At 63.1% G+C, this 56,782-nt stretch carries 47 protein-coding genes, 1 tRNA gene and 1 pseudogene; 14 read left to right on the top strand and 35 right to left on the bottom strand.

The window, feature by feature from the left end:
* Positions 1-111: 111 nt before the first annotated feature.
* A complete protein-coding gene (locus tag ABE456_RS16155) occupies positions 112-1,788 on the bottom strand; it encodes an aryl-sulfate sulfotransferase (protein ID WP_346644808.1) in 1,677 nt (558 codons plus the stop codon).
* A gap of 17 nt (positions 1,789-1,805) precedes the next feature.
* Positions 1,806-4,145 carry a TonB-dependent receptor gene (locus ABE456_RS16150; protein WP_346644807.1) on the bottom strand — a complete coding sequence of 780 codons (2,340 nt, stop codon included), beginning with the start codon at positions 4,143-4,145 and terminating at the stop codon, positions 1,806-1,808.
* Positions 4,146-4,337: 192 nt separating this feature from the next.
* Here ABE456_RS16150 and ABE456_RS16145 point away from each other — a divergent pair, with 192 nt between their 5' ends.
* Positions 4,338-5,252 (top strand): LysR family transcriptional regulator, encoded by a 915-nt coding sequence (locus ABE456_RS16145; RefSeq protein WP_346644806.1) that lies wholly within the window; start codon positions 4,338-4,340, stop codon positions 5,250-5,252.
* 128 nt (positions 5,253-5,380) lie between these two features.
* On the opposite strand, the gene ABE456_RS16140 is transcribed toward ABE456_RS16145, so the two are convergent.
* Positions 5,381-6,286 (bottom strand): TauD/TfdA family dioxygenase, encoded by a 906-nt coding sequence (locus ABE456_RS16140; RefSeq protein WP_346644805.1) that lies wholly within the window; start codon positions 6,284-6,286, stop codon positions 5,381-5,383.
* Between the two features lie 40 nt (positions 6,287-6,326).
* Positions 6,327-7,364 carry an ABC transporter substrate-binding protein gene (locus ABE456_RS16135; RefSeq protein ID WP_346644804.1) on the bottom strand — a complete coding sequence of 346 codons (1,038 nt, stop codon included), beginning with the start codon at positions 7,362-7,364 and terminating at the stop codon, positions 6,327-6,329.
* 297 nt (positions 7,365-7,661) lie between these two features.
* Between ABE456_RS16135 and ABE456_RS16130 the strand changes: the two genes are divergently transcribed.
* Positions 7,662-9,266, top strand: a complete 1,605-nt coding sequence (locus ABE456_RS16130; RefSeq protein ID WP_346644803.1) for an ABC transporter permease — start codon at positions 7,662-7,664, stop codon at positions 9,264-9,266.
* Positions 9,263-10,126, top strand: coding sequence for an ABC transporter ATP-binding protein (locus tag ABE456_RS16125; protein ID WP_346644802.1), 864 nt, complete (start codon positions 9,263-9,265; stop codon positions 10,124-10,126). Before ABE456_RS16130 ends, ABE456_RS16125 begins: the two co-directional genes overlap by 4 nt.
* Before the next feature lie 3 nt (positions 10,127-10,129).
* On the opposite strand, the gene ABE456_RS16120 is transcribed toward ABE456_RS16125, so the two are convergent.
* The gene (locus tag ABE456_RS16120; RefSeq protein WP_346644801.1) at positions 10,130-12,394 is read right to left on the bottom strand and encodes a DUF6543 domain-containing protein; all 2,265 of its coding nucleotides are present in this window, start codon (positions 12,392-12,394) and stop codon (positions 10,130-10,132) included.
* A gap of 177 nt (positions 12,395-12,571) precedes the next feature.
* Here ABE456_RS16120 and ABE456_RS16115 point away from each other — a divergent pair.
* The 3 genes from ABE456_RS16115 to ABE456_RS16105 all read left to right on the top strand — a co-directional run bounded on the left by ABE456_RS16115 (position 12,572) and on the right by ABE456_RS16105 (position 15,192).
* Positions 12,572-12,648, top strand: a tRNA-Arg gene (locus ABE456_RS16115).
* A 162-nt stretch (positions 12,649-12,810) separates the two neighbouring features.
* Positions 12,811-14,541, top strand: a complete 1,731-nt coding sequence (locus ABE456_RS16110) for a dipeptidase (protein ID WP_346644800.1) — start codon at positions 12,811-12,813, stop codon at positions 14,539-14,541.
* Positions 14,542-14,754: 213 nt separating this feature from the next.
* The gene (locus ABE456_RS16105; protein WP_346644799.1) at positions 14,755-15,192 is read left to right on the top strand and encodes a CBS domain-containing protein; all 438 of its coding nucleotides are present in this window, start codon (positions 14,755-14,757) and stop codon (positions 15,190-15,192) included.
* Positions 15,193-15,198: 6 nt separating this feature from the next.
* On the opposite strand, the gene ABE456_RS16100 is transcribed toward ABE456_RS16105, so the two are convergent.
* From ABE456_RS16100 to ABE456_RS16090, 3 genes are all read right to left on the bottom strand, one after another.
* Positions 15,199-15,837 (bottom strand): NADH:ubiquinone oxidoreductase subunit N, encoded by a 639-nt coding sequence (locus tag ABE456_RS16100; RefSeq protein ID WP_346644798.1) that lies wholly within the window; start codon positions 15,835-15,837, stop codon positions 15,199-15,201.
* Between the two features lie 69 nt (positions 15,838-15,906).
* Positions 15,907-16,149, bottom strand: a complete 243-nt coding sequence (locus ABE456_RS16095; RefSeq protein ID WP_346644797.1) for a DUF2789 domain-containing protein — start codon at positions 16,147-16,149, stop codon at positions 15,907-15,909.
* A gap of 61 nt (positions 16,150-16,210) precedes the next feature.
* Positions 16,211-16,669 carry a YbaK/EbsC family protein gene (locus ABE456_RS16090; RefSeq protein ID WP_346644796.1) on the bottom strand — a complete coding sequence of 153 codons (459 nt, stop codon included), beginning with the start codon at positions 16,667-16,669 and terminating at the stop codon, positions 16,211-16,213.
* A gap of 98 nt (positions 16,670-16,767) precedes the next feature.
* Between ABE456_RS16090 and ABE456_RS16085 the strand changes: the two genes are divergently transcribed.
* Both ABE456_RS16085 and ABE456_RS16080 read left to right on the top strand, forming a co-directional pair.
* A complete protein-coding gene (locus tag ABE456_RS16085; RefSeq protein ID WP_346644795.1) occupies positions 16,768-18,114 on the top strand; it encodes a nodulation protein NfeD in 1,347 nt (448 codons plus the stop codon).
* Positions 18,115-18,116: 2 nt separating this feature from the next.
* Positions 18,117-18,869 carry a slipin family protein gene (locus ABE456_RS16080; protein ID WP_346644794.1) on the top strand — a complete coding sequence of 251 codons (753 nt, stop codon included), beginning with the start codon at positions 18,117-18,119 and terminating at the stop codon, positions 18,867-18,869.
* Positions 18,870-18,917: 48 nt separating this feature from the next.
* Here ABE456_RS16080 and ABE456_RS16075 read toward each other — a convergent pair whose 3' ends face one another.
* The 3 genes from ABE456_RS16075 to ABE456_RS16065 form a co-directional block, all read right to left on the bottom strand.
* Positions 18,918-19,550, bottom strand: a complete 633-nt coding sequence (locus ABE456_RS16075; protein ID WP_346644793.1) for a LysE family transporter — start codon at positions 19,548-19,550, stop codon at positions 18,918-18,920.
* Positions 19,551-19,741: 191 nt separating this feature from the next.
* Positions 19,742-20,329 (bottom strand): mechanosensitive ion channel family protein, encoded by a 588-nt coding sequence (locus ABE456_RS16070; RefSeq protein ID WP_346644792.1) that lies wholly within the window; start codon positions 20,327-20,329, stop codon positions 19,742-19,744.
* Positions 20,329-22,239 (bottom strand): ATP-binding cassette domain-containing protein, encoded by a 1,911-nt coding sequence (locus tag ABE456_RS16065; protein ID WP_346644791.1) that lies wholly within the window; start codon positions 22,237-22,239, stop codon positions 20,329-20,331. Before ABE456_RS16065 ends, ABE456_RS16070 begins: the two co-directional genes overlap by 1 nt.
* A 50-nt stretch (positions 22,240-22,289) precedes the next feature.
* Between ABE456_RS16065 and ABE456_RS16060 the strand changes: the two genes are divergently transcribed.
* Entirely contained in the window at positions 22,290-22,772 is a 483-nt protein-coding gene (locus tag ABE456_RS16060) for a TIGR02444 family protein (RefSeq protein WP_346644790.1), read from the top strand.
* On the opposite strand, the gene ABE456_RS16055 is transcribed toward ABE456_RS16060, so the two are convergent.
* Positions 22,748-23,767 (bottom strand): AlgP family protein, encoded by a 1,020-nt coding sequence (locus ABE456_RS16055; RefSeq protein ID WP_346644789.1) that lies wholly within the window; start codon positions 23,765-23,767, stop codon positions 22,748-22,750. The two genes, ABE456_RS16060 and ABE456_RS16055, sit on opposite strands and share 25 nt — an antisense overlap.
* 383 nt (positions 23,768-24,150) lie before the next feature.
* Here ABE456_RS16055 and ABE456_RS16050 point away from each other — a divergent pair, with 383 nt between their 5' ends.
* Positions 24,151-24,789, top strand: coding sequence for an FKBP-type peptidyl-prolyl cis-trans isomerase (locus ABE456_RS16050; RefSeq protein WP_346644788.1), 639 nt, complete (start codon positions 24,151-24,153; stop codon positions 24,787-24,789).
* Between the two features lie 9 nt (positions 24,790-24,798).
* Here the strand turns inward: ABE456_RS16050 and ABE456_RS16045 are convergent, their stop codons facing one another.
* The 7 genes from ABE456_RS16045 to ABE456_RS16015 form a co-directional block, all read right to left on the bottom strand.
* Positions 24,799-25,269, bottom strand: coding sequence for an Rsd/AlgQ family anti-sigma factor (locus ABE456_RS16045; RefSeq protein ID WP_051099032.1), 471 nt, complete (start codon positions 25,267-25,269; stop codon positions 24,799-24,801).
* A gap of 231 nt (positions 25,270-25,500) precedes the next feature.
* Positions 25,501-26,007, bottom strand: coding sequence for a disulfide bond formation protein B (locus tag ABE456_RS16040; RefSeq protein ID WP_346644787.1), 507 nt, complete (start codon positions 26,005-26,007; stop codon positions 25,501-25,503).
* 222 nt (positions 26,008-26,229) lie between these two features.
* Complete coding sequence (locus ABE456_RS16035; protein WP_346644786.1) at positions 26,230-27,468, bottom strand: heme biosynthesis protein HemY; 1,239 nt, start codon at positions 27,466-27,468, stop codon at positions 26,230-26,232.
* Positions 27,465-28,565 (bottom strand): uroporphyrinogen-III C-methyltransferase, encoded by a 1,101-nt coding sequence (locus ABE456_RS16030; protein WP_346644785.1) that lies wholly within the window; start codon positions 28,563-28,565, stop codon positions 27,465-27,467. The genes ABE456_RS16035 and ABE456_RS16030 overlap by 4 nt, the downstream gene beginning before the upstream one ends.
* Before the next feature lie 45 nt (positions 28,566-28,610).
* Positions 28,611-29,378: a uroporphyrinogen-III synthase gene (locus ABE456_RS16025; protein ID WP_346644784.1), complete on the bottom strand. Its 768-nt coding sequence runs from the start codon at positions 29,376-29,378 to the stop codon at positions 28,611-28,613.
* On the bottom strand, positions 29,375-30,316 hold the full coding sequence (hemC, locus tag ABE456_RS16020) for a hydroxymethylbilane synthase (RefSeq protein ID WP_346644783.1): 942 nt from the start codon (positions 30,314-30,316) through the stop codon (positions 29,375-29,377). The genes ABE456_RS16025 and hemC overlap by 4 nt, the downstream gene beginning before the upstream one ends.
* Positions 30,317-30,512: 196 nt before the next feature.
* On the bottom strand, positions 30,513-31,256 hold the full coding sequence (locus tag ABE456_RS16015) for a LytTR family DNA-binding domain-containing protein (protein WP_346644782.1): 744 nt from the start codon (positions 31,254-31,256) through the stop codon (positions 30,513-30,515).
* A gap of 296 nt (positions 31,257-31,552) precedes the next feature.
* Between ABE456_RS16015 and argH the strand changes: the two genes are divergently transcribed.
* Complete coding sequence (gene argH, locus ABE456_RS16010) at positions 31,553-32,947, top strand: argininosuccinate lyase (RefSeq protein ID WP_346644781.1); 1,395 nt, start codon at positions 31,553-31,555, stop codon at positions 32,945-32,947.
* A gap of 34 nt (positions 32,948-32,981) precedes the next feature.
* On the opposite strand, the gene ABE456_RS16005 is transcribed toward argH, so the two are convergent.
* Positions 32,982-33,644: a glutathione S-transferase gene (locus ABE456_RS16005; RefSeq protein ID WP_346644780.1), complete on the bottom strand. Its 663-nt coding sequence runs from the start codon at positions 33,642-33,644 to the stop codon at positions 32,982-32,984.
* A gap of 147 nt (positions 33,645-33,791) precedes the next feature.
* Here ABE456_RS16005 and ABE456_RS16000 point away from each other — a divergent pair, with 147 nt between their 5' ends.
* Both ABE456_RS16000 and ABE456_RS15995 read left to right on the top strand, forming a co-directional pair.
* On the top strand, positions 33,792-34,091 hold the full coding sequence (locus ABE456_RS16000) for a hypothetical protein (RefSeq protein WP_346644779.1): 300 nt from the start codon (positions 33,792-33,794) through the stop codon (positions 34,089-34,091).
* Positions 34,092-34,161: 70 nt separating this feature from the next.
* Positions 34,162-34,407: a TIGR02647 family protein gene (locus tag ABE456_RS15995; RefSeq protein ID WP_016714401.1), complete on the top strand. Its 246-nt coding sequence runs from the start codon at positions 34,162-34,164 to the stop codon at positions 34,405-34,407.
* 159 nt (positions 34,408-34,566) lie between these two features.
* On the opposite strand, the gene ABE456_RS15990 is transcribed toward ABE456_RS15995, so the two are convergent.
* The 9 genes and pseudogenes from ABE456_RS15990 to ABE456_RS15950 form a co-directional block, all read right to left on the bottom strand.
* The gene (locus ABE456_RS15990; protein WP_346644778.1) at positions 34,567-36,510 is read right to left on the bottom strand and encodes a cytochrome c/FTR1 family iron permease; all 1,944 of its coding nucleotides are present in this window, start codon (positions 36,508-36,510) and stop codon (positions 34,567-34,569) included.
* Positions 36,511-36,756: 246 nt separating this feature from the next.
* Positions 36,757-37,041 carry an XRE family transcriptional regulator gene (locus tag ABE456_RS15985; protein ID WP_003260206.1) on the bottom strand — a complete coding sequence of 95 codons (285 nt, stop codon included), beginning with the start codon at positions 37,039-37,041 and terminating at the stop codon, positions 36,757-36,759.
* A 13-nt stretch (positions 37,042-37,054) separates the two neighbouring features.
* Positions 37,055-37,380: pseudogene (locus ABE456_RS15980) on the bottom strand (type II toxin-antitoxin system RelE/ParE family toxin).
* 395 nt (positions 37,381-37,775) lie between these two features.
* Positions 37,776-39,194, bottom strand: coding sequence for a TolC family protein (locus ABE456_RS15975; RefSeq protein ID WP_346644777.1), 1,419 nt, complete (start codon positions 39,192-39,194; stop codon positions 37,776-37,778).
* Positions 39,191-40,066, bottom strand: coding sequence for an HlyD family secretion protein (locus ABE456_RS15970; RefSeq protein ID WP_300027353.1), 876 nt, complete (start codon positions 40,064-40,066; stop codon positions 39,191-39,193). Before ABE456_RS15970 ends, ABE456_RS15975 begins: the two co-directional genes overlap by 4 nt.
* Positions 40,063-40,275, bottom strand: a complete 213-nt coding sequence (locus tag ABE456_RS15965; RefSeq protein WP_003255905.1) for a DUF1656 domain-containing protein — start codon at positions 40,273-40,275, stop codon at positions 40,063-40,065. The genes ABE456_RS15970 and ABE456_RS15965 overlap by 4 nt, the downstream gene beginning before the upstream one ends.
* Positions 40,272-42,359: an FUSC family protein gene (locus ABE456_RS15960; protein ID WP_346644776.1), complete on the bottom strand. Its 2,088-nt coding sequence runs from the start codon at positions 42,357-42,359 to the stop codon at positions 40,272-40,274. The genes ABE456_RS15965 and ABE456_RS15960 overlap by 4 nt, the downstream gene beginning before the upstream one ends.
* Positions 42,356-42,808 carry a MarR family transcriptional regulator gene (locus ABE456_RS15955; RefSeq protein ID WP_346644775.1) on the bottom strand — a complete coding sequence of 151 codons (453 nt, stop codon included), beginning with the start codon at positions 42,806-42,808 and terminating at the stop codon, positions 42,356-42,358. Before ABE456_RS15955 ends, ABE456_RS15960 begins: the two co-directional genes overlap by 4 nt.
* A gap of 260 nt (positions 42,809-43,068) precedes the next feature.
* A complete protein-coding gene (locus ABE456_RS15950) occupies positions 43,069-43,863 on the bottom strand; it encodes a tetratricopeptide repeat protein (RefSeq protein WP_346644774.1) in 795 nt (264 codons plus the stop codon).
* Between the two features lie 208 nt (positions 43,864-44,071).
* Here ABE456_RS15950 and ABE456_RS15945 point away from each other — a divergent pair, with 208 nt between their 5' ends.
* A complete protein-coding gene (locus ABE456_RS15945) occupies positions 44,072-44,632 on the top strand; it encodes a WYL domain-containing protein (RefSeq protein ID WP_346644773.1) in 561 nt (186 codons plus the stop codon).
* A gap of 102 nt (positions 44,633-44,734) precedes the next feature.
* On the opposite strand, the gene ABE456_RS15940 is transcribed toward ABE456_RS15945, so the two are convergent.
* The 6 genes from ABE456_RS15940 to ABE456_RS15915 form a co-directional block, all read right to left on the bottom strand.
* Positions 44,735-45,598 carry an ABC transporter permease gene (locus ABE456_RS15940; protein WP_346644772.1) on the bottom strand — a complete coding sequence of 288 codons (864 nt, stop codon included), beginning with the start codon at positions 45,596-45,598 and terminating at the stop codon, positions 44,735-44,737.
* Between the two features lie 14 nt (positions 45,599-45,612).
* A complete protein-coding gene (locus tag ABE456_RS15935; RefSeq protein ID WP_346644771.1) occupies positions 45,613-46,476 on the bottom strand; it encodes an ABC transporter ATP-binding protein in 864 nt (287 codons plus the stop codon).
* Positions 46,477-46,482: 6 nt separating this feature from the next.
* A complete protein-coding gene (locus ABE456_RS15930; RefSeq protein ID WP_346644770.1) occupies positions 46,483-47,502 on the bottom strand; it encodes an ABC transporter substrate-binding protein in 1,020 nt (339 codons plus the stop codon).
* Between the two features lie 17 nt (positions 47,503-47,519).
* Positions 47,520-48,419 carry a TauD/TfdA family dioxygenase gene (locus tag ABE456_RS15925; RefSeq protein ID WP_346644769.1) on the bottom strand — a complete coding sequence of 300 codons (900 nt, stop codon included), beginning with the start codon at positions 48,417-48,419 and terminating at the stop codon, positions 47,520-47,522.
* 198 nt (positions 48,420-48,617) lie between these two features.
* Positions 48,618-48,959: a tryptophan synthase subunit beta gene (locus ABE456_RS15920; protein WP_346644809.1), complete on the bottom strand. Its 342-nt coding sequence runs from the start codon at positions 48,957-48,959 to the stop codon at positions 48,618-48,620.
* A 244-nt stretch (positions 48,960-49,203) separates the two neighbouring features.
* Positions 49,204-56,782: immunoglobulin-like domain-containing protein (locus tag ABE456_RS15915; protein WP_346644768.1), on the bottom strand; the 7,579-nt coding region annotated here is incomplete at its 5' end.

Below are 56,782 nucleotides of genomic sequence, written 5' to 3'. Positions count from 1 at the left end.
GCGCAGTACCTTGTGGGAGCGGGTTTACCCGCGAAGAGGCCAGTACAGGTTAGACGAACGAACTGAAGGAAATGTGATGGGAGGACCGACGGCCCTCCCGGAAGGGCTGCATCAGAAGGCCTTGGCCAGGTCGATCACCAACGCCCGGTAACCAACCGAGCCCGGCTGCCGGCTATGCACCTTCAGCTCCACCAGCACCTCCTGGGTCCCGCGCCGCACCTCGTTGAGCACGGTGGTGGTCAGCTTCTGCGGGGTGAGGAAGTTCACCGAAGCCGAGTAGATGAACTGGGTGTCGGTCTCGGGCCGGTAAGCCACCACCGAAGTCACCGGGCTGTACCACTCGTCGCCGCGCTCCTTGCCGTATTCCCACACCTGCTCGACCGTACCTTTGGCCTCGTCGATGCGGTATTCCACCGCCCGGCTGTAGTTGCCGTTCAACTTGGTCGGGGCAAAGCCACGGCCCCAGCCGTTATCGAACACGGTCAGCGTGCCTTTGCCGGTCAGCCAGGCGGTGTGCTGGGTCCACGACCAGTCGAAGCCTTCGCTCGCGACCGGCGTCAGCACCTTCTCACGCAGACGCTCAGGCCAGCCCTGGGGCGAGGCGAGAATCCACCTGACCTGTTTGTCGCGACCAATCTTCACTACCCCCTGGTGCCGTGCTGAAACGATGATGCTGTCGTCATCGGCGTCGTAGTCGATGGCATTGACGTGCGCCCAGTTGCGCCCGGTGCCCACACCCGGGGTGTCACCAAAGGGCAAGTCACCCTCGGCCAGCTCGTTGGCAAGTCGCTCATCCTGCTTCTGTACCCCATCCGGTAATTGGATCGCCGCCTTGCCCAGAGTCTCCAGCAGGTCGCCGCGGTACGGGTCGAGAATCTGGTTGAGGTCCCAGAAATCCAGCACATCCCCAGCCTCGTTGACCTCGATGATATGGTCGCGGATCGAGCGCACGCGCTTGCCGTCGGGCCGACGATAGTCGCTGGTACCGACCCGCAGCAGGTAAGTGCCATGGGCGGTCTCGCGGATTTCATGGGAAAAATCGGCAAACTTGTCCGGCAGGCTGCGCTGCCAGATGCGCCGGCCCAGCAGGTCGTACTTGGAGTAGGTCTGGCCCTGACCCCAGATCAGCTTGCCGTCGCGGGTCTGCTGAAAGCCCATGGTGCCGCCCAGGCTGTCACGGCGGTTGGAGTCGTGGATCTGCTCGATATCCAGGTACCAGCGCACGTCGCCATTGCTATCGGCAATCCAGTTGTTGCCCACCTGGTCCCATTCCGCCGCACCGCCCAGGGCGTTCCACTTGAAGGCACGCCCGCCCGGGATGTCACCCTGCAGATGGTTGAACAGGTACAGGCGCTGTTCAAAGCCAGGCGCCACCTTGATCGGCTCCACTTCCGGCAGCGCGGCGGTCTGCTTCGCCACCACGGGCAGGCGCACGGCCGGGGCGTAGATCTGGTATTGCTCGCGAACGCGCTCGCCGCCGAGCTTGTAGGTCACTTGCACCTGGTTGACGTGATCCGGGTACAGGCCGAATACCGGGATGCCGCCATAGGTCCACAACGAGCGGTCGGACACCTCATAGGCGATGTCCACGCCGCGCTCGCCACGCCCCAGCACGCGCACGTGCGCGGCACTCAGGGTGCGGCCGCCATCGCGGATGATGGCGGTGAGCGGCGCCAGGCGGTACGGGTTGACTACCACGTCGCCGAGCAGTGCTTCTTCGTGCTCGGGGACCTTGGCGGTCAGGCAGGCGCCTTCAGGCAATGTAGGGGTTTCGGTCTTGGCATTCATGGCAAAGCTCCTTGTGCTCAGAAGTCGTAACGGGCGGTGGCGCCGAAGGTGCGCGGGGTGCCGAGTACGCCGGCATAGCCACCGTTGGCGGAGTTCCACAGGCTGGTGAAGTAGGTTTTGTCGCCGGCGTTTTTCACCCACAGCGACAGGTCGACCACGCCGTCGCCCTGGTCCAGGCGTACACCAGCGGAAAGGTTGACCAGCGCGTAGCTGGGGATCTGGCCGAAATCGGAATCGTCGATGGTGCCCACTGCCTTCGAGCGGAAGGCATAGCTGGCGGTGACGTAGGGCTCGACATGCTCAGTGGCCTGCCACTTGTACTGGGTGTTGAGGTTGGCGATGTATTTGGAGGCGCCGACCACCTGGTGGCCAGACAAGTCGCAGGTGGCGGTGGCATTGGCCAGGCTCACCTCCGGCGGGCATGGAGCGTCCTTGTACTCGGTGTAGCGCACGTCGTTCCACGAGCCGTTGAAGTTGACCGTGAGGCCGCGAACCGGCAGCGCCGTGGCTTCGAACTCCAGGCCGCGCGAGCGCACGCTGCCGGCGTTGGCCAGGTACTGCACGCGGTTGATCTGGTCGTAGACGTTGGCCTGGTAGCCATGCACTTCGGCCCAGAACAAGTTGGTATTCAGCTGCAGGCGGCCGTCGAGCAAGGTGCTTTTCAAACCCAGTTCGGCATTGTTGACCCGCTCGGTGCCGACCAGCAGCGAGTCGGTACCCAGCCGCGGCGCGGCGCCGACAGTGAGGTTGATACCACCGGACTTCTCGCCATGGGTCAGGGTGGCATAGCCCAGCAACTGCTCGTTGAAGCGGTAGCTCAAACCCAGCAGGCCCGAGGGGCTGAAGCTGTACTGGTTGAGGTCGCCCGAATCGTAGGCGCCCACCCTGCCCTGGCGCGCCGCAGCAGCGGCCCCGGTCACCGCCGCGCCGCCTGTTGGCGCATCGCGGGTCACCCAGGCGCTTTTCTCTTCATAAGTGCCGCGCAGGCCGGCGGTGAAGTCCAGGCGGTCGGTGATGTGCCAGGTGCCCTGGGCGAACAGCGCATAGCTGTCGGTATCGATGTGGCCGTTGCCGATGGTGTCGACGTTGGCCAGGGCACCGGCCGGGGTGAGGTTCCAGATGTCCGCCTGCGGCCCGTAGAAAGTGAAGGATTTGTTGTCCAGGTCCTGCTTGAAGTAGTACGCACCCAGCACATAGTCAAAGGCTCCACCGGTGGGCGAAGCCAGGCGGATTTCCTGCGAGTACTGCTTGTCGCGCACCGACACCCCGGCGCTGTAGAACACCGGCACGTTCAGGCCATCGTCGTTGCGCGGGGTGAAGTCCCACCAGCGGTAGGCGGTGATCGAGGTCAGGGTAAAGTCGTTGGGCAGGGTCCAGTTGGCCTCCACCGACGTGCCGCCCTGGAACACCGTCACCTGCTGGTCGGCATCGAAATTGACCTTGCGGTCCTTGCCCGACACCAGCGTCGCGCCGGCCTGGGCGGCCAGGCTTTCGTAGCGGTTGACGCCATTGATGGTCGGCCCGGTGCTGTACAGGCTGAGGATGCCGTTGTTGGAGTCTTCTTCGTTGTATTCGCCGATCCAGCGCAGGTTGAAGGTTTCGCTGGGCTTGAACAGCAGCTGGGTACGAAAACCCTGGCGCTTGCCGCCGTTGAGGTCATCGCCGTTGTGAATGTTCTTCACATAGCCGTCGTCTTCGGTGCGGTAGGCACTGATGCGCCCGGCCAGGGTTTCGCTGATCGGCCCGGAGAAGCTGCCCTGGGTCTGCAGGTAGCCGTCTTCACCAACCGACTGCTGAATGCTGCCCTCGCGGTGGAAGGTGGGCTTGCGTGTGGTGATGTTGAGCACGCCAGCGGTGGTGTTCTTGCCGAACAGCGTGCCTTGCGGGCCACGCAGCACTTCCAGCTGCTCCACGTCCAGCAGGTCGAATACCGCCATGCCGGGGCGGCCAAGGTAGACGTTGTCCAGGTAGATGCCGACGCTGCCCTCCAGGCCATCGCTGGCCGGGTTGTTGCCCAGGCCGCGGATCGAGATGCTCGACTGGCGGGCATGCACATAGGCGACGTTGGTGCTGGGCACCAGCTGTTGCAAATCCTGCACGCGGTAGATGCGCTGGGTTTCCAGGGTTTCGCTGTCCAGCACGCTGATCGGCGTGGGCACGCTTTGCGCGGTTTCTTCGCGGCGGCGGGCGTTGACCGTGACGGTGCCGAGCTTGGCTTCCTGCTCCACCGCAGGAGTAGCGGCGCTGACCGGCTCTTCGGCGAAGCTGCCTGAGGACGCCGCCAGCAGCACGCCAGCGGCAAAGGGTTGCAAGGTGAAACGCGACGCGCGCGCAGGCCATCGGGAAAGTCCGGACATGCAAATGCTCCTTGAGGCATGGGCCCTGGCGAGCATTTCCGTTGGCGGAACCGAATCGCAGTCAGTCGGGCTTATATTCTTTTAAGAGATATAAATATTTGTAATTCATATTTTGTGGAATAAGTGACTCCCTTTATAAGGGGACTCACCCTTGTCAGCAATTGCATTTGACCGAAGGTTTTAATGTAGAAAATGCATATCGATCTCCGCCAGCTGCGCCACTACATTGCCCTTGTCGAACACCGCAGTTTCGTCGCTGCTGCGGCGGCGGTGAACCTGTCGCAATCGGCTTTCAGCCGCAGCATCCAGACGCTGGAGCACAACGTCGGCTGCCGCCTGGTGGACCGCGCCAGCAAGGAGTTGGCGCCAACCCGCCAGGGTTTGCTGGTGCTGGAGCATTCGCGGCGGCTGGTGCATGGGGCTCACAAGCTGGTCAACGAGATTCACCAGTTCAACGGCGCCACCACCGGCGTGGTGCGCTTCGGCTCCGGCCCGGCGCCAGCTGGCGGCCTGGTGCCACGGGCAGTAGCGCGCTTCGTCGCCGAGTACCCGGCGGCGCGCACCTGTTTTCAGGTGGATAACTGGCAGGTACTGAACCGCAAGCTGGTTGCCGAAGAGATCGAGTTCTTCGTCGCCGACACCCGCCAGTTCGAGTCCGACCCGGACTACCAGGTGCACAAGCTGACGCCGCAGCGCTGGCATTTCTGCTGCCGCGCCGGGCACCCGCTGACCGAGCGGGAGACCGTGCAGGCGCGTGAGCTGTTCGACTACCCGCTGGCCACCACGTTGCGCCCACCGAACATCCGCAAGATCCTCAGCGACCTCAGCGGGCGGCAGGATTTTCTGCCGTCGGTGGAGTGCGAGCATGGTTATGCGCTGCTGAATGTGGTGATGAACTCGGACACCATCGGCATTGCCTGCAATGCCAATTTGCGGCCGTATCAGCGAGATGGGGGATTGGTGGCCTTGCAGTTGGCCGATCTGACGGCGGAGCAGGAAGAGGCGTTCTATACCCGTTATGGGGTGGTGAGCCGGGTGGGGTATGGCTTGTCGCCGTTGGCTCAGGGGTTGGTCAGGCAACTGATTGCCTGTGATACCGAGGTGTAGCCGGCGGGGGCTTCGCCCCCGAATCGCGACACAAGGCCGCTCCCACAGGAGATCGCGTACCTCTGTGGGAACGGCCTTGCCGAGGCGCCGGACCGGTCGGAAAGGGCTGCGAAGCGGCCCCGGGGATATCAGCCTTTACGGGTAGTCCGGCTCAACTGCCCATCCACCCCGACCGGCACCTCACCCGCCAAGGTAACCCGCCGCACCACCCGTGGCTGGGTGCCGTAATCATCCACCGCGTAATGCTGTGTCGCGCGGTTATCCCAGATCGCCACGTCCCCCGCCTGCCAGCGCCAGCGCACGGTGTTCTCCAGCCGCGTTACATGCCCCTGCAACACCGCGAACAGGTGCTGCGAATCGGCCAGCGAATAGCCTTTGATGCGCTTCACGAAATGCCCCAGCTGCAGCACCCGCTCGCCACTGATCGGGTGCACGCGCACCACCGGGTGCTCGGTCTCATACACGGTGGAGGTGAACACCTTGCGATAACGCTCCAGCTTGGCCGGGTCCACGTCGGGCTTGATACTGGCGTAGTCGTACTCGTTGCTGTGCACCGCCCACAGCTTGTCGGCCAGTTCGCGCAGCGGCTCAGGCAACTCCTGATAGGCCGCCGCCGTGTTGGCCCACACGGTATCGCCGCCGGAGACCGGCGCCACCACGCTGCGCAGGATCGAGGCCTTGGGGTAGGCGTCGACGAAGGTCACGTCGGTGTGCCAGGAGTTGGCCCGCTGGCCTTCGGCACCATCGAGCTGCAGCAGGTAGGTGGTGCCATCCACCACTGGCACGGTGGGGTGGGCGATCGGCTCGCCAAGCAACTTGGCGAAAGCTTCCTGGCCTTGGTCATCGAGATGGGTTTGGCCACGGAAGAAGATCACCTTGTGCTTCACCAGCGCGGCCTGAATGGCGTCGAGGGTGGCAGCATCAAGATCGGCAGACAGTTGCACCCCACGAATCTCGGCGCCGATACGGCCGGCAACCGGGTGAATGTCGAGTTCGAGGGCTTGTGGCGCGGTGGCCAGGGCGGCATTGCTCATGGTCGTGGTCCTTGAGGTGATTGTCGGGTTTATTGCGAATTCAGCGGGCGGCCTGCACGGCCTGTTCCTGTTTCAGCGCGGCATCGAGAAAGCGAGGTTCGATCCAGTCGGCTACCTGGAAGCCACGGCGGATCAGGCGCTCCTTGGCGGCCAGGTCGACGCCCTGCTGCAACTGGCCGACGAAATCGGCGTCCAGGCGTGGGTCGAAGTAGTGGGCAAGGTCTTCCTTGGCCAGGTCATCGCTGAGGATGCTGCGCGGCCAGTTGGCATTGCTGGCCACCAGGTCGATATAGGCCTCGCGGTTGTGTTCGTCGCGCAGCCAGGCGCTCGCTTGTTCCTGGGCGTTGACCAGGCGCTGCACCAGCTCGGGGTATTTGCGGATGAAATCACCGGTGCCCAGCAGTACTGCCTGGGTGCTGCCGGCGCCTGCCAGGTCACGCGAATTGACCGGCAGCTCGACCAGCCCGCGCTCACGCAGCGACAACAGGTTGGACAAGCCCCAGGTGGCGTCGATCTGCTTGGCGGCCAGCGCAGCGTTCGCGGCGTTGAAGTCGAGGTTGATCACTTTCAGCTCGCGCTCGCTCAGCCCTTGGCTGGCCAGGGCGCTGGCGAACGACAGCTGGTTGGCGGTGCCGCGGAACACCGCCACACGCTTGCCCTTGAGGTCGTGCAGGGTCTTGATGCCGGAGCCGGGCACCACGCCCAGGTAGCTCTTCACCCCACGGATGCCTGCCGACAGCACGCGGGTGTCGAGGCCATTGGCCTTGCCGACGATGGCCGCCAGGTCGCCGAGGTAGGCGAAGTCGGCTTGGCCATTGGCCAACGCTTCGTTCACCACCGGCCCGGCGCCCTTGAAGAAGTGCCAGTCGATGCGGATGCCGTCCTTGGCAAATTCCTTCTCCAGCAACTGCTGGTCTCGCAGTACGTCGACCACGCCGCCGGCACTGGGCTTGCTGCCAGCGCTAAGGTCGGGCACGGCGATACGAATGCTTTCTGGCTTGGCAGGTTCAGCTGCGTGGGCGCTGAGGGTGAAGGCCAGCCCAAGGGCGGTGATCAGGTGGCGCAATGGGGTTTTCATGGCAAGGCTCCTTGGCAGGCTGCCACCGGCGATGGCCGGCGCTTTGGCCAGAAGCTAGGCAGGTCTGGTTAGAACCTACAAAGATCAAAACTTCATTTTTTAGTAACTGGAAGGCATAAATCAGACGGCATGCGGGCCTGCGGGGGGCTTGCGGAAAACGCATGTGAAATATGAGGAAAACGCAACGACGGGGGGCTTCCGTATGCATGGGGTGCATGCTCTTATCTCTTGAAAGTCGCTTGTTGAAATTTTTAATTCCATAAGTGAATAAACTAACAACGCTTCGAGAGATGGCCGATGAATGGAGTTCTGAGCAGAGGTGGGGGGTGGCTTCGGGGGCCGCTGCGCGGCCCTATCGCGACGCAAGGCCGCTCCCACAAGAAAGGGCGCGGCCGCTGGCTGCCTTGGGTGATGCCTGTGGCGATTGCGCTGCTGTGGGTAGTGGCCAGCCGGCAGCACTGGATGAGCGAGCAGATCCTGCCGGCGCCAGCGCTGGTGTGGCAGAGCGCGCTGGAGTTTGGCTCCGGCGAGCTGTGGGGGCACCTGTGGATAAGCTTGCAGCGGTTGTTCTGGGGGCTGGCGGCGGGCATTACTAGCGGGTTGTTGCTGGGGGTTTGGCTGGGGGCTTCGCGGCGGGCACAGACGCTGGTGCTGCCAACCTTCGTGGCGCTGGCACAGATTCCTACCCTGGCCTGGATTCCATTGTTCATGCTGTTCTTCGGCATTGGCGAGTTGCTCAAGCTGGTGGTGCTGGTGAAAGCCGTGGTGGTCCCCGTCACCTTGCACACGCTGGTCGGTGTACGTGATGCCCAGCCCAAGCTGCGTGAGGCCGCTGTGGCGCTACGACTGCCTCGCCACCTGCTGTTCCTGCGCCTGTTGCTGCCGGCTGCCCTGCCGGCGTTTCTCACCGGCGTGCGCCTGGCCCTGGCCACCGGCTGGACCTCACTGCTGGCAGTCGAGCTGCTGGCCTCCAGTGAAGGGATCGGCTACCTGATGGTGTGGGGACGGCAATTGTTCATGCTCGACCTGGTGCTGCTGTGCATCCTGGTGATCGGCATGGTCGGCGCGCTGCTGGAACGCAGCTTCTCTACCCTGGAAAAGCGTTTGCTGTACTGGCCGCAACCGGCCACCGGCGAGCAGCAGCGAGGCCCCGTGCCGCGCGGCTGGCAGAGTTTGCTGCTGCCTCTGGCGCTACTGGCGTTGTGGCAGGCCAGCAGCAGCTTTGCCTGGGTTGACCCGAGCATCCTGACCTCGCCACTTGAGGTGCTGCGCACCCTGCTGGTCGGCCTGGCTGATGGTTCGCTGCCGCAGGCCTTGCTGCTTAGCCTGCAGCGCACCCTGGCTGGCCTGCTGCTGGGGGGTGGCGCAGGCCTGCTGGCCGGTTTGTTGCTGGGGCTGTCGAGCAATGCCGAACGCCTGTTCGGGCCGAGCCTGACGGCCTTGCGCCAGGTAGCGCTGTTCGCCTGGGTGCCGCTGCTCACTGCCTGGTTCGGCCTGGGTGAAGGGGCCAAGCAGGTATTCGTCGGCCTGGCCGCGTTCTTCCCGCTGCTGATCGCCACCCAACGCGGTATCGCCAGCCTCTCGCCGCAACTGGGCGAAGCGGCCCGCACCCTGCGCCTTAACCTGTGGCAACGCCTGCGCCTGCTGGTGCTGCCCGGCGCGGCCCCGGCGATTTTCGCCGGCCTGCGCCTGTCACTGATCTACGCCTGGCTGGGCACCATCGGCGCCGAATACTTCATGCCTTCGGACGGTGGCATTGCCAGCCTGATGATCGGCGCCCAGCAACTGTTCCGCATGGACCAGGTGATGGCCGCCATGCTCTTGATCGGCCTGGTTGGCGCCCTGCTCGGCACCCTTGGAGAACGCCTCGAATCGCGCGCCACGCGCTGGAGAACCGCATGAACGCCTTCAACACCTCGCACCTGCACGCGGCCAACCAGCCCGACGCCACCCCGCCCCTGGTCAGTTTCGAAGGGGTGAGTAAAGTGTTCAGCGTCGACGGGCACCCCTTTGAAGCCATCCGCAATTTCAACCTGTCGATCAACGAGGGCGAGTTCATCGCCATTGTCGGTGCCTCTGGTTGTGGCAAGTCCACCCTGTTGCGCCTGCTGGTGGGGCTGGATACCGACTACAGCGGCAGCATCCGTGTCGACGGCCATGCGGTCAGTGGTATCGGTGGCGAGCGCGGTATCGTGTTCCAGGAGCACCGGCTGTTCCCTTGGTTGAGCGTGGAACAGAACATTGCCCTTGGCCTGGTCAACGAACCGCTCACTCAGGGCGAGCGCGCCCGGAGGGTGCATGAGTTCGTGCAACTGGTGGGGCTGGTCGGCTTCGAATCAGCCTACCCGCACCAGCTGTCTGGCGGTATGGCGCAGCGCGTGGCAATCGCCCGTGGCCTTGTGGCCAGCCCACGCATCCTGCTGCTCGATGAGCCGTTCGGTGCACTGGATGCGCTAACCCGCCAGCAGCTGCAGGACGAGCTGCTGGCCATTCGCGAACGTGCCGGCATCACCACCCTGCTGGTCACCCATGACGCCGAAGAAGCCACCTACCTGGCCGACCGGGTCGTGGTGCTGGAGCCGCGCCCTGGGCGGATCAAGTCGGTGGTAGAGATCGACCTGCCGCACCCACGCTTGCGCACTGGTGTGGCCCTGCACGGCCTGCGCGAGAAGGTACTGCACCAGATCACCGGCGATGGCGGTTACCTGCCAGCGCCGGCACGCCGGGTTGAAGGGCTGCGCCCAGAGCTGATTGCGCTTTGATGTTCAATGCCACCAGGGTGCCGGAAAAATCCGTTCGACCAACTCCGCATTCGCCACGCGGGCGCCATAAGCGCGCAGATCGAAGGGTTTGCCGGTGCGCATTTCCAGCAGCATCTCGCTGCCGCTGGGAAGGTATTCGCACAAGCGCACGCGAGTGAAACGATAGGTTTCGCCAGTGATATGGTCTATCGACTCCACACGGAAGAAGTTACCCGGCGCAAACAGCACTTCGGCTTCCAGCGGATTCAATGACAACGGAGCTATTGGCACACCCGCCGTCTGCTTGCCCAGTGTCAGTTCATAGACGATGGCATCGTCATCGAACAGGCTGTCGGCGTGTGGTAGCAAAAAGTCCCGGACCACATAGGGGCTTTCGGTGAACGAGGTAAAATCCGCCCCGACCAGCACATCACCGGCCATGAGCTGCTGCGTCCGGTACAACGCACCACCGGTACCCCGCGCTGCGCTGCCGGCACGCCACAAGTAAGTAGCATTGCTTTTCGGCAGGCGCTGGAGCGAGTCGAGCAGGTGCTCGGTCACATGCACCAATTCGCCATGTGAGGTGCTGCGCACACCCCCCATGCCATGGCGCAGCCAGCTGTTGAGCTCCGATTGCTCGCGGGTGTACTCCATGACCAGGTCGTTGTGCAGATCCCCGCCCTGGCGAAAGCTGTAGTGGCGCACGCCATCTTCAACCACGCAGTGGTAGCCGTACTCGTCCTTGGCGACCCGCGCAGTATCTTCCATGCTCGGCACATGAGCCTGGGCCAGCAGTTCGCTCTGTTCCTGCTCGACGCCCTGCGACAGCTCTCGTGCCAAGGCGTCCCCTGGCGTGAGATAGACATCCCAGAACCGGGTAGCCAGAGCCGCGCGCTTACCTCCGGGGGCAAGCAGCTGCCAGGCGCCATCCTCACCCAAACGCACCGGCATTTGTGGCACCAGCCCGAAGGGTGCCGATTCATGGGTAAGCACCAGATGCTGGATCTCGGTGTTGTAACGTACGCGTACCGCCTTGCCCTGCAACTCGATCCACAGCGCACCGTCATCGGCCAGACGAACACCTGCGAGCAGGCCGTCAGCCTGCAGGGCTCCGGGAGCCGGACTGTGACTGGCGAGCGACTGCCATTCTTCATCGGCGTCTTCAGCGGCTACCCAACCCTGCACCGGCAGTGCCTCATGTGGGCGTAACGCAGTGGTCAGTGCTTTGCGGCCAACGGTCTCGAAAATCACTGCAAATGCCAGTATCAGCACATCGCCGAATGCAGCCTGCAGTGCCTGGGTTTTCTGCGCCGCAGAGCGTGCAGTGAAGTAGTCGTAGGTATCCAGCCCCAACTGCGCCACGGTCAGCAGTAACATCAGCAGCATCGCCGGCCCGCTGAACAGCGCCGGCAGAGCGACCAGCTGCAAGGCTATATCAAGCCTGTCACGCCACAACTGCTCACGCAGGTCGCCATTGCTGACCAGCACGGCCAGACTGGCCTCGACCTCGGCCTTCACCCACTCTCGCTGTTCGGCAAACAGGTCCCGGCCTTCGCTGCTCGCTTCGCCCAATGCCAGGTGAGCCAGCGCCTGCGCGTTGGCATAGGCCTGTACATGGGGTGTGCTGTTCGGCCGATAGACGACCACTCGCCCGTCGGGGCCGTGCAGCGCCAATACCTTTGCAGCACCTTTTGGTGTGAAGCAGCTAAAGGCGAGCGTGGCCTCAGCGACCGTTGTGCGTAACCAATCGCGGTCACCTGGCGTGATCTTGCTGTCTTTCAGTGCCTGCTCGACATGTGCGGTGAAGCGAATCTTCAGCAGTTGCAGCAAGTTGTCGCTGTGAGCAAGCCAGTACTGTCGGGCCTGATCATGCATGACGCTGGCAAAATCCAGCGCCCACAGGTCTGCATCGACCTTCGCCGGGGCCAATGCGATTGGCCGCTCGTCGTCCTGAACGAAGTCATTCAGCTGTGGCGTGTGGATAACATCGTGTGGGAAACGGCGAACCCAGAGGTCGGTAAAGGTCATCGTCCTTTTGACGAAGCGATACTGGCCCCACCCCCGACCGTCTGTTTTCCGGTACGACTGAACGCTGAACTGCCGCCAAAAGACGCGGTCCGGGTTCAGTGCCTCGGCTGTGTGCTGTAACAGGTACTGCCCGGCAGCATCGCGTGCTGCGCCGTGCACGTCAGGGAACGCCTCTAGTTGACGCCTGAACATGGCCATCAGCTGCCTGGCCTCCGTTAACGCAGCCAGGCCTTGTTCGTAGTGTTCAATGTCGATAGCCATCGCTGGCCTCCTCAATGTGGGGAGGCGGTGATTAAGCGCGCATGACAACAGCGAAGTGCTTTGCGCCGATAGCACCTGGACGGCCAACTGGCGTGCCAGCGTGGCTGGCAGGTAAAAAAGGCTACAGATCAAGGCGATGGACGCCACCGGCACAGATGGGTATGATGCCTGCGCGTTGCACTCGTAGCTCAGCTGGATAGAGTACTGCCCTCCGAAGGCAGGGGTCGTGGGTTCGAATCCCGCCGAGTGCGCCATATCAAAAAGCCCTGGGCCTGAGCCTGGGGCTTTTTTCGTTTGTGCGACATGTCGCGTTTCTGGCACTCCCGTGCCACAGGTCATTGGTGTTAGCGTGGGCGTCTTCCCGTTTTCCGAACGGGTAACCCATAACAATGATTGGCGAAGGAATGCGCGCAACCATGCACCTGAAAAAAATCACCGCCACCACCCTGCTGCTGGCCAGCATCGGCCTGTTCACCCAACCGGCCCAGGCCAACCTCACCCAGCAGCAGTCTGCCGCCATCGTCAAAGCTTTCGACGGCAGCGACCCAAGCGACTTCAAGCAGTTCCTCGGCAAGCTCAAAGGCAGCGAGCAGGCCAAGGCCGACAACCTTGAGGCAACCCTCGACACCTACCTGGCCGGCAAACCGCTGGCTGCCGAGCAGCAAGACGAGATCTACCGCCTGCTTGGCCTGTATACCCGCATCAAGTACGGCAAGGCTGCCACCGAAACCCTGCGCGAACTGGTGGCCATCCCCACCTTCAACGTCGAAGGCACGCCGCAGCACGAGAACCCGGAATTCCTCAAGATCGCGGACAAGATCAAGGCACTGGCCGACAACTTTGGCCTGGCCTTCCGCAACATCGACAACCGGGTGTACGAGATTTCGCTGGGCAGCGGCAAGGAAGTGATCGGCATCCATGCCCACGCCGACGTGGTACCGGTCACCCCTGACAACTGGAAGCTGGCCGACGGCACCCGCCTGGACCCGTTCAAGGTCACCCTGGTCGGCGACCGCATGTACGGCCGCGGTACCGAAGACGACAAGAACGGCATCGTGGTGGCGATGTACGCCCTGAAAGTGGCAAAAGACGAAAACCTGCCGCTGGCCCGGCAGTTCAAACTGCTGATCGACACCACCGAAGAAACCAGCGGTGATGCCATCCCCTATTACTTCGAGCGCAACCCCACGCCCGACTACAACCTGGCCCTCGATGGCGGCTACCCGGTGGTAATTGCCGAAAAAGGCTACGGCACGATCATGGCCAGCTTCAGCAAGCGCCCGGCCAGCGGCAAAGGCGCAGAAATCGTCAACCTGACTGGCGGCCTGGCCACCAACCAGATCCCCACCACCTCGATCGCGACCCTGGTCACCGACAACCCGGCAGGGCTGGCCAAGCACCTGCAGCAAGCCGGCGCCAAGTACGTGAAGCAGCATGGCGGCGACTTCAGCATCGACGCCAAGCCCGATGGCAAGAACGTGCTGCTCACGGTGACCGGCGTTTCCGCCCACTCTTCGGAGCCAGAGTCCGGGGTCAACCCGGTGGCACGCATGCTCGACTTCATCAATGGCCTAGGCAAGCAGGTACCGCTCAAGCACAACCACTTCACCGACGCCGCCCGCTACGCCGCCGACAACTGGGGCCTGGACTACCTGGGCAACAAGCTCGGTGTGGCCTTCAAGGACCCGTTCATGGGCCCGCTGACCGCCTCGCTGACCTTTGTCGGGGTAGATGAAAAAGGCCTGAAGCTGGCGGTGAACCTGCGCATTCCCAAGGGCAAGCCGATTGCCACGATCAAGGACGAGCTGGCCGAAAAACTGGGCAAATGGACCCAGCAAAACCACACCTCGGTGGCCTTCGACTACAGCCTGGACGAGCCGATGTACCGCAACCCCGAGGGCGAATGGGTGAAGGCACTACTCGCCGTAGCCACCGAGAACCTGGGCATGAAGCATGAGTTCGGCACCTCTGCGGGTGCAACTTCGGTGCATGACCTACCCAACGGCGTGCAGTTCGGCCTGGCCATGCCGGACGTGAAGTACACCGGGCACAACGACAACGAGTTCAAGACCGTGGACCAGTTCATGCTGGACCTGCAGGTAGTGAGCGAGATGGTGGCGCGGATCGGGCAAATGCCGAAGCTTTGATGGGCTGCACCGGCCTCTTCGCGGCTAAAGCCGCTCCTACAGGGGTACGCGGTACCTGTGGGAGCGGCTTTAGCCGCGAAGAGGCCGGCACAGGCGAACACCCATGACGTTTTTCAATCGACTCCATGCCGTTTCCTGCATTGCCGTGCAGAGCGCCGTGCCGGATGCTTTAGTTACTCCGAGACAGCGCTTTTTTCACCCGCAGAGGCCCGTATGAAGACCGTCGAACAAATCCTCAAGACCAAGTCCCAGCACCAGACCGTGTACACCATTGGCCCGGATGACTCGGTGCTCGACGCCCTGAAAATGCTGGCGGAGAAAAACGTCGGTGCGCTGCCCGTGGTCGAGGGCAACCAGGTGGTGGGTATCGTCAGTGAACGGGACTATGCGCGCAAACTGGTCCTCAAGGGCCGCTCTTCGGCCGCCACCCCGGTACGCGAAATCATGAGTGCGCCGGTGGTGACCGTAGAACCCAAGCAGAAGCTCGATTTCTGCATGAACCTGATGACCGACCGTCACCTGCGCCACCTGCCAGTGGTCGACAACGGCAAGCTACTCGGCCTGTTGTCGATTGGCGACTTGGTCAAGGAAACCATCGCCGAACAGGCCCGCCTGATCCAGCAAATGGAGCAGTACATCCGAGGCGAATGAAGCGCCTCAATGGTAGGCGCGCTCCAGCTCGTCCAACTGATGGTCGAAGCTGCGCAGGCGCGCCGACCAGGTGTACACCAGTACTTCCAGGTCACGGTTGAGCACGGCGGTATTGCCATGGCCACTGCTGGTCGGTTCGCCCAGGTCCAGCTGGTAGCGCTCACGGGCCATGGCCTGGGCCACGCTGGACAAGTCACGGGCATTGGCCAGCCAGTGGTGGTGGTGATCGTGAATTTCCCGGTCGAGCAAGCGGCACTGACGCTTCAGTGCATCCAGGCTCTGCTCCAGCGGCGTACCCTTGAGCTCACCCATGACCTCTTCGAAAGTTCGCCCCGAATGCCAGTAGCTGCCCCAGAAATAGCGGTCGAATACTGTTTCGACACGGCGCAACGCGACCTTGGTGTTCCAGATGGTCAGCAGCGTTCGCCCCTGGATCACTTCGCGTTTGTTCAGGTGCAACTGCTGCCAGGCGATCCAGGTCAGCGCCACCAAGGCAACCGCCACAGTCACCGCGGCAGCGGCATACAGGAAATGCACCGCCTGGTTCATCTGTTGCGTTTGCCTGATGCCATAGAAGTAACTGGCCGTCAGGGTGCCCAGGATCGTCACGGAACACCAGAAACCTGGTGCGTAGGGATCTTTCATCGCGCTATCCCCTTATTGTTTTCCTGAGCATAGCAACGGCCACTCACTCGTCAGGTGCCGCTCGGCGCTTTATTTTCGGGGGCGGCGCAACGCTTCGTTGAGTTGATCGAACGGCACCGCCCAATCAGCATCCTCAATGATGCTGTCCTTGAGGAAGTCGCGCTGGGAGGCGGTCCAGAACGGCGCGTCCACCAACTTGATGTCGTTCTTCAGTGGCGAGTGGCTGGCAATGAACTGATCGATGCTCACGGCATCATCAGGCAGGCCCAGTTGTTTGAACAGCTCGGCAAAAGGATGGATCGGCGCTTCCATGGTTCCTCCTGAGCGCCAGGCAAGCCGTCCACGACGCCCGCCTGGCATTGGTGTGAAAACATCAGCACAGCTCGCGCACTTCGGCGTGCGGTACCAGTTTCATGTACTGCTCCATACTCATGTGGATCAAGTGATCGTGGTCACCCGCCTCCAGGTAGACATCACCTTGGCGGGTAAGGGTCGGGTCGAGCAGCATTTTTATCTGGTAGGCATCGCCAAGCGCTGGCACGGCACCGCGCTCGCAGTCGCCGAACAGGCTCGGCAGGCCGCTTTCACGGGTCAGTTGCCAGGCCCCGGACATGCGTACCTTGGTCATGTCCAGATGCCGGTTGGCCGGTAGCACGGCCATGATGTAGTTGCCATGACGGTCATCGAGCATCACCGACTTGGCGACCCGCTCGGCGGGCACGCCGGCCGTGCGGGCCGACTCCAGGCTGGTGGCCGAATGTGGATGGGGAATGATGTCGTAATCGCAGTTGGCCTTGTCCAGGCGATCCTGCAGGGTCTTTGCCATACGCATGATGCACCTCCGGTTTGCCCCCCCAATCTCCAATTTTAGGCCTGCCAGCGGCAGGCAGGGCTAAACTTGTGCAGTAGAGGCAAACGAGGTGACGACAGGTGATCGCCCGCTGCTGGCGCTGGCTGTTGCTGCTGTTGCTGCTTGGCATCACGCCCGGCGGCCAGGCAGCGCCCGGTTCGGTGTGGGTGCTGGGCATCGATGACGCGATTGGCCCGGCCAGTGCCGACTACCTGGTGCGCAGCCTCAGCCAGGCCCAGGCGCAGGGCGCGCAACTGGTGGTTATACGCATGGACACCCCAGGCGGGCTGGACAGCGCCATGCGCCAGATGATCAAGGCGATTCTTGCCAGCCCCGTGCCGGTCGCCAGCTATGTCGCCCCCAGCGGTGCCCGCGCTGCCAGCGCCGGCACTTATATTCTCTACGCCAGCCATGTCGCGGCGATGGCGCCTGGGACCAACCTGGGTGCCGCCACGCCGGTGCAGATCGGCGGCCCACCAGGCACACCCAAGGACGACAAGGCCAAAGGCAGCGATGAGGAAGCCCTTACACGCAAGCAGGTCAACGACGCGGCGGCCTACATCCGTGGCCTGGCGCAGCTGCGCGGGCGCAATGCCGACTGGGCGGAGAAAGCCGTGCGCGAAGCGGTCAGCCTGCCTGCCAGCGAGGCCTTGCGGCTGAACGTGATTGACCTGGTAGCCGATGACCTGCCCGACCTGCTGCGCAAACTCGATGGCAAAACTATCACTGTCGCTGGCCAGGCCCGCCAGCTGCAAACCGTTGGCGCCAGCCTGGTCGAACACCTGCCAGACTGGCGCACCCGGGTGCTGGCGGTGATCACCAACCCCAGCGTGGCACTGATCCTGATCATGATCGGCGTATACGGCCTGCTGTTCGAATTCATGAACCCCGGTTCTACGGTCGGCGGTGTGGTCGGCGGGATATGCCTGTTGTTGGCGCTGTATGCCCTGCAGCTGTTGCCGGTGAGCTTCGCCGGCGTGGCGCTGATCCTGCTCGGCATCGCCTTCATGATTGCCGAAGCGTTCCTGCCCAGTTTCGGTGTGGTGGGCTTTGGCGGCATCGTCGCCTTCGTGGTCGGTGCGCTGATCCTGATCGACACCGACGCCCCCGGCTTCGGCATCCCGCTGTCCTTGATCGGCACCCTGGCGGTGCTCTCGGCATTGCTGATCGGGGGAGTACTGGGCATGGCCCTCAAGGCCCGTCGACGGGCGCTGGTCAGCGGTGACGCCGGCCTGGTCGGCAGCCTGGTCACCGTCACCCAGGTAACGGCAGGCGACCCGTACTGTGGCGTGGTGCTGGCCCAGGGCGAGCAATGGCAAGTGCAGTGCGCAACGCCACTGCAAGCAGGCCAGAGCGTGCGGGTAACCGCACGCCATGGCGTCATGCTGGAAGTAAGCGCCGCCGCGCCTGCGGCGCAAGGAGAATGACCATGTTCATGCAAGTGGGTTTCGGTGCTGTTCTGATCGTGCTGGCGATGCTGTTGCTGTCGGCATTTCGCATCCTGCGCGAATACGAACGCGGCGTGGTGTTCCAGCTGGGGCGCTTCTGGCAGGTCAAGGGGCCGGGTTTGATCCTGCTGATCCCGGTGATCCAGCAAATGGTCCGGGTTGATCTGCGTACCGTGGTGCTGGATGTGCCGCCGCAGGATGTGATCACTCGCGACAACGTCTCGGTCAAGGTCAACGCCGTGGTCTACTTCCGCGTGCTCGATCCACAGAAGGCGATCATCCAGGTCGAGGACTTCCTCGTGGCGACCAGCCAGTTGGCCCAGACCACGCTACGCGCGGTGCTGGGCAAGCACGAACTGGATGAGCTCTTGGCAGAGCGCGAGCAGTTGAACCTGGACATCCGCCAGGTGCTGGATGCGCAGACCGATGCCTGGGGTATCAAGGTGGCCAACGTCGAGATCAAGCACGTCGACCTCAATGAGTCGATGGTGCGCGCCATCGCCCGCCAGGCCGAGGCCGAACGTGAACGGCGGGCCAAGGTAATCCATGCCGAGGGTGAGTTGCAGGCGTCGGAGAAGCTGATGCAGGCGGCGCAGATGTTGAGCAAGGAGCCGGGGGCGATGCAGTTGCGCTACATGCAGACGCTGGGGACGATTGCCGGGGACAAGAGCTCGACCATTGTCTTCCCGTTGCCGGTGGATTTGCTCAAAGGGTTGGTGGATAAGCAGAAATAGAGTTGGCCCATTCGCGGGCTTGCCCGCGAATGGCCTGAACGTGGTCTATCAGATTGGCGCCCGGCGCAGGGTAGCCAGGAAGGTAGCCGCACCAATGAACAACCCGGCAAAGGTGCGGTTCAAACGTTTCTGCTGCTTGGGCGTACGCAGCATGCGCAGTACCCGCGAAGCCAACCCGGTATACCCCGCCATCACCAGCAGGTCCACGCTGACCATGGTCACGGTGATCGCCACATACTGCGGCAGCAGCGGCGCATGGGGGTTGATGAACTGCGGCAGCACCGCCAGCATGAACACCAGCGCCTTGGGGTTGCTGACGTTGACCAGGAAGCCACGGAACACCAGGCTCAGCGGTTTGCCGATCGGGCGCACGCCGGACTCATCGGTCATGTCCATGGGCAAGGCGCGCCACTGCTTGTAGGCCAGGTAGACGAGGTAGGCAACGCCGAACCATTTGATGAACTGGAAGGCCGTGGCCGAGGCAGCCAGCACGGCACCGACGCCTGCGGCAATGATGGCGATCTGCAGGATCAGGCCCAGTTGCAGGCCCAGAGCGTTCCAGTAACCACGCCAGAAGCCGTATTGCAGGCCGCTGGACATCGAGGCAATCGCCCCGGCACCGGGTGAAAGGCTGATCACCCAACAGGCGGCAAAGAAGCCCAACCATACTTCCATCGACATCACACACCTCGCTCGAACACATGTTGCAAAACGTTAAGCTAAGGTGTTGGTGAAAAAATAACCAGAAGATTTTAAGGTATTTTTCTGCCTGTACCGGCCGCTTCGCGGGCGCGCCCGCTCCCACAGATACGGTGCGGGTTTCAGATCCTGTGGGAGCGGGCATGCCCGCGAAGAGGCCAATACAGGCTGAATCAGTCAGCCTCGGCAGACGCCTCTTTGTGCATGGCCTGCACCTCAGCCCCGCGCCAGCGCCGCACCGACTTCTGGAAGAACTGACTGTTCGGCACCTGCACCAGCGCCCCGCCCGCCTCGGGCAGTTCCAGCAGGGTGGTGAACAGCAGGTTGATAGCGATCACTCGGCCTTTCACTCCCGGTTTATCCAGGGTGTCGACCAGTTCAACCACGTCACCGATGCGAAACGGCCCGACCGTGAAGATCAGCACCGCGCACAGCAGGTTGGACAGCACGCTCCACATGGCGAAGAACGCCACCGCCGCCACCGCGACAAAGCCGGACAGCGCCGTCCACAACACAGTCGCCGATACGCCCAGGCGCTCCAGCACAAACAGCAGCGCACTGCCCATGATCAGCCAGCGCAGGCCACCGCGCACCGGTACCAGCAGCTCCGGCGGCAACGGGTAACGCTGGCCCAGGCGGCTTAGCCCGCGGGCGATGATACGCTGCAGGACGAACGCCGCTACCAGGATCAAGAGGATCTGCAAGCCCAGCCAGAAGGTATCCATCCATTGCCCTGGCAGCAGCGAGCGCAGTTCCTCCATCAGGACAGCGCCTCGAGCTCGGCCTGCATGCTTTCCAGGGTTTCCAGCGCTTCCATCCAGGCCTCTTCCAGCTCGCCTTCACGTTGCTTGAGCTTGGTCTGGCGCGCCAGCAGGTCACGCAATTCGTCCTTGCGAGCGGCTTCGTAAAGGCCACCGTCACCCAGCGCGGTCTCGATCTCGGCCAGCTGCGCGTGCACCTGGTTAAGCTCGGTTTCCAGCTTGTCGGCGGCCTTCTTGTGCGGGGCCAGTTGCTGACGCAGGGCTGCAGCAGCCTGGCGCTGGGCTTTCTTGTCGGTCTTGTCCGGGTTGACCGGGGCAGTACTGGCCGGTGCACTGCGCTGGCGGAACTCGACCAGCCAGCGGCTGTAGTCGTCCAGGTCGCCATCGAAGGTTTCGACCTTGCCGTCGGCCACCAGCAGGAAGTCGTCGGTAGTGCTCTTGAGCAGGTGGCGGTCGTGGGATACCACTACCACGGCACCGGCAAACTCCTGCAGGGCCATGGTCAGCGCCAGGCGCATTTCCAGGTCCAGGTGGTTGGTCGGTTCGTCGAGCAGCAGCAGGTTCGGCCGCTCCCAGGCGATCAGCGCCAACGCCAGGCGGGCCTTTTCGCCACCGGAGAAGTTCACCACCGGTTCGTCAGTACGGGCGCCATGGAAGTCGAAACCGCCGAGGAAGTCGCGCAAAGTCTGCTCACGCTCGGTGGGGGCAATGCGCTGCAGGTGCAGCAGCGGGCTGGCCTTGTCGTCCAGCGAGTCCAGCTGGTGCTGGGCGAAGTAGCCAACGGCCAGGTTTTCGCCACGCACCAGGCGGCCCGACAGCGGCTCCAGTTCACCGGCGAGGTTCTTGATCAGGGTCGACTTGCCGGCACCGTTAGGGCCGAGCAGGCCAATGCGCGCACCCGGGGTGAGCTGCAACTTGACCTTGTCGAGGATGGCTTTGTCGCCATAACCCAAGCGGCCTTCGGACATGCTCAGCAATGGGCTGGAGATTTTCTGCGATTCGCGGAAGACGAAGTCGAACGGCGAATCGACATGCGCCGCCGACAGCTCTTCCATGCGCTCCAGGGCCTTGATCCGGCTCTGCGCCTGGCGGGCCTTGGTGGCCTGGGCCTTGAAGCGGGCGATGTACTTTTCCATGTGCGCGCGCTGCGCCTGCTGCTTCTCGTAGGCCTGCTGCTGCTGCGCCAGGCGCTCGGCACGGGTGCGTTCGAAGGCGGTGTAGCCGCCCTTGTACAGGTTCAGCTTACGCTGCTCGACATGCAGCACATGGTCGACCACGGCATCGAGGAAGTCGCGGTCGTGGGAGATCAGCAACAACGTGCCGGGGTAGCCCTTGAGCCAGTCCTCCAGCCACAGGATGGCATCCAGGTCCAGGTGGTTGGTGGGCTCGTCGAGCAGCAGCAGGTCGGACGGGCACATCAGGGCCTGGGCCAGGTTCAGGCGCATCCGCCAGCCACCGGAGAAGTCGCCGACGCGGCGGTCCATCTGCTCGTTGGTGAAGCCCAGGCCGGCCAGCAACTTGCGCGCACGGGCGTCGGCGGTATAGCCGTCGGCGCTTTCCAGCTCACTGTGCAGGCGTGCCAGGGCGGTGCCGTCGTGGGCCTGTTCGGCGGCGGCCAGTTCGGCCTGGACCTTGCGCAGGCGCGCATCGCCGTCGAGCACATAGTCCACGGCCAGGCGGTCGAGGGTATCGACCTCCTGGCGCATGTGGGCGATGCGCCAGTCACCAGGCAGTTGGCAGTCGCCGGCATCGGGCGACAGCTCACCGCGCAGCAAGGCGAACAGGCTGGATTTTCCGGCACCGTTGGCGCCAATCAGGCCGGCCTTGTGACCGGCGTGCAGGGTCATCTCGGCGCCTTCTAGCAAGCGCTGCGGACCACGCTGTAAAGTGAGGTTGGATAGTCTGATCATGATGGTCGCGGAGTCTACCAGCTTCCTCGGCCCATAGCGCGAGTGGAACCATGCACACCGACCTGTGGAATCACGCCCTGGCCCTGTATGCCAGGCCCGGCGTGGAAGCGGCCTGCCTTGAGCTGCAGGCGCAGGGTGGCGACGTCTGCCTGCTGCTGTGCGCAACCTGGCTGCAAATGCGTGGCGTGGGCGTACTGGCCGAACGTGCGCAGGCACTGCGCGAAGTTGCCGAGCCCTGGCAGCGTGAAGTCGTTACGCCGTTACGCGGCCTGCGCCAACAGTGGCGAGCGGCAGCGCAGGATGATGCGCAGCTGGCGGCGCTGCGTGAACACGTGAAGGGGTTGGAGTTACAGGCCGAGAAGGCCTTGCTGCAACGCTTGCAGGACCGTGCGCTGCAGTGGCCCGCGGGCTCCTGTGAGCCCACGGACGACTGGCTGGCCCGACTGGCGCCGGACCAGGCCCGACACCACGACGCGCTGGATCAGTTGCGCGTTGCGGCGGCAGCGCTTCAGGACGCCGAAGACGGTGCCTGAGCCGGGGTGCTGACGGGTGCCGAAGGTGCTACCGAAGCTGCCGGGTTGGTCGCAGCGGCCGGGGTGCTGACGGCAAGTGTAGCCGGCTTGCTTTCGGCTGGCTTGCTGACGGCGGGTTTGGCTGCGGCGGGTTTGGTGGCCCGACGGGCTGGCGCTTTTGCGGCAGCTGGTTTCGCAGCTGGCTTGGCCGCAGCAGCTTTGGCTGGCGCTTTGGCCGCCGCTGGCTTGGCAGCAGGTTTCGCGGCAGGCTTGGCTGCAGCAGTGGCCTTGGCAGCCGGCTTGGCCGCAGGTTTGGCCGCAGCAGTGGCCCTGCTAGCTGGCTTGGCTGCAGGTTTGGCAGCAGCAGCGGCTTTGGCGGCCGGCTTGGCCGCAGGTTTGGCAGCAGCAGTGGCCCTGGTAGCTGGCTTGGCCGCAGATTTGGCAGCAACAGCGGCTTTGGCGGCTGGTTTGGCCGCAGGCTTGGCAGCAGCAGTGGCCTTGGCCGCTGGTTTGGCCGCAGGTTTGGCAGCAGTAGCTCTGGCGGCTGGTTTGGCCGCAGCGGTGGTTCGGGCAGCAGGTTTGGTAGCGGGTTTGGCGGCAGCCGGTTTCTTGGCAGCACGCAGATCAAGGGCTTTGGCTGCGGCTTCGCGAACCTTGCCTACGCCTTGGGCCAGCTTGAGGCTGTCCTGGGCATCGCGCTTGAGTTGCTGAATATAAGAGCGGGTCTGGGTTTGACGTTCCTTGAGCGAATCGAGCAGTTCTTCCAGTTCGCCAATGGCTTTTTGCGCCTTGGTCTGCGCCTTGGCTTTGCCTGCCTTGGCCGCGTCCTGCAGTTTCAGGCGACCGTTGTGCAGTTTTTCCTGGGCCTTGCCACGCTGCTTTTCCAACTTGGCCAGCAGTTTCTCCGCATCAGCCAGCGCTTGCGAGCAGGCATCTTCCAAGTGTTCGAGCAGGCTACCCGAAAGTTGTTGGAGCAGGTGTAACGGCGTACTTACTGGCTTCTTTTTGGCCGACATGGTTTACCTCCTGGCTGACGAGATTGCGGCTCATACTATGCTTCTGCTGCTACCGCCGCTAGGGCATGTTGACAGTAATATTTACGCCGCGTTGCATGCCTGGGCAAAGTTGTTATCTTGCAGCTCCGTGCAAGTGTAGTTGCTGAATAAATCATTGCTGATATTTGGCAATTATCTGTACGCCGCTATCGCCTTGTGGGTGCGGCCTTGTGTCGCGAAAGGACCGCGCAGCGCCCCCCGAATTTCAGCGTCGCCGTAAAAATCGCGGGGCTGCCCTGCAGCCCTATCGCGACACAAGGCCGCTCCCACAAAAGGGCGCGAAAAGGCAAATACAAGTATTGAACGCTGGCATACTTCCACGCTCATTGGCGCAGGAACTGACCATGCCTCGATTTCTTGTTTTAGGCTTATGCCTTTTGGCCCCCCTCGCCCTGGCCGACAGTGATGAACACGACCTCGCCTACAGCCTCGGCGCCAGCCTGGGTGAGCGGCTGCGCCAGGACATGCCGGGCCTGCAACTCGACGCGCTGATCGAAGGCTTGCGCCAGTCCTACCAAGGGCAGCCCCTGAAGCTGGACAAGGCGCGCATGCAGGCCGTGCTGCAGCAGCATGAGGCACACGAGGGCGATGCCGAGACGCAGAAACAGCAGGCGGCCGAAAAACGTTTCATGGCCAATGAGCGCGGGCGCTATGGGGTGCATGAATTACCGGAAGGCGTGCTCTACAGCGAACTGCAAGCAGGCACGGGCGCGCAACCGAAAGCCGGCGGCAAGGTGCAGGTGCGCTACGTGGGCAGGTTGCCGGATGGTTCGGTGTTCGACCAGAACCAGACGCCGCAGTGGTTCAGCCTGGACTCGGTGATCGAAGGTTGGCAGGTGGCCTTGCCACTGATGCACGCTGGCGCCAAATGGCGCCTGGTGATTCCCTCAGCGCAAGCCTATGGCGCCGAGGGTGCGGGCGACCTGATCGCCCCCTATACACCCTTGGTATTCGAGATCGAACTGCTGGCGGTTGGCGACTGACGCCAACCCTCAGGCCTCGACCGCGCCCTCTTCCTTGTGCGCGTTGTGCAGCACTTCGATCAGGCAGTCTTCCAGTTCGAAGCGCTCGTGCAGCAAGCCGCCCAGCTTGGCCAGCTTTTCGGCGAAGCGTTCGGTGTCCTTGCACTCGCCTTTCGCGCAATGATCATTGAAGGCCAGGGCGATCTGGGTAATGTCGTTGATCCGCGGGTTGATCTCTTCGGCCAGTTTCAACGCTTTCTCGTCATCGAAAGCCTTGGCCTCACTGACCAACTGCTCGCAGACCTCGAAATGCCACGCCGAACAGTAGTCGACAAGCAGGCCGCAAAAATCCCCGTTCGTGTCTTTGTCGGCAAAGGCCAGCTTCACATCGCGCAGCGCGCGGAAAGCCTGCACCAGTTCCTGGCGCTCCTTCAGCCAACGGTCGATCAGATCGTGAACCCCACCCCAGCGTTCCTGGGCGTTCTGACAACTATCGAGCATGGCGATTTCTTCCCTTCTGGGTAGATGCCGCTGCACCTCGCACCACGACCGCGCAGCACAAAGGTGACATCAGCAGTACGGCATCGAGCAGTTGTATTTTCGGTATGCGTGCTGGGAGATTATTCCCGTGCGTGCTGCCCTTCAAGGTACTCAGCGTACAAAGTTCATACAAGTGTTTAATACCTTGTTACTTCGCCACTGGTCGCACTAATGGCCCAGCGTTGTTCCAGGTCAACTTCTTGCCAGTGTGCGGAAACGATACGCCAGCAGGTAGCTCAAGGGCAGCGCCGCCAACAGCAGGAAGGCCAGCAGGCTCCATTCAGGCAGCGTCAGGTCAAGAAAGCTCCAGGTCAGCGAGTTGCAATCCGGGCCGCCGAGCAACAGTTGCCGCGCCGCCTCGCCCCAGGACTGCTCGAATACACGCCCGATCGGCACAGGGCAGACATGGATGCCCCCAGCAGCCCCTTGCAGCCAGACATGCCGTGCGGCCAGCAACGCCCCAGCCAGCGAACAGCCCAGCGTCGCCCGCGCATAGCGGCGAATGCCCGGCATGCCTGGTGCCTGCACCACTGCCGCCAGGCTCAGCAACGCGTACACGGCAAGCAACAGCCGCTGGCTGAAGCACAACGGGCAAGGCACCAGCCCCAAGGCGTTTTCCAGGTGAAAAGACCCAGCCAGGACGGCCAGTGCGGCCAGGCAGGCGGGAAGGAAAAAGGTGCGCAGACAGGCCGGCAGCATGGGCGGTGAAGGTCCCGGGGATGATGACGTGGCTTGAAACGGTAGAGGAAAGACGCGTCATGTTTCAAGGCACGACAGCAATGACAAGTCGCTGAATCGTGAAGGAAATTTCCAGCCGTGCGGTAGGAAACGTCTGAAGAAGCGGACTGCAGATCTAACTTACATCGATAGACAAGTTACCCGCCCCCAAAGCCCGCACCTCGGCGCGGGCCCTGGGGTAGGTCAGGCGCGCACGCCTTCTGGCAAAGGCAGCGCCAGCAGGCGCTCGTCCAGCAAGCCGAGGCCCTCCTGGAACAGCTGGTTGCTGCGCTCGGTCTCGCCAAGGCCAGCCAGCAGGCGGGCCAGCTCGGCACAGGCCTCGGGGTTGCGCTCCATGCGCAGGCTGCTTTCCAGGTAGTCACGCGCCTTGCCCCACAGGCGGTTCTGCAGGCTCAGGCGGCCCAGGGTCAGCAATAGGCTGGCGTCTTGCGGGTGGGCCTTGAGCCAACCTTCGGCGGTTTGCAGTTGGCGCGCCGGGTCATCACCGCGTACCAGGCCGTACAGGCGGGCCAGGTGGCTTTCGTAGTCACGTTTGAGGGCGGTGCGCAGCACTTGCTCGGCCTCACTCTGGGCACCCACCTGGCGCAGTTGCTCGGCATAGGCCAGCACCAGTTGTGGCTCTTGGCGCTGGGCTGCGGTCAACTGCTGCCAAGCGCGCTCCAGGGCCTGACGGGCACTTTGCGCGTCCTCGCCACGGGTGGTGGCCAGGCTCAGGTTCTGGCCCCAGGCACGTTGCTCCAAGGCAGCCAGCTCGGCAGCCGGCAGCACCTTGCCCTTGCGCAGGTCTGGCAGCAGGCGGATCAGCGCCGACCAGTCGCCGCGCTCCAGGTGCAGGCGCTGCAGCAGGCGCAATACCTGGCTGTTGTGCGGGTGGCGCTCCTGCATGGCCAGCAGGGTTTCCAGGGCACCATCGCTTTCGCCACGGTCCATCTGCAATTGCGCATGGGTCAGGGCGATGGCCAGTTCCGCTTGCGGCTGTCGCTCCAGAGCACGCTCCAGCAGGTTGTCGCTGTCTTCAATACGGCCTTGCTCATTGGCGGCACGCGCGGCACCGAGGTAGTACAGCAGCGGCTGGCGCTCGGCTTCGGCGGCGCGGTGCAAGTGGCGTTGGGCACTGGCCCAACGCCCCTCGGCGAGGTCCAACTGACCCTGCTCGATGGCCAGGCGAATGCGCCGGCTGCGGTTACGCCGTGACCACGGGTTGACCACGCCGCTGGAGGTCAGCACCAGGCCAACCAGGTAGCGCACCAGCCACAACAGCACGATGACCGCCAGCAAGCCGGCCAGGGCCGCCCATAGCCCCGACTGGTAACGGAAGCCACCATAGGAGATCAGCACGTAGCCGCTGTGCTTGGCGACCGCGATACCCAGTGCCGCGGCGACCACGATCGCCAGCACGGCCAGCAGGTAGACACGTTTCATGGCTTGCCCCCTTCAGCCTCGGCCGGCAGGTGACGGCGCTGGATGTACGCCTGCACCGCGGCCAGGCTTTCGCTGAGGTCGGGGGTAACCACCGACACCGGCTGATCGGCCAGGGCATTGAGGCTGTCGAGCATGGCCTTGCTTTGCGGGTTGTCGGCATTGAAGTTGGCCAGCAGTACGCTGCGGGCGTCATCCAGCGCCTGGGTGTAGACCTTGGCATCGCCGTTGAGCGCCGCCCACTGGGCCTGCTCGATGGTCAGGGCCAGGGCCAGGCGCAGCTGATTCAGTTGCTGCCCGGCCAGCAGCGGCCGCACATTGTCATCGGCGTTGAAGTCGATCTGGAAGTACTTGGAGATCTCTGCCCACCACTGTGACAGCCGGCTGGCACCATCACCGTCGGTGGTCAGGGCGCCGAGGGCATCGGCATTGCTGGCGAACTCGGGCGACTGGGCACTGAGCTGCTGCACCAGTTCGCGCTGTGCGGCCAATTTGAGGAACAGGCCAGTACGGTCCGGTTGCTGGGTGCTGTTGAGCGTGGCCAGGCTGCGTGCCAGTTGCTCGCGGGCGGCGAAGGCGCCCGGGTCGCTCTGCTCGCGCAGGATTTCGTCGGCCCCCTCGACCAGCGCCTTGGCACTGGTGATGTCCTGCAGTGCTGACAGGCGCAGGGTGGCCAGGCGCAGCAGGTGCTCGGCTTCAGCCAGGCGCCATTCCTTGCGGCTCTCGCCCAGCACGGTTTCCAGGCGCTGGCTGAGGCGCTGCTGGTCGCCTTGCAGTTGCGCCACCAGGCGGCGCCGGTCTTCCAGTTCGCTGGCCGCCGGCAGGCTGGCCAGTTGCGCGCTGATCTGCTGCTCACGCTGTTGCAGGGCTTCGGCGCGCTGGTTCAGCGCCTCGATGCGCTGGCCCTGGTTGAACTCGCTGCCTTGCAGTTGCCGCACCTGCCAGACACCCCAGCCGCCTACCGCCACCCCGGCTGCGCCAAGCAGCAAGGCCAGCGCTGCCAGGCCACTGCCGGAGCGCTTGGCAGGTGGGGCGGTAACGGGTTCCGCCGGCGCCTGTGCCGACGGCTGATCGTTATTGGACAAGACAGTCTCGCTCACGTATCCATCCTTTGCATGGGGGCGCATCGCGTTCAGCTTAGCGCCTTAAGAGGCAGGTGCAGCGCTACGCTGCACGGCTGCCAGCAAGGCCGTGGCACTGGCGCCACGGCAATCCACAACCTGTTGGGCCCCGGCGGCCCTGGCCTGTTCAGCAACCCGCGGGCTGGGCACGAACAGCGGCAGAAGGGCCAGCTGCGGCCAATCGGCGCCGGCCATCTGCTGCAAGTGTTCAAGACCCTGCCCACTGCTGACCACCAGGCCATTGAGGCGTTCCGCTTCGATGCGGCGCATCAGGGTGCCCGCCGGGTAAGCCGGCAGGCAGCGACGATACAGTTCCAGATATTCGACACTAGCACCTTGCTCTGCAAGACGCTCTGCCAGCAGTTCGCGACCTCCGACGCCGCGCACGATCAATATACGTGGTGTGGGCACGGCAAGTGCCTGGCGCAGGGCCGGCAGCGCCAGCAAGGCTTCGCTGTCATCGCCGCGCGGCGGGAAGCTCACCTCCAGGCCTGCCTCCTGCAGCACTGCAGCAGTGGCCTCGCCTACGGTGAACCAGCCTTGCCGGGGTGGCTGCAGGCCGGCCTGGGCAAGTTGATCAAGTAACAACCTGGCGGCTGGTTTGCTGACCACGATGATCGCCTGGAAGCCATGCAGGCCTTCCAGCAAAAGCCGCTGCCAGGCCTCCACGGTAACGGGCTCGATCGCCAGCAGTGGCAGGCAACTGCTGCCCACTCCCGCTGCCGCCAGGCTTTGCGCCAGCGCTGCGCAGTCCTCGGCAGGCCGGGTCAGCAACAGGCGCCATCGGCTCACGGGTGGCCGGCCTCGCCGTAAACTTCCTTGAGGATGGCCTCGGCGCCTTGGCCCAGCAGGTCCTCGGCCACCTGTACGCCCAGGGCCTCGGCTGCAGCGCGGGGCGCGCGGGCATCGGCCACCAGCAGGGTACCGCCGCTAGGCTGGCCAACCAGGCCACGGAGCCACAGCTGGTCACCTTCGAGCACCGCGTAGCAGGCAATCGGCACCTGGCAGCCGCCATTCAGGCGTTTATTCAGGGCACGTTCGGCAACCACCCGGTCGGCGGTATCGGCATGGTGCAGCGGCGCCAGCAGCGCGTGGATTTCCTGGTCGGCGCTGCGGCACTCGATGCCCACCGCGCCCTGGCCGCCAGCCGGCAGGCTGTCATCGACGCTGATGGTGGAGGTGATACGGTCTTCGAAGCCCAGGCGGATCAGGCCGGCGGCGGCGAGGATGATGGCGTCGTACTCGCCAGCATCCAGCTTGGCCAGGCGGGTGTTGACGTTGCCACGCAGGAAGCGGATTTGCAGGTCCGGGCGGCGCGCCAGCAACTGTGCCTGGCGGCGCAGGCTGGAGGTGCCGACGATGCTGCCGGCAGGCAGCGCTTCGAGGCTGGCAAAGGTATTGGACACAAAGGCATCACGCGGGTCTTCGCGCTCGCAGATGCAGTACAGGCCCAGGCCCTCGGGGAAGTCCATGGGCACGTCCTTCATCGAATGCACGGCGATGTCGGCTTCGTTGTCCAGCAGGGCGGTTTCCAGTTCCTTGACGAACAGGCCCTTGCCGCCGATTTTCGCCAGCGGCGCATCGAGCAGCTTGTCACCACGGCTGACCATGGGCACCAGGGTCACCAGCAGACCGGGGTGCGCCTGCTCAAGGCGGGCTTTGACGTATTCGGCCTGCCACAGGGCCAAGGCACTTTTACGGGTGGCAATGCGGATTTCGCGAGTGGACATGGAACGCCCCGATCCAGAGAAATGCTGTCGATGATAACAGCATCACTGGTATCGCTTGCAGATGTGGATCAGCTGAGGGCCCCTTCGCGGCTAAAGCCGCTCCCACAGGTTCATCACTGCCTTCAGAGCGGCACGTACCTGTGGGAGCGGCTTTAGCCGCGAACAAGGGCGCAGCCCTTGCCATGCGAGCGCTGTATCAGAGGGTTTGCATCATCTTGCGCACGCCGGCCACATGGCGCCGGCTGACCGTCAGGGCATCACCGTCCAGGCCCTTCAGGTACAGCTGAAAGTGCCCCAACGGGGTGCGCTGCAGGCGTTCGATCCGTTCGCGGGCGACCAGCGCGTTGCGGTGGATACGCACGAAGCGTTCGCCAAACTCATCTTCCAGGGCCTTGAGCGGCTCGTCGAGTAGCACTTCCCCGGCCTCGTGACGCAAGGTCACGTATTTGTGGTCGGCAATGAAATAGATCACCTGGGGTAAAGGGATCAGCTCGATGCCTTTGCGCGTGCGGGCACTGATGTGGCTGCGTGGGCCGCCACCTTCGTTGGCCGGCCGGGTGAGCGCCGCCAACTGGGCGCGGTTGGGTTTTTCGGCCTTGCGCAGTGCATCGCGCAGCGCCTGGGCCTGGAAGGGTTTGGTCACATGGCTGAGGGTGCTGTCCTTGAAAGCCTCTGCACCGTATTCATCATCCCCGGTGCAAAACACCACCGCCGGCGGCGCCTCGCGTTCGCACAGGCGAGCGGCGACCTGCAGGCCATCCAGGCCTGGCATGCCGATGTCCAGCAGGACCACATCGGGCTTGAGGCTTTCGATCAGTGCCAAGGCCTCCTCGCCGTTGGTAGCACTGGGCTCCAGCACGGTGTAACCCTCCAGTTCGCCGAGCATTCGGCTTAGGCGCTCACGGCCTTGGGGTTCGTCATCAACGATCAGGACATTCATAATTGCGCTGGATTCCTGAATGAGTCTCGCACAGGTATAGCGTAGACAGGTGTGGTTCGAGCGACACTGCGGTCACGCTCTAGACCGGTGCGATGGCCAAAGATTCACTCGGCCGGCAGATTCACTGCCAGTCCTCTGTCCAACTGTAGACGCTCCGTGGAACACTGCCGTTCATTCCTTAAAATCCTTCTCTGCCGTTTTCCCGGCATTTCTCTCGACCAGCGCCCTGCGGCGGCCAGCCCAACCCTGCTATCATCGGCGCCACTTTTTCGTTCACGCCTGCAATGAGTGAATCCATGAGCACCGACAAGACCAATCAGTCCTGGGGCGGCCGCTTCAGTGAGCCCGTCGACGCCTTCGTCGCCCGTTTCACCGCCTCGGTCGACTTCGACAAGCGCCTGTACCGCCACGACATCATGGGTTCGATCGCCCATGCCACCATGCTGGCGCAGGTCGGCGTGCTCAGCGATGCCGAGCGCGACACCATCATCGATGGCCTGAAGACCATCCAGGGCGAGATCGAGGCCGGCAACTTCGACTGGCGCGTCGACCTCGAAGACGTGCACATGAATATCGAAGCACGCCTGACCGACCGCATCGGCATCACCGGCAAGAAGCTGCACACCGGTCGTAGCCGCAACGACCAGGTGGCCACTGACATCCGCCTGTGGCTGCGCGACGAGATCGACCTGATCCTGGCCGAAATCACCCGCCTGCAGCAGGGCCTGCTGGAGCAGGCCGAGCGTGAAGCCGAAACCATCATGCCCGGCTTCACCCACCTGCAGACGGCCCAGCCGGTCACCTTCGGCCACCACCTGCTGGCCTGGTTCGAAATGCTCAGCCGCGACTACGAGCGCCTGGTCGACTGCCGCAAGCGTGCCAACCGCATGCCGCTGGGCAGCGCCGCGCTGGCCGGCACCACATACCCGATCGACCGCGAGCTCACCTGCAAGCTGCTGGGCTTCGAAGCCGTGGCCGGCAACTCGCTGGACGGCGTGTCGGACCGCGACTTCGCCATCGAATTCTGCGCGGCTGCCAGCGTGGCGATGATGCACCTGTCGCGCTTCTCCGAAGAGCTGGTGCTGTGGACCAGTGCGCAGTTCCAGTTCATCGACCTGCCCGACCGCTTCTGCACCGGCAGCTCGATCATGCCGCAGAAAAAGAACCCCGACGTGCCAGAGCTGGTACGTGGCAAGAGCGGCCGTGTGTTCGGTGCCCTGACCGGCCTGCTGACCCTGATGAAAGGCCAGCCACTGGCCTACAACAAGGACAACCAGGAAGACAAAGAGCCGCTGTTCGACGCCGCCGACACCCTGCGCGACTCGCTGCGTGCCTTTGCCGACATGATCCCGGCGATCAAGCCCAAGCACGCCATCATGCGTGAAGCGGCCCTGCGTGGCTTCTCCACCGCCACTGACCTGGCCGACTACCTGGTACGCCGTGGTCTGCCGTTCCGTGACTGCCACGAAATCGTTGGCCACGCGGTGAAGTATGGCGTGGACACTGGCAAGGACCTGGCCGAGATGAGCCTGGACGAACTGCGCCAGTTCAGCGACCAGATCGAGCAGGACGTGTTTGCCGTGCTGACCCTGGAAGGCTCGGTGAATGCGCGTAACCACATTGGTGGTACCGCGCCGGCGCAGGTGCGTGCGGCCGTTGTTCGTGGCAAGAGCCTGCTGGCTTCGCGCTGATCAAAACCTGGGGCCGCTTTGCGGCCCCAGCCTTTTAGCGCTTGCCGCTACGAATCATCTCCATGAAGGCCGGCATCGCCGCCTCCTTGTCCGCCACGATCCGCGCCATGTGCGGGTTCTCGCCCATCCGCTGCAGCAACGCCTTGGCCTGCGGGAAGTCCGCCAGGAAATCGATGTTCAGCACCTTCTTGCCTACGGCATAGGCCAGGTCGACCGAGAAGCAAAACATCAGGTCTGCCAGCGTCAGCTGCTCACCCGCCACATAAGGTGCGAAACGCCCGTTGCGCTTAAGCGTGGCAAACCCGGCCAACAGGTCGGCACGGGCCTTTTCCTTGACCAGCGGCTCCACCGACATGCCAAAGAACGACTCGGCGTAGCAGGTACGTGCCGGCAGTTCGATGTACAGCTCGATTTCCTTGAGCAGCTCACGCACCTTGGCCTGGCCGAACGGGTCGGCCGGCAGCAGCGCCTTGCCGCCCTGGGTCTGTTCGATGTAGTCGAGGATCACGCTGGTTTCGCTGAGGAAACCGTGTTCGGTTTCAAGCACTGGCACCTTGCCCCGCGGGCTCACTTCCAGTGCCTGTGGCGCCTGGCCGCCATAGAAGGTGACTTCCTCGAAGGGCAGGCCTTTTTCCAGCAGGGCCAGCTTGACCATGTTGTAGTAGTTGCTTACCGAGAATCCATGAAGCTTGAGCATGAGGTAACAGCCTCCAGGCCGTAAGGGGTTGGCCTGGCTTTTATAGACCCATCGCTTGCCACTGACCAGCGTCATGCACCCCGTCAATGCCCGGGCATTGCCGCTACAGGCGTGGCACACTGTGCGTCCCATCATAGGAGTAGCGCCATGAGCGAGCCCACCGACATCGACAACGACGACGAAGCCTTCGCCGAGGCAACGCTGACCCAGGCCATCGAGAACCAGATTGAAAGCGGCGATCCGGCCGCGGCCAAGGCCACTTTCAATAAACTGACCTTGGTCGGCTATGAGCGTGACGACATTCTCAACCTGATGGCCCATGTGCTGGCCTTCGAGGTTGACAACATGCTGAAAGAAGACCGCGAGTTCGACCGCGAGTGGTACGAGAACGCCCTGAGGGCGCTGCCAGAACTGCCGCCTGAGATGGATCAAGGCGAGGACGAATAACCCGGCTACACTCGAAGATCAGGCACCGTAGAACGGTGCCGTCATCCTTGTCTGGAAGTCAGGAGTCGCCATGCCTTTTACCCCCGATCTGATCGACGAACTGGAAGTACTCGCGCTGTTCAAACACGACAGCAGCCAGGAAGGCATCAAGATAACCAGCACCGCCGCCCCGGCCCTGATCGCCGCTGCGCAACGCCTGCATGAGAAGGGGCTGACCGATCAACCTGATGGCGGCTACCTGACCAGCCTGGGTCATGACGCCGTGGAAAGTGTCCAACTGCTGCAGAACATTCTCAAGGCGCCACAGCCGGCCTGAATGGCCTCCTCCGTCGGTGTGGGAGCGGCCTTGTGTCGCGATAGGGCCGCAGAGCGGCCCCACTGTTCCAGCACCGCTGCATAAATTGCTGGGGCCGCCTTGCGGCCCTTTCGCGACACAAGGCCGCTCCCACAGGGTCCGCGCCGGCCTGTCAGGCAATCAGTTAGCCGCCGCCCTGCGTTTCTCTGCCAGGCGCGAACGCCCGTACAGGAACACGATGGCCGCCAAGGCCACCGCCTGCGCCGACAGCGAGTAGGCGTCAGCATGTATCCCCAACCAGTCGAACTCGAAGAACGCCACCGGCCGCGTGCCCAGCACCCCGGCCTCTTGCAACGCCTTCACGCCATGCCCGGCGAACACCACCGACAGCGCACACAGCAGCGCGGCGTTGATGCTGAAGAACAGCGCCAGCGGAAGTTTGGCCGAACCGCGCAGGATCACCCAGGCCAGGCCCACCAGCAGCACCAGCGCCGTGGCGCCACCGGCCAGCACCGCCTGGTGCCCGGCAGGGCCTGCCTGCAGCCACAGGGTTTCGTAGAACAGGATCACTTCGAACAGTTCGCGGTACACCGAGAAGAACGCCAGCACGGCAAAGCCGAAGCGCCCACCACCGCTTACCAGGCTGCTCTTGATGTAGTCTTTCCACGCAGCGGCATGGCGACGGTCGTGCATCCACACGCCAAGCCACAGCACCATCACCGCGGCGAACAGCGCCGTGCAGCCTTCCAGCAGCTCACGCTGGGCACCGCCGACGTCGATCACATAAGCCGCCAGGGCCCAGGTGGCGAAGCCGGCGACCAGCGCCAGTGCCCAGCCGATGTTGACGCTACGCACGGCCGATTGCTGGCCGGTATTGCGCAGGAACGCCAGGATCGCAGCGAGTACCAGAATCGCTTCAAGGCCTTCGCGCAGCAGAATCAGCAGGCCAGAGATAAAACTCAGTGACCAGCTCAGGCCATCGCTACCCAGCAGTTTTGCCGCTTGCTCAAGCTTGACCTTGGCTTCGCTCAGGCGCTGCTCGGCCTGGGCCAAGGGCAAGCCATCCTGCAGGGATTGGCGGTAGGCCATCAGCGATTTTTCGGTGTCCTTGCGCGCCAGGGTATCGATGTTATCCAGCGAGCTTTCCACCAGTTCGAAGCCTTCCAGGTAGGCTGCCACCGACAGGTCATAGGCCTGGTCGTGGTCACCTGCCCGGTAGGCAGCCAGGCTCTTGTCCAGGGTACTGGCGGTGTATTCGAGCAATTGCGCCGGGCCGCGCTTGACCTGCGGCGGCTGGGCGCGCTGGGCGCGGAATGCCTCCACGACTGCATTGCCTTCATTGGCGGCGACTTCGGCCGGGGTCTGGCGGGCCAGGTCGGCGATGTTCCAGGTCTTGTCGCCTTTGCCGGCTTCCAGCTTGGCGGTGAAGCTGGCGATGTAGGCGGCCACGTCCCAGCGCTGGCGATCATCCAGCTGGTCGGCAAACGAAGGCATTTCGGTACCGTCGATACCCAGGGCCAGGGTGTTGTAGAGGTCGAACAGGCTCAACTGGTCGAGGCGCGCGACATCTCGCAGGTTGGCCGGGGCTGGCTCCAGGCCGACGCCTGCCGGACCATCGCCGGTACCGGTATCGCCGTGGCAGATCGAGCAGTTTTGCGCATACAACGAAGCGCCGCGGGCCGGGTCCGGGGTGATTACCGGAGCCTGGCTGACCTCGTAGGCCACGGCCAGGCGTGCGCCCAGTTGGCGGGCCTGTTTGGCGACGGTCGGACCGTTCTGACGCTGGTCGATGGCCTGGCGCAACGCCTGGATGCCCTGCTCCAGGGCCGCTTGCTCGGTATTTGCAGGCAGGCCTTTGACCAGTTCGGCCAACACCGTACTGAACTCCTGCTGCTCGCGGTATTCGCCATCGTCGATCACCTTGCCGTCCTGCACGGTCGGCGGGTAGTCGGCACCAATGTAGTCCAGCAGGTGCAGGGCCTTGGTAGCCTCGGCGGGGGCTTCTGCCAGCGCAACAGTGCTGCACAGCGCCAGCACCGGGCCGAGTAATAAAGCCGGTAGCCAGGCAAGCAGACGGGAACGGGTTTTCATGGCCAGTCTCGAAGGGAATGCGAAAGAGAACATTGTTCACTTCCACTTTGCTTCGCTCAAGGGTGCTGGGCGGATTTCATGAAAAATCTTGGTACAAATCAGATGAAGTGGGATCTTATGGGCGAGCACCGGGCGCTTCCCCTGTGGGAGCGGGTTTACCCGCGAACACCGGCACAGCCGGTGCCATACACCGCGTTGCATTCTTCGCGGGTAACCCACATGGACCGCACGTACCCCATTGCCCTGGTTGCTTGAAAGTTATTGAAGACAACCATCGCCTCAGGCGAGCTTTTCCTTCACCGTGAAGTCCACTTCCAGATCGGCATTGGCCAGCAGGTTAACCAGTGCATCCAGGGAGAACTTGTCTATCTTCCCATTCAACAGTTCACTCAAGCGCGGCTGAGTGACATGTAGCCGACGCGCCGCATCCTTCTGAGGTAGGTCCCAGGCACGTACCGTCTTGACCAAAATCCGCATCAGCTGCGATCGCAGCCGAAGGTTGTCGGCCTCTTCTGGCGTATCAGCCAACGCGTCCCATACCGATGCCGAGCGTTCATTCGCCATTGTTGATCACCTCTCAGTCCAGCGACCTGAATCGGGCCTTCGCCACATCAATATCGCGCTTATCCGTCTTTTCAGTTGTCTTGCGGAATGCATGCAGGACATAGACAGCCTCCGGGCGGTTCACAACATAGAACACGCGAAAGCACCGTCTTTACACTTGATGCGGATCTCCCGCACACCCTGCCCCACATTCTCCATCGGCTTCCAGTCTGTAGGTTCTTCACCGGACTGGATCAAATCCAGCTGGTACCCAGCCCGCTGCCTCGCTACTGGTGGAAACCTGCGTACATCATCCTTGCTGCCACCCACCCATTCGACAGGCTTCTGACCGTCCCACATGCCGCATGCTCCTTAGCTGTCGTGCCAATCAGCCGCTGTGCTCGCCTACTGCCTCTCATCTTCAACAGCGTGGTGGTCATGCCGCAGCGCCTTTCTGGCATACATGGCGACGATCAGGCTCCAAGAGCTCACACACAGAATATATCGATACCGATATAAAATCGAGCATGCAAGCGCCTGTCGTTGATTGCGACACAATCAGAGAAATGGGCGAGGCGACTCACCTGAAAAGGCGGATGAAATACATTAAGCCAGGTGTCATTCCTGGCCTAGTCAGCGGCCAACGACTGGCCTTGTAGGATTAATCGTCTGTAGATGGAGAGCGAAATACTGGTTACAGCTGAGGAAGGCCAGCCAAGATACAAAGGTGATGAGGCCGCAATGCGGCCTCAGTTTTACGGTTTGGCAGTATCCTTCCACCCCCCACCCAACGCCAGAAACACCCCAATCTGCCCCAACGCCACTTGGCTATTGGCCGCCGCCAGCTGCGCGCGCATATCGGTATAAGTCCGCGTCGCCTGCAAATCCGCCAGGAACGACTCACGCCCCGCCTGGTAATAGCGGTGCGTCTGGTCTGCCGCTTCCTTGGCCGACTTCTCCGCTTCGGCCAGCGCATCGCGGCGGTCCAGCAGAGCGCTGTATTGCGCCAGTCGGGTCTGGGTCTCGCGGATGGCGTTCAGCACAACCCCATCAAAATTGGCCAGGGCCGCCTGGGTCGAGGCTTCTGCCATGCGAATGCGGGCACGGGTACCGTTGGTGGGGATGGTCCAGCTGATCTGCGGGCCAAAGCCCCAACGGTTGGTCGAAGGCTCGCCGAGGTTTTCCAGGATACCGATGGTACCTACCTGGGCGCCGATGCTGATGTCCGGGTACAGCGCGCCAGTCGCCACGCCGATGTAGGCGGTGGCGGCGGCCAGCTGGCGTTCAGCCTGGCGCACGTCAGGGCGGCGCTTGAGCAGCGCCGCGCCATCGCCTACCGGCACCAACTGGTTCAGGTGCGGCAGCTCGGCACAATCGGCGGTGCCGACAGGCAGCTGGTCAACCGGCTTGGCCAGCAACGCAGCCAGGGTGTACATGCCCGTTTCGCGCTCGGCCTTGAACCGTGGCAGTTCGGCGCGCAACGACTTGAACTGGGTTTGCGAGCGGGTGACCTGGGTTTCATCGCCACGGCCGGCATCACGCAGGCGTTGGTTGAGCTTTACGCTCTGCTCCTGCAAGTCGAGCGACTCGCGGGCGATGTGGTATTCCTCGTTGGCCGAGCACACCTGGGTATATGCCTTGACCACGTCGGCCACCAGGGTGATGCGGGCAGTATCAGCGGCGGCCTGTACTGCATCGGCATTGGCCTTGGCGGCCTCGGTGCCGCGCTTGAAGGTGCCCCACAGGTCGAACTGGTACGAGGCGCTGATGATGGCCTCGCCAATATTGGCCACCGGCACCTTCTCGGGCAGCAGGAACGCTTCGCCAGACTCCTGCAGGCGCTGGGCGCCAAGCTTGACGCCACCGTTGAAGCCACCTTGCGACTCGGCCACTTCGACCTGGGCGCGGGCCTTGGCAATGTTGGCGGCGGCCACTCGCAGCTCGGTGTTGGCACCCAGGGCCTGGCGCACCAGCTCGTTCAGCCGTTGATCCTGATACAGCTGCCACCAGTCCTCGGGCACCGGCGCCGAGACCACGCTGTCGGCATCCTGGCGCAGCGGGCCGTTGAGGTCGCTGCGTTGTACCGCCGCGTCCTTCGGCACTTCATAGTCGGGGCCAACCATCATGCAGGCCCCCAACGACAGGCACAGGCCGGCCAGGATCAACTGTTTCATGGCCGCTGGCCCTCGATGATCGACACCGTGGCGGTACGCCCGGCGATCATGCGGAAGTCCTCAGGCACTTCGTCAAAGGCGATGCGCACCGGAATACGTTGGGCCAGGCGTACCCAGCTGAACGCCGGGTTGACGTTGGGCAACAGGTTGGCGCCGCTGCTGCGGTCACGGTCTTCGATACCCGCGGCAAAGCTTTGCACATGGCCGCGCAGGCGGGTGTTGTCGCCCATCACGCGGATATCCACGGCATCGCCAATGTGGATGCCGCCAAGCTTGGTTTCTTCGAAGTAGCCATCAACGTGGTACGAAGCACTGTCGACCACCGACAGCACCGGCCGGCCGGCGGTGACGAATTCGTGGTTACGCGGCGCGCGGTCGTTGAGGTAGCCGTCCACCGGGCTGCGTACCACCGAGCGGTCGAGGTTGAGCTGAGCGGTATCGACCGCCACCTGCGCCTCGCTGACGGCCGAGCGGGCGCGGGCCTCGCGGGACTGGCTTTCTTCCAGCTGCTCGGCAGCCACCAGGTTGCCCAGCTTGCGGTTGCGCTGCGCTTCGCGGGAGGCCTGGGCCAGGGTTTCCTGGCGCTCACCAAGGGTGGCCTTGGCCTGGCGCAGGGCCAGAGTGAAGCGGTCCTGGTCGATGGTGAACAGCACGTCGCCGCGCTTGACGGTCTGGTTGTCGCGCACTTCGACCTTCTGGATCAGCCCGGACACATCCGGGGCGATCTGGATCACGTCGGCGCGGATGTGGCCGTCGCGGGTCCAGGGGGCAAACATGTAGTAGACCACCATCTGCCACACGAGCACGGCGGCGAAGGTCACTACCAGCAAGGTCAGGACCACACGGCCCAGGGTCAGCAAAGGTTTTTTCATGGCAGCATCAGGTTTCGGCAAAAGTGGTCCACCGCGCCAAGCAGCACGGCATACAGGGCAACGTTGAACAACGCCCGGTGCCAGACCAGGCGGTAAAAATGCAGGCGCACCAGCACCGCGTGCACCCCCAGGAACAGCAGGTAGGTGCCAAACATCATCACCAGCAGCGTGGGCAGGAATACCCCGCTGATATCCAGTTCACCAATCACAGGGGCGCTCCGTCGAGGCCGGGGGGCAGTTGCGGTTGTTCGGCGGGTTCGAGCATCACCTCCACCCCTGGCAGCAGCGCCAGGCGCAGGCCGCTCAGGGCATGCAGCAGGTGGGTGCGGGCGTCGCCGCGCTCGTACAGTTCATCCAGGTTCAGCGCCAACCGCGCGCGCTCCATGTTGCGCAGCAGCGCGGCCGGGGCATGCAGGCGCTCGCCGGCACGCAGGCAGGCGGCATAGTGCGCGCCAACTTCCTCGATCACCGTGTTCAGCCGTTCACGGGCCTGCTGGCCGGCACGCGGCATGTACGCCAGCAGGTCGAGCAGGTTCAGCCCGACGCGCAGGTCGCGCAGGGCCACGCCGCTGTCCTGGCCGGTTTGCGACAGGCGCGGCAGGTGCTGCATCAGGCGGTCGAGCATCTGCACGCCGACCTGGCGGTGCTCGGCCAGGGTCGCCGGCTCGGTCATTTCTACGATGTCGCGCCAGGCGAAGCGGGTCATGCGCTTGGCTGCCAGCTCCACGCCGAACGGGCGCATCACCAGGGTCCAGATAAAGGCGAACAGCAGGCCCACGGGGCCGGCCAGGTTGGAGTTGAGGAAGGTGAAGAAGTCGGCGTCGTAGGCGCCCTGGATACTGATGAAGGTGGAGGTGTTGACGATGGTCAGCAAGGTGCCCAGGTAGAAGCGCGGTTGCACGGTCAGGGTGCCGACGCAGATGAACGGCACGGCAAAGGCCAGCACCAGCATCGGGAAGTCGTGCAGGTTGGGCAGCACCAGAAACAGGTACAGGCTGGAGAAGATGACCGACATCAGCGTCCAGAAGAAGAATTTGTAGATCTGCGGCGCTGGGTCGTCCATGGCGGCAAAGAAGCTGCACGACACAGCGGCGAGAATGACCGCACTGGCGCCCTCGTTCCAGCCCAGACCGATCCACAGGCCGCAGGCAACGACGATCGCCAGCACGGTGGAGGCCACCGAGTACAGCATCAGGCCGCGGTCGAAGAACGCCGTCAGGCGGCCCAGGCGCCAGTGGCGGTACACCGCGCGCCAGGGTTTGGCATCGTCGCTGCGTAGGGCGTGTTGCAAGGTGCAGCAGTCCTGCCAAAGGTCGGCCCATTCGGTCAGCCGATACAAGGCATTGGACAACAGCAACTCGGCGCGCTGGTCGAGGGCGGCGGCGCCAGGCTGCAAACGCTCGATCTGCTCGTGCAAGGCGGTCCAGCGTGCAACCGAAGCGCTGTCGGCGGTGCCCTTGAGCCATTCACGGGCGCTTTCCAGCAACGGTTGCAACTGGGCAAACTGCGCCGGGGCGCGGCCTTCGAGGGCCAACAGGGCATCGTCGAGAGCGTCGACCACCGGCAGCAGGTGGATCATGCGGCCGCGCAGCTCGCGGGCGTTCTTCAGGGTGTGCGGGCCGGCGCCTTCATGGCCGAGCTGACCGATCATCAGCTCCAGCGAGTTGAACGTGGCGACCATCGCCCCGCGCATGCCGCCGACCTTGTCGGCGCTGACGTCGCGGGCCAGGTAGGTGTCACTGTAGCGAATCGCCTCGGTGAACCAGTTGCCGGTGGCACCGACCACCACCGGCGCCAGCCTGCGTGGCCAGAAGATGGCCCCGACCACCGCCGCGCAGACGATCCCCAGGCAGATTTCCTGGGCGCGGGAAGACGCTACGTCGAACACCGCCAGTGGGTTATCCACAACCGCCAGGGCGATCATCGGCAAGGTGTAGCCGGCCAGCATCAACACGTAGTTGTTGGCCGTGCGCAGGTTCAGCGAAAGGAACAGCAAGGTGCCGGTCCACAGGGCGATGGCGATGCTCAGCAGCAACGGCGACTGCACCAGCGGCGGCACCAGGAAAATCGCGCCACCAGCACCTAACAACGTGCCTACGGCGCGGTACAGGGCCTTGGAGCTGGTCGGGCCGACGAACGGGCTGGAGACAATGTACACCGTGGCCATGGCCCAGTAGGGCCGCGGCAACTGCATGAGCAGGGCGATGTACAGGGCGATCATGGAGGCGGCAAAGGTGCGCACACCATAGAACCAGTCGCGGGCTGGGGGGACCGAGCTGAAGAAACCGTTCATGCCGCCCCGCCTGCACTGCCCAGACCGGCAGCTTCGAAGGCGCGTAGCACGCGCAAGGCGGCTTCCAGGTCGGCCTGGTCGATGCCGTGCAGCACATCGCGGCGCAAGCGCACCAGCTCGGCTTCGATGGCTTCGGCCAGGGCACGGCCTTCGGCGGTCAGGCTCAGGGCCTTGGCGCGGCGATCCAGCGGGTCTTCGCTGCGACAGACCAGGCCGGCCTTGCACAGCTGGTCGAGCAGGCGCACCAGCGATGGGCTTTCCAGGCCGGCGGCCTGGGCCACCGCCACTTGGTGCACGCCATCGCCAAGGCGCACAATCATCAGCAATGGCGCGGCACAGGCCTCGGAGATGCCATAGCTGGTCAGTGCCGCGTGGCAGATGCGCCGCCAATGGCGGGCGGCAACCACCATGCCGCTGCTGACTTGCAGGCGCAGGAGATCAAGGGACATGGAAGGAACCAAGGATATTCATAGTTTGCTAACTATCAATATACGCCTGTGCCTCCCCCTGTCGTCAACAGGGGGTGACGGGGGGTATGGATGAATTGTTGTTCATGCTGGGGATTTTGCGTTGCCTGTGCCGGCCCTTTCGCGGCGGTTCGACGCCTCGATGAACCCGCTCCCACAGGGACTACCTAGGCTTCAAGCTATGCGCGGCACCTGTAAGAGCGGGTTCACCCGCGAAGAGGCCCAGGCAGGCAGCAGAAAGTTCAGGGCTGTATCTGGTCTTCCAGCTTCATGGTCAAGGCCAATGTACTGCCCATCTGCACCGCCCGGTCCCGCCATTCCTGGTACCGCACCTCGTCGCGGCTGCTGAAATGCACCGCCAGTTCCTCGGCTGCCTGCACCACCCCCGCTGCTGCCGCCAACTCCAGCCAGTAGAGCGCGGCCTTGAGGTCGGTCTCCACATACAGCCCGTGCATCAACCGGTAACCCACTTCAAAGCGACAGCGCGCCTCGCCCCGCTCGGCCCCGCGCATGAACCACTGGTAGGCCTGCACCAGGTCGACTTGCCAATCCAGGTCGCCATCGCACACCTCCTCCTCATACAGGTCGCCCAACGCCGCAGCGGCATGCAGCATGCCCCGCTCGAAGGCCTGCCGGTAACACTCCGCCGCCTGCACGTAAGAGGGGTCGATACCCTTGCCAAAGTAATGCTGCTGCCCAAGGTTGAACCAGGCAGCGGCATTACCCTGCAGAGCTGCCATGCGTAGCAGGTGCCCGGCCAGCGCGGTGTCGGCACGCCAGTACTTGCCGTTGAGCCAGATCCAGCCAAGGTCGTTGAGCGCCGCTACGTTGCCTTGCAAGGCCTGGCGACGCAGGTCTAGATACACCGCCTGCAGGTCACTGGCCTCATCCAGGCGGCTGACCAGCAATGACCGCTGGCTCGGCACCCCTACCCCGGCATACAGCCGCTGTCGCCGCCCGACAAGGGCCGGTGGGGCAATGACCCGCTCGGGTAGAAGACGGGCAAGCAGCGAATGGATATTGCTGGCAGCAGACATGTTCATCCTCATTGAACGACACACAACCCCAACCTTCGGTTGTGATGAGGCGTGATTCTGCGTGACGTCACGTCAAAACCTGTCGCGAACGATTCGGCACAAGGCAACCAAATGCGACTTCCTTGATCTGAGCAGGCTGTGGCCAATTGCCATACACCCACATGTGCCGCCATCCTATTGCGGCAAGCCTAGACAAGGACGTTACCTTTTGCCGTTCGCCACCACTCGCGCCACCCTCAGCCGTCAGTGGGCGCTGCTGCGCCAGCTGCCCAGTCGCTCTCCAGGCACTACCAGCGCCGAGTTGGTGTGGCGCCTGCGCGATGTGGGCTTTTCTGTCAGCAAACGCACCGTCGAACGCGACCTCAATGAGCTGTCGCTGATCTTTCCGCTGGAGCGCAATGACAAGAGCATCCCGTTCGGCTGGCACTGGTCGGCGAGTGCCGTGGGCGAGTTGCGCGGCAATTTCGACCTGCTGACGCACCTGCGCGGAGATGCACTGCAACCAGCTCAGGGTGAAGGCGTGGAACTGGTGGCGCGGATCAGTGATGCGCTGGCGCGGCAGTTGCGCGAAGCGCCGCTGAGCAGCGACATGCAACTGACGGCGCTGGAGCATGGGCATCGGTTGCGGGCTACGGTGAGTGATGGCTGGCCGTTGCGTTGGTGGCTGTTGAGCCATGGCGATGGGGTGGTGGTGGAGCAGCCTGCGGGGTTGCGGGAAGAGATTGGCAAAATCCTGAGCAATGCGGCTGCGCAGTACCAGAATCTATAGCCTGTACCGGCCCTATCGCCGGCAAGCTCCCACAAGAAGCCCACAAACCTCAAGGCCTGTGGAGTACCTGTGGGAGCTTGCCGGCGATAGGGCCAGTGCAGGTCAGCGCTGCATCCCCCAGCGCCGCACGGTCAGCCGCTCCAATGTATTGAACACCAGCCCTTCCACCAGCAGGCCAATCAGGATCACCACCGCCAACCCGGCAAACACCTTGTCGGTGTACAACTCGTTACGGTTCTGGAAGATGTACCAGCCCAACCCGCCCTTGCCACTGCTGGCCCCGAACACCAGCTCGGCAGCGATCAGGGTACGCCAGGCAAACGCCCAACCGATCTTCAACCCCGACAAAATCGAGGGCAGTGCCGCCGGCACCAGGATGTGCAGCACCAGCCGCAGCCCTTTCAGGCCATAGTTGCGGCCAGCCATGCGCAGTGTCTCGGACACGCCGAGAAAACCTGCATAGGTATTCAAGGCCAAGGCCCACAGCACCGAGTGCACCAGCACGAAGATCAGGCTGTTGTCACCCAGCCCGAACCACAGCAAGGCCAAGGGCAGCAGGGCAATCGCAGGCAATGGGTTGAACATCGAGGTCAGCGTACCCAGCAGATCACGGCCCAATTGGGTCGAAACCGCCAGGCTGGTCAGGCCGAAGGCCAGGACGATGCCCAGCACGTAACCCTTGAGCAGTATCACCAGCGAGACGCCGACCTTGGCCGGCAGTTCTCCGCTGATCAAGCCATCCCACAAGGCAGCGGCGGTTTGCACGAAGCCTGGCAGCAGCAGGTCATTGCCCTGGTAGCGGGCAACGGCCTCCCACAACACGGCGATCACCAGCAGGATAACCGCCTTGCGTAGCCAGCCTTGCTGCCACAAGCGCTGGGCCAAGGGCAGTTGGCGTTCCACAGGCACACTGAGCAGGGGCTGCAGCTGCACCTCGTATTCCTGGCGTACAGGTGTAGTGGCCATGGCTGAAGCTCCTGTCAGTAAGCGATGCGGATATCGTTGAAACCAAGGTCGTCCGGCTGTTCCGGAACATCCGCCTCATCGAACAGCAAACGATGGATACGCCGGGCACTGGCCTGGAAGTCGCTGCCGCCCAGGCTGCCCAGGTTGTACTGGTGGCTGTGCACCTCGGCCCGTACCCGCCCCGGGTGTGGTGACAGCAGCAGGATGCGGTTGCCGACCACCAGCGCTTCTTCGATGGAGTGGGTGACAAACAGCAAGGTGAAGCGCACCTCCTCCCACAGCAGCAGCAGTTCTTCCTGCATCTTGCGCCGGGTCAGCGCGTCGAGTGCAGCGAACGGCTCATCCATCAGCAAGATCTTCGGCTGCATGGCCAAGGCCCGGGCAATCGCCACGCGAGCCTTCATTCCGCCCGACAGGGTATGCGGATAAGCCTCGGCGAAGGCGGCCAGGCCGACCTTGTCCAGGTAGTGCAGCGCCCGTTCCTCGGCCTCGGCGCGTTTGAGCTGGCCAGACACCAGCAGCGGGAACATGACGTTTTGCTTCACCGTTTTCCACGGTGGCAGTTGGTCGAACTCCTGGAACACCACGATGCGGTCGGGGCCTGGGCCGCGGACCGGCTGGCCCTGCAGCAATATCTGCCCTTCCTGTGGCTGGATGAACCCGGCCACGGCCTTGAGCAAGGTGGACTTGCCGCAACCGGAGGGGCCGAGCAGTACAAAGCGGTCGGCACGATCGACTTCGAAGCTGACCTGGTGAGTGGCGCGCACCACGCGTTGCGCGGTGCGGTATTCGAGGCTGAGGTTATCCACCTTGAGCAAAGGCGGCGTGGCGACAGGGCTCAGGTTGCTGGCCGTGTGGCCTGGCAAAGGGGCGGTCATGATCGCTCAGCTCCCCTGCAACGGGCGTTCATCCTGGAAGAAATAGTCCTTCCACGATTCCGGCTTGTGCTTGATGGCACCTACCCGATAAAGGAAATCGGCCAGCTTGTACGTGTTCTTGGGCGTGACGGTGAACTCGTACTGCGGGTTGTCGATCAGCTTGATCAGCGCGTCGCGGTCGATCTTGGCCTTGGTCACGCGGATGTAGGTGTCGGCGGCAGCAGCCTTGTCCTTCTGGGCGAAGTCTGCGGCTTCGGCCAGGGCGTCGACGAAGGCCTTGTAGGTTTTCGGGTTGTCCTTGCGGAATTTTTCGGTGGCAAACAGCAAGGTCGGCGAGTTGGGGCCGAGCAGGTCGTAGCTGTTGAGCACCACATGCACGTCCTTGTTGGCCAACACCTGGTCCTGGAACGGCGGGTTGGAGAAGTGCCCGTTCAGCTCGGTGCCACCTGCCAGCAACGCGGCGGTGGCATCGGGGTGCGGCACGGCCAGGGTGTATTTGTCGAGGCGGTTGTATTCCTTGTCGCCCCACTGCTGGGCGGCGGCATACTGCAGGAAGCGCGATTGCACCGAGACGCCTACCGCCGGCACGGCGATGCGGTCCTTGTCGGAAATATCGGCGATGGTCTTCACATTGGGGTTGCTGCTGACCAGGTAGTACGGGAAGTTGCCCAGCGAAGCCACGGCCTTGACGTTCTGCCGGCCCTTGGTGCGGTCCCATACGGTCAGCAGCGGGCCAACGCCGGCACCGGCGATGTCTACCGAGCCGGACAGCAAGGCGTCGTTGATCGCCGAACCACCCGAAAGCTGGGCCCAGTCGACTTCGATGTCGATGCCCTGCTCCTTGCCGTGTTTTTCGATCAGGTGCTGGTCACGCACCACGTTCAGCAGCAGGTAGACGATGCCGAACTGCTCGGCGATGCGGATCTTGCCTTCTGCTTGCGCTGCGGCGGGGGCTGCCAGGCTGCCGACGACCAGGCTTGCACCTAGGCCGATGCTTGCCGCCAGGCGGCTGATGGATTTGCGCATGATGGTTTCCTCAGTCGTCAGAACGGGGCATCGCCCTGGATGGTGGTGCGGTACAGCTTGCGCCGCAGGTGTGCGGGGCAGCCGGTGGCCAGGTGGATCAGCGAGCGGTTGTCCCAGAACACCAGGTCGTCGGGCTGCCATTGGTGGCGGTAGATGTTCTGCTCCAGCACGCTCAGGGCGTACAACTGTTGCAGCACGTCGCGGCTTTCGTCATCTGGCAGGCCAACGATGCGGGTGGTGAAGCCTTCGCTGACGAAAAGCGCCTTGCGGCCGTTTTCCGGGTGGGTGCGTACCACCGGGTGGATAACCTCCTGTACCTGAGCCAACTGCTCGGCGGTCAGGGTCGGGCGCCAGTTGCCTTCGAATTTGGTTTCGGCATAACGGGCCGTGTAGGAGTGAGCGGCACTGCGGCCCTCGACCACTTTGCGCAGAGCATCAGGCACGGCGTCCCAGGCTTTGTGCATGTCGGCGAACAAGGTGTCGCCACCTTCGCTGGGCAATTCCTGGGCATGCAGCATGGAGCCGAGGCTGGGCAGCTCTTTGTACGACAGGTCCGAGTGCCAGAACTTGCCGGCATCGCCCAGGCCGATGTTCTGGCCGTTTTCGATGATGTTGGAAACGATCAGGATTTCGGGGTGGCCTGCCAGCAGAAACTGCTTGAGCACGTGGATTTGCAATTGACCGAAGCGGCGGCTGAAAGCGATCTGCTGATCCGGGCTGATGCGCTGGCCGCGAAACACCAGCACATGGTAGTCGAGGTGGGCGCGATGGATACGGGTGAAATCCTCGGCGTTGACCGGTTTGGCCAAATCCAGGCCGATGATCTCGGCGCCTGTGGCACCGGAGAAGGGGCGGACTTCGAAGCGTTGCGGCTGGGCGCTGTCGATGGTCGACAAGGCGTTCGAGGCGGCTGACATTTTTCACTCCCACGCAGTGCGCGACTTCAATGGCGCGCAACGATCAGAAACGCACGGGGATTTCCCGTGTGGGTTCAAGTCGTGCGGCGCATCGATTGGTCGACGGGTACGCAGTGGAAGTAACTATAAAGTCATAAGAGAAATATTTTAAATACCATTAAAGAATAAACATAGCACTGGGGTTGGGCTGAGCCGTGCTCAGATCAGCCCGCCCTGCTCTTCTTCCTCAATGAGATTGGTCAGGCTGCTGAGCGCCTTGCGCGCGGTGGAACGGTTAAGCAGCTTGGCCTGCGCGCCGGGGGGCAGGTCGGTGATCTTGAATACGCCCTTGGCGGTCAGTACGTCGATCAGGTCCTCGAGCACGCGGATCATGTCCAGGTCACTTTGCTTGAGCTGGTTGAGGCTGTTTTCCACGACGTCATCGGCAAACCATTCCTGGATATCGGCATGGTCGGCGGGGAGCATTTCGGTGAACTGGTCAAAAGCGGCTGCTTCTACCCGCAGCAGCTGGCCGGCGGCGTCGCGTTGCACGTAGAACATGGCGGTATCCCTCGTCACGTTGGTTCCTGGATGGTAGACAGCAGCATAGGCAAAGATCACCGGGCACGCAGGCCCGGCGCCAGAGTATGCGCTGTCGGAAGATGGCAGGAAAGAGCCATGGCCGCTGCGCGGCCAATCGCCGGCAAGCCGGCTCCCACAGGGTCCGCACAACCTTGAGGGGTTGCACAGTACCTGTGGGGGCTGGCTTGCCGGCGATCGGGCTGCAGAGCAGCCCGCTAGCGCATCAGTTGTCCTTGTTGTGGATGATGATGGTTGGGTCAGCACCGCTGATCAACGAATTGATCGTGGTGTTGGACCAGTTCACCCCTTCCAGCTTGATGGTCACGTCAGCGTTGGCGGTACCACCGGCGGCGTTTAGCTTGCCTTCGCTGCTGACTTGCAGCGTAGTCGTGCCTTCCACTGTGGTGAGCTTCAGGTAGTTGTCGATGGTGCTGCCTTTCTCGTTCTGGAGCAGGTCCTTCAGGTCGATACGGTCACCCTCGGCCACCTTGAAGTCCTTGATCACGTCATTACCGGTATCGCCAGCCTTCCACACGAAGGTGTCGGCACCACTGCCACCGGTCATGGTGTCGTCGCCCTTGCCGCCAAGCAGGATGTCATTGCCTTCACCGCCGAGCAGGATGTCTTTGCCCGCGCCGCCGATCAGGATGTCATTGCCCTTGCCGCCGTCGAGGGTGTCGTTGCCGCCCTGGCCGAACAGAATGTCATTGCCATTGCCGCCGTTGAGGATGTCGTTGCCATCGTTGCTGCGCGAGACATCGAATTCGCTGACGTGCTCGACGATGTACTTGTGCAATACGCGACCGTCGACATCGCCCAGGGCCACCCCCAACTGGCCTGCGACATAGCCCTGAATGGCTTCGACACCGTTGCCGGCGACCGAACCGAAGGTCACCAGGTCACCGAAGATGATGTCGTTGCCATCACCTCCGTTGACGGTGTCGTTGCCCGGCACCGTAGCTTCGCTGTGGCCCAGGATCGCTTCCGCCAGCTTGCTCGGGTCGATATTGGTCTGCGGCTTGCTATCGGTGTCGTAAGGCTTCAGGTCGTTGAAATTGACCGCGCTGTTGAGGCCGATAGCCTCCACGCCAGACAGCTTGGACAACAACAGGAAGCTCTGTTGGGAGTTTTGGTCCACGTAGTAGTCGTAGTAGGAACTGGCTACGTAAGAGAACTCATAGGTCCCGTCACCCTGGGCATGCAATTGCCCGGAAGCATCACTGTCGCTACGCCAGTTGTTGTTGTTGCTGCTGGTCTTGTACTCGGAGGTCACGTTGCCTTTGGCATCGATGCTGAAGCGGTTGTTGGTACCTACCAACTTGTCGGTGACTACGTCGCCCAATTTGTAGTTGATCGATTTGAGCGCGGCATCCAGCGTGGTGTTGGTGTTCTTGAAGACGGCGTCGTACTCACCGCTCATGAACCTGTTCGGCTGACCGTCAGTGATGAAGAACGTCTGGCGGCTACCGGTGTTACCGGCATCCTTGAGTTGCTGGAACCAGTTGGCGGTAGTCTTGAAGGCGTCCTCGTAGTTGGTCGTCCCGTCGGAATACATCGCATTGAGTGCTTTGTAGAGGCTGCTCAGCGCGTTCTTGTCGCCCAGGTTGACCGAGATCGTACTGTTCACCTGGGTGGAGAAATCCACCAGCAGGATGTTCACTGTGCCGGATTGTGCGCCCTTGACGCTGTTGGCCAAGGTATCGAACACCGACTTCAGCGAGTTGCGCGCGGCATCGACCGCACTGCCCATACTGCCCGAGGTGTCGACGATGAACGCAATGTTGTAGTCCTGACCCGGCGTTACGTGCAGGCCACTGATGTCGGCAACAATGATGTCGCTGGTGACGGTGCCGGTGAACGTGTCGCTGTCGGTGGTCAGGTTGGCGGTAGTGTAGGTATCCGGATAGACGGTTACCTTGATCGTGCCTTCATTGGTCGCCTTGCTGGAGCCCACGCTCTCGGTGGCGGTCGAGGTAACCTTCACGTCGAACTGGCCCTGGTAGTACGCAGGCGGCTTGATGCTCAGGCCGTTGAGGTTCCAGCCGGTGACATCGACCGAGGTGGCACCGACGGTAACGGTATGACCGGCGCCATCGCTGAGCACCGAGCCTGCCGGAATGCCGTCGAGCTTGACGGTCAGGCTTTCCGAGCCGTCGGTGTCGGTCAGGTTGGTCGAGATGCCGACCAGCTTGACAGTGCCGTTCTCCGGCCCTTCGTTGAGCTTGTAGCCGTCGTAGTAGCCCTGGCCATCGCTGCCGTGCAAGTCAGACACGGAAAGCCCGGCGTTGCCCATGGCAGTCACGTTCGGGTACATCGGGATGGCCGAGCTGTTCAGGTCGGTCACCGGGCCGTTACCGACCTTGACGTTGATGTCCAGGCTGCCCGGGCCGGCCTGGTTGGCGTGGTAGATCTCCAGGGTGTAGTAGCCGCTGACGAGCGGCGTATAACTGCCGGAAATCGTGCCGTTCGCGCCCCAGGTGGCGCCGACCACGCTGTCTTTGCCGATGTAGACCTGCAGGCTGTCATCGGCGACGCCGCTGAAGGTGTAGGTCTTGCCCGCTTCCAGGTAGATCAGGCCGGAGGTCTTCGAGCCAGTACCGGCGGTAACGCTGCTGCCCGAATCGGCACTGGTAACCTGCTCGGTCTTGCTGGCACTGCCGGAGTTGGCAAACACGGTCTTCAGCGCAGCACCGCTGATGCCGTTGCCGTTGGTGCCCAGGCCGCTGAGGCTGTTCCAGGTTTCCCGGGTCAGGCCGAGCGAATCGGGGGTGTTGCTACCGATGTTCAGGTCAGGCTTGTCGGCCACAGGCGCGATGTCGACCTTCAGCGTGGCCTCGCTGCCCGCAGCGACACCGTCGGTAGGCTTGTACTTGATCTGGGCGTAGTCGGCCTGCTTGTTGCCGATGCCGCTACCGCCGTAGCCGTCGATGCCCGACTCGTTGAGTTTCGGCACGAAGCGCAGGTTGCCGGCAGCGATGTCGGCCTGGCTGACGGTCTGGTTCTGGGCCACGTTGACCCAGGCGGTGCCATTGAACAGCTGCAGGGAACCCGCAGGCAGCTGGGTGAAGGTCAGGCCCAGGCTCGACAGAGCGCTGTCGACGTCGGAAACGTTGAAGTCGCTCCAGCCCAGCACCAGCGGCGTGTCTTCGAAGCCGCTGACGGCGCCGCCTGTAGCGACCGGTGCGTCGTTGACCGCTATGACGTTCACCGTGGTAGTAGCGGTATTCGAGGTGTTCACGCCGTCGGTTACTGTCACGGTAATGACGCGCGGCGTGGTGCTCGGGTTCTCGCTGCTATTGATGAAGGTGATGTTCTTGATCGCCTGGATATAGTCGGCCAGCGTTGCCGAGCCGCTCAGGGTCAGCACTACCTTGCCTTCGGTGGTGTTGGCGTTGATCGAGATACCGTTGACACTGTTGCCCAGGTTCAGCGCATCACCCGGTTGGCGGTTGGTCAGGGTGACCGTCGCACCGGTCAGCCTCGAACTGTCGAAGTCGGTAATGGTGACGTCCACATCGCCGATCGACACACCGCTGCCCGGCTGGTTCTCGGTGAAGGTGGTCTGGTAGTCGGCACCGGTCTTGCCGCTGGAGTCGTTGCCATCCAGGTCCAGAACCGGAGCCGGCTCGAAGATCTGGGTAGTCACGCTACCGGCGCTGCTGCTGATGTCGAGCCTCTCGAAGTTGCCGCCAGTGGCCGAATCGATCTTGACGGTGAAGTTCTCGGTACCCTCGGTGACGTTGTCCTTGGCGGTCGGGATGATGAATGTTGCCTGCGTGTCATTGGCCTTGATCACCACAGTGGCCACGCCGGTGAAGTCCACGCCATTGGTCGCAGTGCCGGTGTAGGTCAGTTTGACGGTGACGTCGGTCTCGGCCTTGTTGGTCAGGTTCAGTACGTACGTGGCGTTGCCACCTTCGGCGACGGCAGTGCTACCGCTGATGCTCAAGGTGGTGGCCTGGATAGTATCCGTGACCGCGGTGACCGCCGCTGTTTCGCTAACGTTCAGTTTCTCGAAGTTACCACCGCTGGTTTCGGTGATCTTCGCCGAAACGTTGCCTGCGTCGATATAGACGTCATCGGTTGGTGCCGGAACGGTAACGCTACCGGAGAGCTTGCCCGCTTCGATGATGATGACGGCGTTGTTGCTGAGCTTGATGGTCATGTCAGTGCCGGCCTTGTTGGTCAAGGTGGCGATATAGGTGATCTGGCCACCTTCTTCTACGGTCGGCGTGGCGCGCAGACTCAGGCCGGTTGGGTCGATGGTGTCCTTGATCTCAACGCTCGCCGAAGGCTTGGTCAGGACCAGGTTCTCGAACGGGCGACCATTCGGCACGCTGGTGCCGGTGATGCTGACAGTCAGGGAACCTCCGTCGACATAGACGTCTTCGCCCTGTGCATCGTTGGTCCAGATCGCAGAGGTCTCGCCTTTCACGATGACTACCGACTTGCCTTCACCCAGCTGCACGGTCAGGTCCTGGTCCAGGGCCTCCTTGATGCTGATGGTGAAGGTCGGTTTCTCGTTCTCGAAGACCGAAGACTGGTTGGCAACGATGCTCAGCTCGACCTTGTCGCCATGGTTGTTCTCGCCTGGGGTGCCCACGCCGGGTTCGTCGACCACTTTGGTGCTGGCGGCCTTGTCGTCCAGCTTGAGGTTTTCGAAGCGGCTTGCGCCTGGGCCATCCACCGACTTCAGCGACAGGCTGACGGTGGTGTCGCCGATGTACACGTTGTCCGGAGCGGCCACAGTCACGCTGCCGCTGGTTTGGTTGGCCGGTACGGTGATGGTGGTTTTGCCGTCACTCAGGGTGAAGGTCAGGGCACCGTGGTTGTTGATCGGCAAACCAGTCGGGCCGGTCAAGGTGACGGTGTAGACGATGCTGCCGCCTTCGGTCACTTCCGGCGTCGCAGTCAGCTTGGCCACGACCTCGGTCTGGGTATCCTTGATCTCGACGCTCGCCGAAGGCTTGGTCAGGACCAGGTTCTCGAACGGGCGACCATCCGGCACGCTGGTGCCGGTGATGCTGACAGTCAGGGAGCCTCCGTCGACGTAGACGTCTTCGCCCTGTACATCGTTGGTCCAGATCGCAGAGGTCTCGCCTTTGACGATGACTACCGACTTGCCTGCACCCAGCTGCACGGTCAGGTCCTGGTCCAGGGCCTCCTTGATGCTGATAGTGAAGGTCGGTTTCTCGTTCTCGAAGACCGAGGACTGGTTGGCAACGATGCTCAGCTCGACCTTGTCGCCATGGTTGTTCTCGCCTGGGGTGCCCGAGCCGGGTTCGTCGACGACCTTGGTAGTGACCGCAGTCTTGTCCAAGGTCAGTTGCTCGAACTTGCCGACATCAGCGCCGGTAACGGTACCGATCGACTGCACCACAGGCGTATTGCTGCCGGTGTAGACGTTGTCCGGAGCCGTGACGTTGATCGAGCCGGTAGCGGTGTTGGCCGGCACCGTGATGACAGTCTTGCCGTCGCTCAGGGTGAAGGTCAGCTCGCCATGTTTGTTGATCGGCAGGCCGTCGGCGTTGGTCAGGGTGATGGTGTAGGTGATTACCCCGCCTTCGCTCACGGACTCAGTGGCCGTCAGGGTCGCCACCACTTCGTCGATGGTGTCGGTGACTTCAACGGTCGCCGCGCCACCGTACTGCAGGTTTTCGAAACCGGCACCGGTAGCGTCAACCGCTTCCTTGATGCCAAGGCTGATTTCGCCCTTGTCGAGGTAGACGTCGTCGCCCTGCTCAGCATGGGTATACGGTTCGCTGCTGAGCTGACCCGCCTTGATGGTCACCACCGCATCGTTGCTCAGGGTCACGAGCAGGTCATGATCCAGCACGGTGTTGATGTGCACGGTGAAGGTCGGTTTGACGTTCTCGGCCACCGATTCCTGGTTGGCGGTGATGGTGACCAGCACCACATCGCCCTGGTTCTCGTGGCCTGGGGTGCTCGCGGTGCCCGAGCCTGGCTCGTCGGTCACCGTGGTGCTGACCGGGGTCTTGTCCAGGGTCAGTTGTTCGAACTTGCCGACATCAGCGCCGGTAACGGTACCGATCGACTGCACCACAGGCGTATTGCTGCCGGTGTAGACGTTGTCCGGAGCAGTGACGTTGATCGAACCGGTAGCGGTGTTGGCCGGCACCGTGATGACAGTCTTGCCGTCACTCAAGGTGAAGGTCAGCTCGCCATGTTTGTTGATCGGCAGGCCATCGGCGTTGGTCAGGGTGATGGTGTAGGTGATTACCCCGCCTTCGCTCACGGACTCAGTGGCCGTCAGGGTCGCAACCACTTCGTCGATGGTGTCGGTGACTTCAACGGTCGCCGCGCCACCGTACTGCAGGTTTTCGAAGCCGGCACCGGTCGCGTCAACCGCCGACTTGATGCCCAGGCTGATTTGGCCGGCATCGTTGTAGACGTCGTCGCCCTGCTCGGCATGGGTGTACGGCTCGCTGCTGAGTTGACCCGCCTTGATGGTCACCACCGCATCGTTGCTCAGGGTCACGAGCAAGTCGTGATCCAGCACGGTGTTGATGTGCACGGTGAAGGTCGGTTTGACGTTTTCCGCCACTGTATCCTGGTTGGCGGTGATGGTGACCAGCACCACATCGCCCTGGTTCTCATGGCCAGGGGTGCTCGGGGTACCCGAGCCTGGCTCGTCGGTCACGGCGGTGCTGACCGGCGTCTTGTCCAGGGTCAGTTGTTCGAACTTGCCGACATCTGCGCCGGTCACGGTATCGATCGACTTGACGATCGCCGGGTTGGTGCCGGTGTAGACGTTGTCCGGAGCAGTGACGTTGATCGAACCGGTAGCGCTGTTGGCCGGCACGGTGATGACAGTCTTGCCGTCGCTCAGCGTGAAGGTCAGTTCGCCGTGCTTGTTGATCGGCAGGCCATCGGCGTTGGTCAGGGTGATGGTGTAGGTGATCACCCCGCCTTCGGTAACCGAAGGGGTCGCAGTCAGCTTGGCCACCACTTCGTCGGTGGTGTCGGTGACTTCAACGGTCGCCGCGCCACCGTACTGCAGGTTTTCGAAGCCGGCACCGGTCGCGTCAACCGCTTCCTTGATGCCCAGGCTGATCTGGCCGGCGTCGTTGTAGACGTCTTCGCCCTGCTCGGCGTGGGTGTACGGCTCGCTGCTGAGCTGACCGGCCTTGATGGTCACCACCGCATCGTTGCTCAGGGTCACGAGCAAGTCGTGATCCAGCACGGTGTTGATATGCACGGTGAAGGTCGGATTGACGTTCTCAGCCACCGAAGCCTGGTTCGCACAGATGGTGACCAGTACAACGTCACCGTGGTTCTCGTGGCCCGGAGTGCTCGGGGTACCCGAGCCTGGCTCGTCGGTCACGGTGGTGCTGACTGGAGTCTTGTCCAGGGTCAGTTGCTCGAACTTCCAGGCATCAGCGCCGCTGACCGCGTCGATAGCGTTTACAACTGCCGGGTTGCTGCCGGTGTACACGTTGTCAGGCGCAATGACGGTGGCCGAGCCGGTAGCCGTATTAGCCGGCACCATAATCACGGTCTTGTCACTCAGGGTGAAGTACAGGGCCGAGTGGTTGTTGATCGGCAGGCCATCGGCGTTGGTCAGGGTGATGGTGTAGGTGATCACCCCGCCTTCGCTCACCGACTCGCTGGCCGTCAGGGTCGCGACCACTTCGTCGGTGGTGTCGGTGACCTGAACGGTCGCCGCGCCGCCGTACTGCAGGTTTTCGAAGCCGGCACCGGTCGCGTCAACCGCTTCCTTGATGCCCAGGCTGATCTGGCCGGCGTCGTTGTAGACGTCTTCGCCCTGCTCGGCGTGGGTG

This window comes from Pseudomonas sp. TWI929 (assembly GCF_039673335.1).
GTDB lineage: Bacteria > Pseudomonadota > Gammaproteobacteria > Pseudomonadales > Pseudomonadaceae > Aquipseudomonas.
This window is presented reverse-complemented; position numbering and strand designations above follow the sequence as displayed.

Coding starts and splice junctions, on each gene's coding strand:
- ABE456_RS16155 (WP_346644808.1), bottom strand. CDS start 1,788: ATGAATGCCAAGACCGAAACCCCTACATTGCCTGAAGGCGCCTGCCTG.
- ABE456_RS16150 (WP_346644807.1), bottom strand. CDS start 4,145: ATGTCCGGACTTTCCCGATGGCCTGCGCGCGCGTCGCGTTTCACCTTG.
- ABE456_RS16145 (WP_346644806.1), top strand. CDS start 4,338: ATGCATATCGATCTCCGCCAGCTGCGCCACTACATTGCCCTTGTCGAA.
- ABE456_RS16140 (WP_346644805.1), bottom strand. CDS start 6,286: ATGAGCAATGCCGCCCTGGCCACCGCGCCACAAGCCCTCGAACTCGAC.
- ABE456_RS16135 (WP_346644804.1), bottom strand. CDS start 7,364: ATGAAAACCCCATTGCGCCACCTGATCACCGCCCTTGGGCTGGCCTTC.
- ABE456_RS16130 (WP_346644803.1), top strand. CDS start 7,662: ATGAATGGAGTTCTGAGCAGAGGTGGGGGGTGGCTTCGGGGGCCGCTG.
- ABE456_RS16125 (WP_346644802.1), top strand. CDS start 9,263: ATGAACGCCTTCAACACCTCGCACCTGCACGCGGCCAACCAGCCCGAC.
- ABE456_RS16120 (WP_346644801.1), bottom strand. CDS start 12,394: ATGGCTATCGACATTGAACACTACGAACAAGGCCTGGCTGCGTTAACG.
- ABE456_RS16110 (WP_346644800.1), top strand. CDS start 12,811: ATGCACCTGAAAAAAATCACCGCCACCACCCTGCTGCTGGCCAGCATC.
- ABE456_RS16105 (WP_346644799.1), top strand. CDS start 14,755: ATGAAGACCGTCGAACAAATCCTCAAGACCAAGTCCCAGCACCAGACC.
- ABE456_RS16100 (WP_346644798.1), bottom strand. CDS start 15,837: ATGAAAGATCCCTACGCACCAGGTTTCTGGTGTTCCGTGACGATCCTG.
- ABE456_RS16095 (WP_346644797.1), bottom strand. CDS start 16,149: ATGGAAGCGCCGATCCATCCTTTTGCCGAGCTGTTCAAACAACTGGGC.
- ABE456_RS16090 (WP_346644796.1), bottom strand. CDS start 16,669: ATGCGTATGGCAAAGACCCTGCAGGATCGCCTGGACAAGGCCAACTGC.
- ABE456_RS16080 (WP_346644794.1), top strand. CDS start 18,117: ATGTTCATGCAAGTGGGTTTCGGTGCTGTTCTGATCGTGCTGGCGATG.
- ABE456_RS16075 (WP_346644793.1), bottom strand. CDS start 19,550: ATGTCGATGGAAGTATGGTTGGGCTTCTTTGCCGCCTGTTGGGTGATC.
- ABE456_RS16070 (WP_346644792.1), bottom strand. CDS start 20,329: ATGGAGGAACTGCGCTCGCTGCTGCCAGGGCAATGGATGGATACCTTC.
- ABE456_RS16065 (WP_346644791.1), bottom strand. CDS start 22,239: ATGATCAGACTATCCAACCTCACTTTACAGCGTGGTCCGCAGCGCTTG.
- ABE456_RS16060 (WP_346644790.1), top strand. CDS start 22,290: ATGCACACCGACCTGTGGAATCACGCCCTGGCCCTGTATGCCAGGCCC.
- ABE456_RS16055 (WP_346644789.1), bottom strand. CDS start 23,767: ATGTCGGCCAAAAAGAAGCCAGTAAGTACGCCGTTACACCTGCTCCAA.
- ABE456_RS16050 (WP_346644788.1), top strand. CDS start 24,151: ATGCCTCGATTTCTTGTTTTAGGCTTATGCCTTTTGGCCCCCCTCGCC.
- ABE456_RS16045 (WP_051099032.1), bottom strand. CDS start 25,269: ATGCTCGATAGTTGTCAGAACGCCCAGGAACGCTGGGGTGGGGTTCAC.
- ABE456_RS16040 (WP_346644787.1), bottom strand. CDS start 26,007: ATGCTGCCGGCCTGTCTGCGCACCTTTTTCCTTCCCGCCTGCCTGGCC.
- ABE456_RS16035 (WP_346644786.1), bottom strand. CDS start 27,468: ATGAAACGTGTCTACCTGCTGGCCGTGCTGGCGATCGTGGTCGCCGCG.
- hemC (WP_346644783.1), bottom strand. CDS start 30,316: ATGTCCACTCGCGAAATCCGCATTGCCACCCGTAAAAGTGCCTTGGCC.
- ABE456_RS16015 (WP_346644782.1), bottom strand. CDS start 31,256: ATGAATGTCCTGATCGTTGATGACGAACCCCAAGGCCGTGAGCGCCTA.
- argH (WP_346644781.1), top strand. CDS start 31,553: ATGAGCACCGACAAGACCAATCAGTCCTGGGGCGGCCGCTTCAGTGAG.
- ABE456_RS16005 (WP_346644780.1), bottom strand. CDS start 33,644: ATGCTCAAGCTTCATGGATTCTCGGTAAGCAACTACTACAACATGGTC.
- ABE456_RS16000 (WP_346644779.1), top strand. CDS start 33,792: ATGAGCGAGCCCACCGACATCGACAACGACGACGAAGCCTTCGCCGAG.
- ABE456_RS15995 (WP_016714401.1), top strand. CDS start 34,162: ATGCCTTTTACCCCCGATCTGATCGACGAACTGGAAGTACTCGCGCTG.
- ABE456_RS15990 (WP_346644778.1), bottom strand. CDS start 36,510: ATGTTCTCTTTCGCATTCCCTTCGAGACTGGCCATGAAAACCCGTTCC.
- ABE456_RS15985 (WP_003260206.1), bottom strand. CDS start 37,041: ATGGCGAATGAACGCTCGGCATCGGTATGGGACGCGTTGGCTGATACG.
- ABE456_RS15975 (WP_346644777.1), bottom strand. CDS start 39,194: ATGAAACAGTTGATCCTGGCCGGCCTGTGCCTGTCGTTGGGGGCCTGC.
- ABE456_RS15970 (WP_300027353.1), bottom strand. CDS start 40,066: ATGAAAAAACCTTTGCTGACCCTGGGCCGTGTGGTCCTGACCTTGCTG.
- ABE456_RS15960 (WP_346644776.1), bottom strand. CDS start 42,359: ATGAACGGTTTCTTCAGCTCGGTCCCCCCAGCCCGCGACTGGTTCTAT.
- ABE456_RS15955 (WP_346644775.1), bottom strand. CDS start 42,808: ATGTCCCTTGATCTCCTGCGCCTGCAAGTCAGCAGCGGCATGGTGGTT.
- ABE456_RS15950 (WP_346644774.1), bottom strand. CDS start 43,863: ATGTCTGCTGCCAGCAATATCCATTCGCTGCTTGCCCGTCTTCTACCC.
- ABE456_RS15940 (WP_346644772.1), bottom strand. CDS start 45,598: ATGGCCACTACACCTGTACGCCAGGAATACGAGGTGCAGCTGCAGCCC.
- ABE456_RS15935 (WP_346644771.1), bottom strand. CDS start 46,476: ATGACCGCCCCTTTGCCAGGCCACACGGCCAGCAACCTGAGCCCTGTC.
- ABE456_RS15930 (WP_346644770.1), bottom strand. CDS start 47,502: ATGCGCAAATCCATCAGCCGCCTGGCGGCAAGCATCGGCCTAGGTGCA.
- ABE456_RS15925 (WP_346644769.1), bottom strand. CDS start 48,419: ATGTCAGCCGCCTCGAACGCCTTGTCGACCATCGACAGCGCCCAGCCG.
- ABE456_RS15920 (WP_346644809.1), bottom strand. CDS start 48,959: ATGTTCTACGTGCAACGCGACGCCGCCGGCCAGCTGCTGCGGGTAGAA.